Origin of the sequence: Chromobacterium sp. LK1 (assembly GCF_001043555.1) — a bacterium.
Taxonomy (GTDB): Bacteria; Pseudomonadota; Gammaproteobacteria; order Burkholderiales; family Chromobacteriaceae; genus Chromobacterium; species Chromobacterium aquaticum.
In genome coordinates this window covers 1-56116 of record NZ_LDUI01000025.1, presented here as the reverse complement: position 1 = coordinate 56116, position 56116 = coordinate 1, and the positions used below count along the sequence as shown (strand labels likewise).

The 56116-nt window shown below is 64.1% G+C and carries 55 protein-coding genes (1 of these 55 cut by a window edge); 39 read left to right on the top strand and 16 right to left on the bottom strand.

Annotated features, from left to right (window positions below; genetic code table 11):
* On the bottom strand, positions 1-412 hold the 5' portion of the coding sequence (gloB, locus tag VI26_RS11590) for a hydroxyacylglutathione hydrolase (protein ID WP_048409906.1). It extends 353 nt beyond the left edge of the window; the window shows 412 of its 765 coding nt (coding positions 1-412); the start codon lies at positions 410-412; its stop codon lies off the left edge, out of view.
* 13 nt (positions 413-425) lie between these two features.
* Between gloB and VI26_RS11585 the strand changes: the two genes are divergently transcribed.
* The 20 genes from VI26_RS11585 to VI26_RS23865 all read left to right on the top strand — a co-directional run bounded on the left by VI26_RS11585 (position 426) and on the right by VI26_RS23865 (position 21535).
* On the top strand, positions 426-1187 hold the full coding sequence (locus VI26_RS11585; RefSeq protein ID WP_048409905.1) for a class I SAM-dependent methyltransferase: 762 nt from the start codon (positions 426-428) through the stop codon (positions 1185-1187).
* A 9-nt stretch (positions 1188-1196) separates the two neighbouring features.
* Positions 1197-1640, top strand: coding sequence for a ribonuclease HI (gene rnhA, locus VI26_RS11580; protein ID WP_048409904.1), 444 nt, complete (start codon positions 1197-1199; stop codon positions 1638-1640).
* A gap of 188 nt (positions 1641-1828) precedes the next feature.
* Positions 1829-2308 carry a hypothetical protein gene (locus tag VI26_RS11575; protein ID WP_048409903.1) on the top strand — a complete coding sequence of 160 codons (480 nt, stop codon included), beginning with the start codon at positions 1829-1831 and terminating at the stop codon, positions 2306-2308.
* 213 nt (positions 2309-2521) lie between these two features.
* Complete coding sequence (locus tag VI26_RS11565) at positions 2522-3178, top strand: response regulator transcription factor (protein ID WP_048409901.1); 657 nt, start codon at positions 2522-2524, stop codon at positions 3176-3178.
* Positions 3175-6201: a sensor histidine kinase gene (locus tag VI26_RS11560; protein WP_053074370.1), complete on the top strand. Its 3027-nt coding sequence runs from the start codon at positions 3175-3177 to the stop codon at positions 6199-6201. Before VI26_RS11565 ends, VI26_RS11560 begins: the two co-directional genes overlap by 4 nt.
* A gap of 58 nt (positions 6202-6259) precedes the next feature.
* Entirely contained in the window at positions 6260-7033 is a 774-nt protein-coding gene (gene dnaQ / locus VI26_RS11555; protein ID WP_369799206.1) for a DNA polymerase III subunit epsilon, read from the top strand.
* The gene (gene ispD / locus VI26_RS11550; protein ID WP_048409899.1) at positions 7030-7713 is read left to right on the top strand and encodes a 2-C-methyl-D-erythritol 4-phosphate cytidylyltransferase; all 684 of its coding nucleotides are present in this window, start codon (positions 7030-7032) and stop codon (positions 7711-7713) included. The genes dnaQ and ispD overlap by 4 nt, the downstream gene beginning before the upstream one ends.
* On the top strand, positions 7709-8191 hold the full coding sequence (gene ispF, locus VI26_RS11545) for a 2-C-methyl-D-erythritol 2,4-cyclodiphosphate synthase (protein WP_304413459.1): 483 nt from the start codon (positions 7709-7711) through the stop codon (positions 8189-8191). The genes ispD and ispF overlap by 5 nt, the downstream gene beginning before the upstream one ends.
* 329 nt (positions 8192-8520) lie before the next feature.
* Positions 8521-9180 (top strand): ribose-5-phosphate isomerase RpiA, encoded by a 660-nt coding sequence (rpiA, locus tag VI26_RS11540; protein ID WP_048409897.1) that lies wholly within the window; start codon positions 8521-8523, stop codon positions 9178-9180.
* Between the two features lie 113 nt (positions 9181-9293).
* Positions 9294-9995: a phosphate signaling complex protein PhoU gene (phoU, locus tag VI26_RS11535; protein WP_048409896.1), complete on the top strand. Its 702-nt coding sequence runs from the start codon at positions 9294-9296 to the stop codon at positions 9993-9995.
* Between the two features lie 327 nt (positions 9996-10322).
* Entirely contained in the window at positions 10323-11816 is a 1494-nt protein-coding gene (ppx, locus tag VI26_RS11530) for an exopolyphosphatase (protein WP_369799207.1), read from the top strand.
* Between the two features lie 7 nt (positions 11817-11823).
* Entirely contained in the window at positions 11824-12903 is a 1080-nt protein-coding gene (gene corA, locus VI26_RS11525) for a magnesium/cobalt transporter CorA (protein WP_048409894.1), read from the top strand.
* A gap of 175 nt (positions 12904-13078) precedes the next feature.
* Positions 13079-13402: a hypothetical protein gene (locus tag VI26_RS11520; RefSeq protein WP_156183847.1), complete on the top strand. Its 324-nt coding sequence runs from the start codon at positions 13079-13081 to the stop codon at positions 13400-13402.
* A gap of 12 nt (positions 13403-13414) precedes the next feature.
* On the top strand, positions 13415-13726 hold the full coding sequence (locus VI26_RS11515; protein WP_048409892.1) for a DUF1484 family protein: 312 nt from the start codon (positions 13415-13417) through the stop codon (positions 13724-13726).
* A gap of 361 nt (positions 13727-14087) precedes the next feature.
* Positions 14088-14702: a fimbrial protein gene (locus tag VI26_RS11510; RefSeq protein WP_053074369.1), complete on the top strand. Its 615-nt coding sequence runs from the start codon at positions 14088-14090 to the stop codon at positions 14700-14702.
* 83 nt (positions 14703-14785) lie between these two features.
* Entirely contained in the window at positions 14786-15511 is a 726-nt protein-coding gene (locus VI26_RS11505) for a molecular chaperone (RefSeq protein ID WP_197081444.1), read from the top strand.
* An 80-nt stretch (positions 15512-15591) separates the two neighbouring features.
* Positions 15592-18126, top strand: a complete 2535-nt coding sequence (locus VI26_RS11500) for a fimbria/pilus outer membrane usher protein (RefSeq protein ID WP_082151017.1) — start codon at positions 15592-15594, stop codon at positions 18124-18126.
* Between the two features lie 605 nt (positions 18127-18731).
* Positions 18732-19271, top strand: coding sequence for a fimbrial protein (locus VI26_RS11495; protein ID WP_048409890.1), 540 nt, complete (start codon positions 18732-18734; stop codon positions 19269-19271).
* A gap of 64 nt (positions 19272-19335) precedes the next feature.
* Entirely contained in the window at positions 19336-20394 is a 1059-nt protein-coding gene (locus VI26_RS23870) for a fimbrial protein (protein ID WP_197081443.1), read from the top strand.
* Between the two features lie 58 nt (positions 20395-20452).
* On the top strand, positions 20453-21535 hold the full coding sequence (locus VI26_RS23865; protein ID WP_082151014.1) for a fimbrial protein: 1083 nt from the start codon (positions 20453-20455) through the stop codon (positions 21533-21535).
* Between the two features lie 12 nt (positions 21536-21547).
* Here the strand turns inward: VI26_RS23865 and VI26_RS11480 are convergent, their stop codons facing one another.
* Together VI26_RS11480 and pncA are read right to left on the bottom strand one after the other, a co-directional pair.
* Positions 21548-22453 carry an S-adenosyl-l-methionine hydroxide adenosyltransferase family protein gene (locus VI26_RS11480; RefSeq protein WP_048409887.1) on the bottom strand — a complete coding sequence of 302 codons (906 nt, stop codon included), beginning with the start codon at positions 22451-22453 and terminating at the stop codon, positions 21548-21550.
* 140 nt (positions 22454-22593) lie between these two features.
* On the bottom strand, positions 22594-23226 hold the full coding sequence (pncA, locus tag VI26_RS11475) for a bifunctional nicotinamidase/pyrazinamidase (protein WP_048409886.1): 633 nt from the start codon (positions 23224-23226) through the stop codon (positions 22594-22596).
* Between the two features lie 141 nt (positions 23227-23367).
* Between pncA and VI26_RS11470 the strand changes: the two genes are divergently transcribed.
* A complete protein-coding gene (locus VI26_RS11470; RefSeq protein ID WP_048409885.1) occupies positions 23368-25725 on the top strand; it encodes a heavy metal translocating P-type ATPase in 2358 nt (785 codons plus the stop codon).
* 47 nt (positions 25726-25772) lie between these two features.
* Positions 25773-25982, top strand: coding sequence for a heavy-metal-associated domain-containing protein (locus VI26_RS11465; protein ID WP_019102750.1), 210 nt, complete (start codon positions 25773-25775; stop codon positions 25980-25982).
* A gap of 210 nt (positions 25983-26192) precedes the next feature.
* On the opposite strand, the gene VI26_RS24520 is transcribed toward VI26_RS11465, so the two are convergent.
* The gene (locus VI26_RS24520; RefSeq protein ID WP_156183846.1) at positions 26193-26369 is read right to left on the bottom strand and encodes a hypothetical protein; all 177 of its coding nucleotides are present in this window, start codon (positions 26367-26369) and stop codon (positions 26193-26195) included.
* Positions 26370-26582: 213 nt separating this feature from the next.
* Between VI26_RS24520 and VI26_RS24515 the strand changes: the two genes are divergently transcribed.
* Complete coding sequence (locus tag VI26_RS24515) at positions 26583-26786, top strand: hypothetical protein (protein ID WP_048409942.1); 204 nt, start codon at positions 26583-26585, stop codon at positions 26784-26786.
* 67 nt (positions 26787-26853) lie between these two features.
* Here VI26_RS24515 and VI26_RS11455 read toward each other — a convergent pair whose 3' ends face one another.
* The 6 genes from VI26_RS11455 to VI26_RS11430 all read right to left on the bottom strand — a co-directional run bounded on the left by VI26_RS11455 (position 26854) and on the right by VI26_RS11430 (position 33046).
* A complete protein-coding gene (locus tag VI26_RS11455; protein ID WP_048409884.1) occupies positions 26854-27177 on the bottom strand; it encodes a DUF190 domain-containing protein in 324 nt (107 codons plus the stop codon).
* Between the two features lie 18 nt (positions 27178-27195).
* A complete protein-coding gene (locus VI26_RS11450; RefSeq protein WP_048409883.1) occupies positions 27196-27963 on the bottom strand; it encodes a 3',5'-cyclic-nucleotide phosphodiesterase in 768 nt (255 codons plus the stop codon).
* A 467-nt stretch (positions 27964-28430) separates the two neighbouring features.
* Positions 28431-30323, bottom strand: a complete 1893-nt coding sequence (locus VI26_RS11445; protein WP_048409882.1) for a M14 family metallopeptidase — start codon at positions 30321-30323, stop codon at positions 28431-28433.
* Between the two features lie 377 nt (positions 30324-30700).
* Positions 30701-31390, bottom strand: a complete 690-nt coding sequence (locus VI26_RS11440; RefSeq protein WP_048409941.1) for an amino acid ABC transporter permease — start codon at positions 31388-31390, stop codon at positions 30701-30703.
* Entirely contained in the window at positions 31387-32127 is a 741-nt protein-coding gene (locus VI26_RS11435; protein WP_048409881.1) for an amino acid ABC transporter permease, read from the bottom strand. Before VI26_RS11435 ends, VI26_RS11440 begins: the two co-directional genes overlap by 4 nt.
* Positions 32128-32242: 115 nt before the next feature.
* Positions 32243-33046, bottom strand: a complete 804-nt coding sequence (locus VI26_RS11430; RefSeq protein WP_048409880.1) for an ABC transporter substrate-binding protein — start codon at positions 33044-33046, stop codon at positions 32243-32245.
* A gap of 545 nt (positions 33047-33591) precedes the next feature.
* On the opposite strand from VI26_RS11430, the gene VI26_RS11425 reads away from it, so the two are divergent.
* Genes VI26_RS11425 through VI26_RS11390 form a run of 8 tightly spaced genes read left to right on the top strand, consistent with a single transcriptional unit; the run spans position 33592 to position 40374 of the window.
* On the top strand, positions 33592-34200 hold the full coding sequence (locus VI26_RS11425; RefSeq protein WP_048409879.1) for a CDP-alcohol phosphatidyltransferase family protein: 609 nt from the start codon (positions 33592-33594) through the stop codon (positions 34198-34200).
* Positions 34193-35140: a phosphatidate cytidylyltransferase gene (locus VI26_RS11420; protein WP_107732795.1), complete on the top strand. Its 948-nt coding sequence runs from the start codon at positions 34193-34195 to the stop codon at positions 35138-35140. Before VI26_RS11425 ends, VI26_RS11420 begins: the two co-directional genes overlap by 8 nt.
* A gap of 7 nt (positions 35141-35147) precedes the next feature.
* Positions 35148-35801, top strand: a complete 654-nt coding sequence (locus tag VI26_RS11415; RefSeq protein ID WP_048409878.1) for a lysophospholipid acyltransferase family protein — start codon at positions 35148-35150, stop codon at positions 35799-35801.
* Positions 35802-35814: 13 nt separating this feature from the next.
* Positions 35815-37602 carry a bifunctional alpha/beta hydrolase/class I SAM-dependent methyltransferase gene (locus VI26_RS11410; protein ID WP_048409877.1) on the top strand — a complete coding sequence of 596 codons (1788 nt, stop codon included), beginning with the start codon at positions 35815-35817 and terminating at the stop codon, positions 37600-37602.
* Positions 37599-38429 (top strand): hypothetical protein, encoded by an 831-nt coding sequence (locus VI26_RS11405; protein ID WP_048409876.1) that lies wholly within the window; start codon positions 37599-37601, stop codon positions 38427-38429. The genes VI26_RS11410 and VI26_RS11405 overlap by 4 nt, the downstream gene beginning before the upstream one ends.
* Entirely contained in the window at positions 38426-39739 is a 1314-nt protein-coding gene (locus tag VI26_RS11400) for a phosphatase PAP2/dual specificity phosphatase family protein (protein ID WP_048409940.1), read from the top strand. The genes VI26_RS11405 and VI26_RS11400 overlap by 4 nt, the downstream gene beginning before the upstream one ends.
* Entirely contained in the window at positions 39736-40125 is a 390-nt protein-coding gene (locus VI26_RS11395) for a hypothetical protein (RefSeq protein ID WP_048409875.1), read from the top strand. Before VI26_RS11400 ends, VI26_RS11395 begins: the two co-directional genes overlap by 4 nt.
* 39 nt (positions 40126-40164) lie before the next feature.
* Positions 40165-40374 (top strand): hypothetical protein, encoded by a 210-nt coding sequence (locus VI26_RS11390; RefSeq protein ID WP_048409874.1) that lies wholly within the window; start codon positions 40165-40167, stop codon positions 40372-40374.
* A 57-nt stretch (positions 40375-40431) separates the two neighbouring features.
* On the opposite strand, the gene phnE is transcribed toward VI26_RS11390, so the two are convergent.
* The 4 genes from phnE to lgt all read right to left on the bottom strand — a co-directional run bounded on the left by phnE (position 40432) and on the right by lgt (position 44620).
* Entirely contained in the window at positions 40432-42006 is a 1575-nt protein-coding gene (gene phnE / locus VI26_RS11385; RefSeq protein WP_048409873.1) for a phosphonate ABC transporter, permease protein PhnE, read from the bottom strand.
* A complete protein-coding gene (locus tag VI26_RS11380; RefSeq protein ID WP_048409872.1) occupies positions 42000-42797 on the bottom strand; it encodes a phosphonate ABC transporter ATP-binding protein in 798 nt (265 codons plus the stop codon). The genes phnE and VI26_RS11380 overlap by 7 nt, the downstream gene beginning before the upstream one ends.
* Positions 42794-43636 carry a putative selenate ABC transporter substrate-binding protein gene (locus tag VI26_RS11375; RefSeq protein ID WP_048409871.1) on the bottom strand — a complete coding sequence of 281 codons (843 nt, stop codon included), beginning with the start codon at positions 43634-43636 and terminating at the stop codon, positions 42794-42796. The genes VI26_RS11380 and VI26_RS11375 overlap by 4 nt, the downstream gene beginning before the upstream one ends.
* Positions 43637-43768: 132 nt before the next feature.
* Positions 43769-44620: a prolipoprotein diacylglyceryl transferase gene (gene lgt / locus VI26_RS11370; protein WP_048409870.1), complete on the bottom strand. Its 852-nt coding sequence runs from the start codon at positions 44618-44620 to the stop codon at positions 43769-43771.
* A gap of 197 nt (positions 44621-44817) precedes the next feature.
* On the opposite strand from lgt, the gene ilvD reads away from it, so the two are divergent.
* Both ilvD and VI26_RS11360 read left to right on the top strand, forming a co-directional pair.
* Positions 44818-46674: a dihydroxy-acid dehydratase gene (ilvD, locus tag VI26_RS11365; protein ID WP_048409869.1), complete on the top strand. Its 1857-nt coding sequence runs from the start codon at positions 44818-44820 to the stop codon at positions 46672-46674.
* Positions 46675-47407: 733 nt separating this feature from the next.
* Entirely contained in the window at positions 47408-48487 is a 1080-nt protein-coding gene (locus VI26_RS11360; protein ID WP_048409868.1) for a hypothetical protein, read from the top strand.
* Between the two features lie 216 nt (positions 48488-48703).
* Here VI26_RS11360 and VI26_RS11355 read toward each other — a convergent pair whose 3' ends face one another.
* Complete coding sequence (locus tag VI26_RS11355) at positions 48704-49621, bottom strand: LysR family transcriptional regulator (RefSeq protein ID WP_048409867.1); 918 nt, start codon at positions 49619-49621, stop codon at positions 48704-48706.
* Between the two features lie 192 nt (positions 49622-49813).
* Between VI26_RS11355 and VI26_RS11350 the strand changes: the two genes are divergently transcribed.
* The gene (locus tag VI26_RS11350; protein ID WP_048409866.1) at positions 49814-50515 is read left to right on the top strand and encodes a pirin family protein; all 702 of its coding nucleotides are present in this window, start codon (positions 49814-49816) and stop codon (positions 50513-50515) included.
* Positions 50516-50723: 208 nt separating this feature from the next.
* Here the strand turns inward: VI26_RS11350 and VI26_RS11345 are convergent, their stop codons facing one another.
* On the bottom strand, positions 50724-51311 hold the full coding sequence (locus VI26_RS11345) for a hypothetical protein (RefSeq protein ID WP_048409865.1): 588 nt from the start codon (positions 51309-51311) through the stop codon (positions 50724-50726).
* A gap of 294 nt (positions 51312-51605) precedes the next feature.
* Here VI26_RS11345 and glyA point away from each other — a divergent pair, with 294 nt between their 5' ends.
* The 5 genes from glyA (at position 51606) to VI26_RS11320 (ending at position 56059) form a co-directional block, all read left to right on the top strand.
* Positions 51606-52853 carry a serine hydroxymethyltransferase gene (gene glyA, locus VI26_RS11340; RefSeq protein ID WP_048409864.1) on the top strand — a complete coding sequence of 416 codons (1248 nt, stop codon included), beginning with the start codon at positions 51606-51608 and terminating at the stop codon, positions 52851-52853.
* Positions 52854-52980: 127 nt separating this feature from the next.
* The gene (gene nrdR / locus VI26_RS11335; RefSeq protein ID WP_019100637.1) at positions 52981-53439 is read left to right on the top strand and encodes a transcriptional regulator NrdR; all 459 of its coding nucleotides are present in this window, start codon (positions 52981-52983) and stop codon (positions 53437-53439) included.
* 59 nt (positions 53440-53498) lie between these two features.
* On the top strand, positions 53499-54038 hold the full coding sequence (locus VI26_RS11330; RefSeq protein WP_048409863.1) for a GNAT family N-acetyltransferase: 540 nt from the start codon (positions 53499-53501) through the stop codon (positions 54036-54038).
* A 3-nt stretch (positions 54039-54041) separates the two neighbouring features.
* On the top strand, positions 54042-55154 hold the full coding sequence (ribD, locus tag VI26_RS11325; protein WP_048409862.1) for a bifunctional diaminohydroxyphosphoribosylaminopyrimidine deaminase/5-amino-6-(5-phosphoribosylamino)uracil reductase RibD: 1113 nt from the start codon (positions 54042-54044) through the stop codon (positions 55152-55154).
* A 257-nt stretch (positions 55155-55411) separates the two neighbouring features.
* Positions 55412-56059, top strand: a complete 648-nt coding sequence (locus VI26_RS11320) for a hypothetical protein (RefSeq protein WP_048409861.1) — start codon at positions 55412-55414, stop codon at positions 56057-56059.
* The last annotated feature ends 57 nt before the right edge of the window (positions 56060-56116 follow it).

Here is a 56116-nt window from a genome sequence, read left to right as displayed (position 1 = left end):
GCCGGCCACAGCCGGCGCCGAACAGGGTGTCGCCGCAGAACAGCGCGCCGGCTATCAGGTAGGCCAGATGGTTCAGCGTGTGCCCCGGAACCTCCAGCACCGTGGCCGTGCCGAAGGAAAGCTCGACGCTGGCGCCCTCCATCACCGGATGGTTGACGGCGGCGATGTCGGCCGGACCGTAGACCGCGGCCTGCGGCCAGCGTGTCAGCAGCTCGGCCACGCCGCCGATGTGGTCGGCATGATGGTGAGTAATCAGGATGGCTTCCAGCTGCAGGCCTTCGCGCTGCAGGAAGGCGATGGCCGGCGCGGCTTCGCCCGGGTCAACCACGACAGCGCGGCCGCCATGATGTAAAACCCAGATATAATTGTCACTGAAGGCCCCTACCGGGCTGACGGTGAATTTGGCTGGCATAAGGCTTCTCTTGATGAAGAATTCGTTTAGCGACTGGCTGACCTCCAGCGAATTGGGTCGCTATCTGCTGGAGCGCGAGCAGGCTTATTTCGACCGCGCCGTCGCCGACGTGTTCGGATTCCACGCGGTGCAGCTGGGTTTGCCGGAAGTGGATTTCCTGCGTGCCAACCGCATCCCATGGCAGTGCCGCGTCGCCGCCTCCGGGCCGGCGCACATCGCCTGCAATCCCGAGCAACTGCCGTTTGAAAGCCGCAGCCTGGACCTGCTGGTGATGCCGCATGTGCTGGATTTTACCACCGTGCCGCACCAGGTACTGCGTGAAGCCGAACGCGTGTTGATGCCGGAAGGGCGTTTGATCCTCACCGGCTTCAATCCGGTATCGCTATGGGGCGTGCGCAGGCTGATCCAGGGCCGCGCCGCGGTGCCGTGGAGCGGCCATTTCCTGTCGCTGGTGCGCATCAAGGACTGGCTGACACTGCTGGAGCTGGAGCCCGCCGCCGGCGGCTTCATGGCTTACGCGCCGCCGTTTTCCCGTTGCGACTGGGTGCTGCGTTTCGGTTTCATGGAGCGCGCCGGCGATCGCTGGTGGCCGCTGGCCGCCGGGGTGTACGGCATCGAGGCCGTCAAGCGTCAGCGCGGCATGCGGCTGATTCTGCCCAGTTGGAAACAGGCCAAGGCCAAGGCCGGCCTGGCGGTGGCCGCCGGCAATGAGCGCCATCACAGCCATCGCGGCTACGACACAACAGACCAAGCGGGGCAGGAACCCCGTCAATAACGAGACAGCATGACGACAGACGACAAAGTAGAGATGTATACCGACGGCGCCTGCAAGGGCAATCCGGGGCCGGGCGGCTGGGGCGCGCTATTGCGCTTCAAGGGCAAGGAAAAGGAATTGTGCGGCGGCGAGGCCAATACCACCAATAACCGCATGGAACTGCTGGCGGTGATCAAGGGCCTGGCCACCTTGAACCGGCCGTGTAAAGTGGTGGTGTATACCGACTCCCAATACGTGCAAAAAGGCATTTCCGAATGGATACACGGCTGGAAGGCGCGCGGCTGGAAAACCGCGGCCAAGGAGCCGGTGAAAAACGCCGATCTGTGGCAGCAACTGGACGCGGAACGCAACCGTCATCTGCATGTGGAATGGCGCTGGGTCAAAGGCCACGCCGGCCATGAATACAATGAAAGGGCGGACCAACTAGCCAACCGCGGCGTAGAGCTGGCTTGATCCTGCGGCGGCGAAGCCTGGCGCCGCAGGCCTGGTTTGCGTGTTGCGGAACCGGGCCGGTGCGCCGGGTTTTTTAACCTTTTTTTAGATTGTTATCGGCTTTTTTCGCTCTCCATTAATCTGAGTCCGCCAATGAGAACGCTTATTACTTTGGCAAACTTAACTCATTAATTTATGGAGAACAAAACATGAAGCCATTCCTTCTTGCGGTCGCCGGCGCGCTGACCATGTGCGGCGTCCAGGCCATGGCCGCCGAGACTTACGCCCTGGATCTGATCAATAACAGCGGCTGCGTGATCAAGTATGCTTTGAGCGGCGAGCCGGAGCAGAAAGTTGTCGCGCCGGGCGCCAAGGTCAATCTCAGCATCGCCAATGATCAAGTGGCGATTTATCCGGGTTCCAAGTTCGGTAATAGTTGTCACTTCGACCAAACCCTGGAGCTGGGGATGATTGGGCAGGGCTCCGCCCAACTGCTCAGCTCCAACTGGAGTGGCACCCGCAAGCCGCTGCTGATCAAGGGCAATCTCGGCGTTGCCTCTTTTATTTTCGACAAAGAAGTAAAGCAGGGCACCAGCAGCGCGATTGGAGTGATCAACCGCAGCTTCAATAACCTGAATGGCAATAAGCGCGAGATCAAGATCGAAGTCGCCGATTCTGCGGCTAGCTGACGGCGCGTCCTCTATTCGTCGCCCTTGGCGGGAAACCCCGCGGGCTTGAGCGGCGGAAGAGCAAAATAACATCCGGCCCGGACCCGGCGCGTTAGCGCGGCGGTCCGGGCCGCTTCGATATTGGGCTGCGGGAGTGGATTTATGGGCTTAAGGCTGAAGCCGGACCTAATATTCAAGAGGCGGTGGGCCGTGCCCGGCACCTCAAAGGACATCATGAAAACGCATCACATCATAGTGGCGGACGACCACCCGATGGTGGTCAATGGCTTGATTCATATTTTAAGGGATAAGGCCGGGCTGGAGATCTCCGCGACGGCCTCCAGCACCGACGAATTGTTCGCCGCGCTGGAATCCAAGCCCTGCGACATTCTGGTTTGCGATTTCTCCATGCCTTCGGGTGAACTCAGCGACGGGGTGCTGATGTTCAGCCGCATCCGCCGCCAGTTTCCCGGCCTTGGCATCGTGATTCTGACCATGGTGGATCAACTGTCGGCGATACGGGCCTTGCTGGACCTGGGCATCCATTGCATCGTCAGCAAGCGGGATGCCGAGGAGCACCTGTCCCGAGCGCTGCTCTGTGCAATGCAGGCGCGCAAGTTCTTTTCCCCGGCGATGGCCGAGATCGTCGACAAGATCGAACTGGAGCGCCGCACCGCCGGCAAGCAGGAATTGACCACGCGCGAGGCGGAAGTGGTGCGCTTGTTCGCTGCCGGCATGACCGTTACGGAGATCGCCGCCAAACTGAAGCGCAGTAAAAAAACCATCAGCACCCAGAAAATGAGCGCCATGCGGAAAATGGGCGTGCAGCGGGATTCGGACTTGGTGATGCAGTTTCTGGGCCTGATGGACGCGCGCGAGTCATCCACTTGAAATCAAAATCCAAAGCCGCCGCCGGAGGCCGCGCCAATGCGCTGCGCGCGTTTTTTGCCGAGGTGGCCTACCAACTGCCGCGCAGTCAGGAACTGCATGGGCTGCAGCGGGTGATGAGAGCGGTTTTTCTTTTGGCCGGCATCGTGATCTCCATTGCGTTGCTGATTATTTCCGGCCTGGTGGTGCACGGTGTATTCAAGGATGAACTGGACGATATCGTCAAAAATTTTAGTCTGGTGAACAAAGCGCTGGACAATGATATGGCCAACTACAATATCAATAACTTTTACTTGGCCGAAAAGTATCAGCAAGCCTGGGAAAAGCGCGAACACGCGCCGGCGCCCATGGTGCGGCAATTCCTCGCCAACAAGGGCTATCTGGAATTGCACCAGCGCGGCGACCCTTTCCTGACCTTTGCCTTGGGCGATCCGACGGCCTTGAGCACAGACACCTTGAGCCATTATCTGGAACTGAGCCGGCAAGTGGCCAGACAACTGGCGCAAGAAACCTTCCAGTTCCAGATCATCGGCATCAACTACACCTTTCCGGCCAAAGGCGCTTATCTGCTGATTGATTTCAATCGCAAGATCGAACTGCCTCAAGCGGTGGGCGCGCCGGTCGCGCCCTTGCTTGCTCGTCTGACCCAGGGCCTGCCGGATTTCCAGTCCGAGCACATGGCGGCGTATATTCGCCAGCACCCCAAAAAACCGTGGATAGACATCTTCGTCGATCCGCTCACCGGGCGGCCGGCCATCCGGCTGACCAAGGTGGTGCAGGCCCATGGCCGGCCGGTGATTTTTTGGGTGAAGAGCCTGGACATCAAGATCCTGCAACAATTAAGCCCCTACCTGGGCAAGTACTCGGCGGAGCTGTTCATCGACAATCGCGGCAAGCTCATTTACGGCTCGCTGGACGCGAGCCCGGCCATCGCCGCCTTTGCCCGCCAGGCGGCGCAAACGCAAAGCAAGGAAGCGGTCAGCGTCAGCTATCACGCCGGGAATATCTTCATCGTCGAGCACCTGCCGTTCCTGGGCTGGAGCCATGTGCAAGTGGTGTCCTGGAAAAGCTTCGCCCATAGCAGCTGGCGGCTGGCGGCCCTCACCGTGGCGCTGCTGGCGCTGGCCTTGCTGTTTCTGTGGCTGAGCCTGTGGCTGCTGGAACGCCAACTGATCGCGCCGGCTTTTTCCCGCTCCCAGCGCACCCTGGAGAGCGAGGACCTGAACCGCACCATGGTGCGCACCGCGCCGGCCGGCCTGGCCTTGTACGCCATCGAGGACGCCCGCATCATCCTGCAAAACCGCGTGATGGACGACTGGGAGCGCCAATCCAAGCATGGCGCCACCTTTCAGAGCCTGCTGCGGGCGCAGCCCATTTCGCCTGGCGAGTACGGCAACGATGCGCTGGACCGGCTGATCCAGTTGGAACTCGACGACGGCGCCACGCTGGACTTGCATGTCCACGCGGTGCACAGCAAATACCTGGGCGTAGACGTGCTGCTTTGCCATGTCGTCGACGTCACCGCGATCAAGACCACCGAGCGCAAGCTGGACGAAGCGCGCAAGAAGGCGGAAGAGGCCAACCGGGCCAAATCCCAGTTCCTGGCGGTGATGAGCCATGAAATCCGCACCCCGCTCAATGCGGTGCTGAGCAGCCTGGAACTGCTGGCGCGCTCGCCGCTGGCGGCGGCGCAGCGGCAAAGGCTGCGCGTGGCGGAAAACTCCTCGCAGGCGCTGCGCGAAATCGTCAACGACATTCTGGACCTGTCCAAGGTGGAAGCCGGCCAGATGACGCTGGAGCGCATCCCCTTCAACCTGCGGACACTCAGCCAGGAGGTGGCGCAGGGCATGGCGCCGCTGGCGCAGGCCAAGGGCCTGGCCTTCACCGCGGTGATCGACGAGGACCTGGCGCCGGCCTATCTGGGCGATCCGGCGCGCATCCGCCAAATCATGTTCAATCTGCTGAGCAATGCCATCAAATTCACCGATAGCGGCGAAGTCATCTTCGAAGTCTACCCCCAGCAAGAAGAAGCGGCGGATTCTCCCATCGTGATCGGCGTCATCGATAGCGGCATCGGCATCGCCGAAGAGGATCAGGGGAAAATATTCGCCGAATTCACTCAGGCCGACACCTCGATTTCACGGCGCTTCGGCGGCACCGGCCTGGGCCTGTCGCTATGCAAAAAGTTGAGCGAGCTGATGCAGGGCAGCCTGGAATTCAGCTCGGAACTGGGGCTGGGCAGCGCTTTCAGCGTGACGCTGCCCTTGCCGGCATGCGAGCAGGCGGCGCAGGCCGTGGCAGCGCCGCGGGCCGCCGAGCCGCCCGCCGGCGGCGAACGGCATGGCCGCATCCTGGTGGTGGACGACTACCAAGTGAACGGCGAACTGATCCGGGACCAACTGATCGAACTGGGCTACGATGCCGACGTGGCGAACAGCGGCGCCGATGCGCTGCGCCTGGCCGGCCTGCGCCGCTACCAACTGATCGCCACCGATCTCAATATGCCCGGCATGGACGGCTACGCGCTGGCGCGCGCCTTGCGGGAACACGCGGTGGCCGCGCCCATCATCGCCATCACCGCCCATGCCGGAGAAGAAGAAAACCGGAACTGCGCCGAGGCGGGAATCAGCGGCATCCTGCTCAAGCCGGTGTCCCTGGCCATGCTGGACCAGGCGATGCGCGCGCATCTGCCCGCGGCGCGTCCGCCGGCGGAGGCTAGCGACAGCGGCGCGCGCCCGGCCTTGACCGCCGAGCGCTTGCAACTGCTGCTGGACAGCCTGGAATCATCGCTGCACAGCCTGGACGCGGCCGCCCAGGCGCGGGATGAGCGGGGGATGCAAGATCAACTGCATGCGATAAAAGGCGTATTCGCGATGCTGCGTATCGATCCGGTGGTGCAAATGTGCCAAACTCTCGAAGATTTTGCGCGGACCGGCGCCGCCGACGCCGTCGCGCAGCAATTGAGCGGCCTGCGGCAACTGGCGCACCGGCAACTGCGGGAGCAGGGCTTGTGGCGGCAGGCGTAGCGCGGCAAGACGCGGGCGCGGTAATGTAAAAACGATTCAGGATGCAGGACAGAAGTGTATGAGCAATAGCAGTGACGCTAAAGAAATGAGTGGATCGCGCAGCGACGGCGTGCCGCGCTATGTGATTCTGGATACCGAAACCACCGGTCTCGAACACGCCCAGGGCCATCGCATCATCGAATTCGCCGGCCTGGAGATGATCAACCGCAAGCTCACCGGCAAGCACCTGCATCTCTACATCCACCCGGAGCGCGAGATCGACCCGGACGCCCAGCGCGTGCACGGCATCTCGCTGGAATTCCTGGAAGGCAAGCCCAAGTTCCGCGAAGTGGCCGAACAAATGGCCGACTTCCTGCGCGGCGCGGAACTGATCATCCACAACGCGCCGTTTGACGTCGGCTTCCTCAACGCCGAATTCGACAGAGTGGGCCTGCCGCCGATCAACAAGCTGTGCGCCAATGTGATCGACACCCTGCGCGAAGCGCGCGACCAGTTCCCCGGCAAGCGCAACAGCCTGGACGCCTTGTGCGACCGCTTCGAGATCGACCGCTCCAACCGCACGCTGCACGGCGCGCTGGTGGACTGCGAACTGCTGTCCGAAGTGTATCTGTGGATGACCCGCGGCCAGGAAAGCCTGGTGATGGACATCGACATGGACCTGCCCGGCGGCCAGGACGGCTCGATGAACTTCGAGCGCAAGCCGCTGCTGGTCAAGCGCGCCAGCGAACAAGAACAGGCCGACCACCAAAGCTATCTGAACGAACTGGACAAATCAGTCAAAGGCACTTGCTTGTGGCGCAGCCTGGAAGCGCCGGCCGGAGACGGCGCGTGAGCCGTTACCTGGCGCTGGTGCCGGCCGCCGGCCACGGCAGCCGCTTCGGCGCGCCCAGCCCCAAGCAATACCTGCAACTGAACGGCAAGCCGCTGATGTGGCACACGCTGCGGGCGCTGGCGGCGGTGGCCGCCATCGACACCGTCGCGGTGGTGATCTCGCCCAACGACGAATGGTTCGACGACTTCGACTGGGACCTGCCCAAGCTGCAAGTGCTGCGCGTGGGCGGCGCCAGCCGCGCCGAAAGCGTGCGCAACGGCCTGGACGCGCTGGACTGCGCCGCCGACGACTGGGTGCTGGTGCACGACGCCGCGCGCTGCTGCCTGTCCGCGGATGCGGTGGAACGGCTGCTGGCCGAAGTGGGCGACGACCCGGTGGGCGGCCTGCTGGCGCTGCCGGTGCCGGACACCGTCAAGCGCGCCGACGCCGAACGACGCGTGGCGGTCACCGTCTCGCGCGCCGACCTGTGGCTGGCGCAGACCCCGCAGATGTTCCGCCACGGCCCGCTGCGGCAGGCGCTGCAAGGCGCGGGCCTGGACGCCATCACCGACGAAGCCTCCGCGATAGAACGCAGCGGCGGCAAGCCGCTGCTGGTGGAAGGCGATGCCCAGAACTTCAAAGTGACCTACCCGCGCGACCTGGCCCTGGCGCGCGCGGTGCTGGCGGCAAGAAAGGATTGAGATGTTTCGAATCGGACAAGGTTACGACGTGCACCGCCTGGTGGAAGGGCGGCCGCTGATTCTCGGCGGCGTCGTCATTCCCCACGACAAAGGCCTGCTCGGCCACTCCGACGCCGACGCGCTGCTGCACGCCGTCACCGACGCGCTGCTGGGCGCGGCCGCGCTGGGCGACATCGGCCGCCACTTCCCGGACACCGCCGCCGAATTCAGGGGCGCCGACAGCCGCGCGCTGCTGCGCGAAGCCGCCAAGCGCGTGCGCGCCGCCGGCTGGCGGCCGCTGAACGTGGACAGCACCCTGATCGCGCAGCAGCCCAAGCTCGCGCCGCACATCGACGCGATGCGCGCGGTGATCGCCGCCGACCTCGGCCTGGACCTCGGCGCGGTCAACGTCAAGGGCAAGACCAATGAAACCCTGGGCTACCTGGGGCGCGGCGAAGCGATAGAAGCGCAAGCCGTCTGCCTGCTGGTGCCAGTGTAAGAACCTGTTCAACGCCGTATCGCCAACGCGTAGCAGATCGTAAACAGGTTCTAAGAGCCTGTTCAAAGTCTCGCGAGCAAGAGCGAGACAAGGCGAAAACGGCTGAGAAAGCGGAATGTACACACGGTACATGAGCATTTCGAAGTCGTTTTCAACGCCGTATCGCCGAAGCACAGCAGACTATGAACAGGTTCTAAGAATGAACGCGGTTTCGCCTGCGTCAAACCGAAGCAAGCCCCGCCGCGCTACGATAGATGACAGGTGTCTGGCGGCTCGCCCCGTGCCATAATCCGCCCGGCGCAACCCATCCCAACACAGGAGGCATTACCATGTTGACCCAGGACCAGCTGAAGCTTGCCGTAGCCAAGAAAGCCATCGAATTCGTGCCGGACGACTGCATCGTCGGTGTCGGCACCGGCAGCACCGTCAACCTGTTCATCGAAGAACTGGCCGCCATCAAGGGCCGCATCCGCGGCGCGGTATCCAGCTCCGACGCCTCCACCGCCCGCCTCAAGGCCCACCACATCCCGGTCTACGACCTCAACGAAGTGGACGCGCTGCAGGTTTACATCGACGGCGCCGACGAAATCAACCACCACCTGCACATGATCAAGGGCGGCGGCGCGGCGCTGACCCGCGAGAAGATCGTCGCCAGCGTGGCGGACCAATTCATCTGCATCGCCGACGAAAGCAAATACGTCGCCATGCTGGGCGCCTTCCCGCTGCCCATCGAAGTGATCCCGATGGCGCGCAGCTACGTGGCGCGCGAACTGGTCAAGCTGGGCGGCCACCCGGAACTGCGCCAAGGCGTGACCACCGACAACGGCAATGTGATCCTGGACGTGCACGGCCTGAAAATCCAGAAGCCGGTGGAACTGGAAGAAATCATCAACCACCTGGCCGGCGTGGTCACCTGCGGCCTGTTCGCGCGCCGTCGCGCCGACGTACTGGTGTTGGGACGGCAAAGCGGCGTGGAAGAAATCCGATAAGGCGCTAGGCCAAGCCTGGCCGCCGCGCGCAAACGGGCAGATGAATTGTCACATCGGCGTCATCTGCCCGCATTAACATAGCGTTTTTTGACTGGTTTTGGTTTGAGGCAGACATGGCAGAACATATTTCCAAGCAGTTCGATATGGAGCTGGAAACCATCCGCACCCGCGTCCTGCAAATGGGCGGATTGGTGGAGCAGCAGATCTTGTCCGCGGTGGACGCGCTGCTGGCCGGCGATATTGAAAAGCTGGACAAGGTGATCGCCGAAGACGCGCTGGTCAACGCGATGGAAGTCACCATCGACGACGACTGCCTGCACATCATCGCCCGCCGCCAGCCGGCCGCCAGCGATCTGCGCATCGTGTTCACCGTGATCAAGGTGATCACCGACCTGGAACGCATCGGCGACGAAGCCAAGAAAATCGCGCGCATGGGCAAGACCATCTACCAGTCCGAGCGCTATCAGATGCCGCGTTTCCGCGAAATCGAAAAAATGGCCGACGTAGCGCTGGGCATGCTGCGCCGCGCGCTGGACGCCTTCGCCCGCCTCGACACCAGCGCCGCGCTGGAACTGGCCGAAGCGGACCAGGAACTGGACGAAGACTTCGCCGCTGAACTGCGCCAGTTGATCACCTTCATGATGGAAGACCCGCGCACCATCAGCATGTCCATCGACACCCTGTTCATCTCCAAGGCGATAGAGCGCATTGGCGACCACGCCACCAATATTTCCGAATACGTGGTCTACCTGGTCAAGGGCAAGGACATCCGCCACACCACCTTGGAAACCAAGAAGCGCGAAACCCTGGGATGAGCCCGGCGGCGCCGACCACGGCGACTTGACATGACGGTTTGACTAAAATGGCGGTAACATTCGGTGTTGCCGCCATTGTTGCGTCTGGCGTCCGTGCCCGCCTTGGCGTTAGAACCTGTTTACGATCTGCTGCGCGTCGGCGGGATGGATAGAAATGGGCGTTGAAACCGAGCTAAAAATGCTCATGTACCACGAGTACATTCCGCTTCTTCAACCGTTTTCGCCTTGTCTCGCCTTAGCTCGCGAGATCGTAAACACGTTCTTAGAACTCATGACGAATCCACCCCGCGCCCGGCGCGGGCCTAGATAAAGAGAGAAGGGGTGTCTTTGACACTGACCACGCCCCCCAATAACGTGCTCGCCACCATAGACATGGGCTCCAACAGCTTCCGCCTGCAAGTGTCGCGGGTGGTGGACGACCAACTATACGCGCTGGACGTGATGAAAGAGACCGTGCGCCTGGGCGCCGGCCTGACCGCGGACAAATACCTGGACCAGGAAACCCAGGACAAGGCGCTGGCCTGCCTGGCCCGCTTTGGCGAACGCCTGCGCGGCTTCACCCCGGCGCAAGTGCGCGCCGTGGGCACCAACACCCTGCGCGTGGCCAAGAACGCCGCCGACTTCATCGCCAAGGCCGAGCCGCTGCTGGGCTTCCCGATAGAAGTGATCGCCGGCCGCGAAGAAGCGCGGCTGATCTACCTGGGCGCCGCCCACTCCCTGCCGGACACCAAGGAACGGCGCATGGTGGTGGACATCGGCGGCGGCTCCACCGAATTCATCATCGGCAGCCACTACAAGGCCCTGGTCACCGAAAGCCTGCCGCTGGGCTGCGTCAGCTTCACCCTGCGCTACTTTGGCGACGGCAAGCTGAGCCAGGCAAACTTCCAGGACGCCATCCTGGCCGCGCGCAATGAAATCCAACGCATCGCCCACCAATACCAGCGCGAAGAATGGCAACTGGCGGTGGGCACCTCCGGCACCGCGCGCTCGCTGCGCGACGTGCTGGAAATCAATGACTGGAGCAGCGCCGACATCACCCTGGCCGGCATGGAAAAGCTCAAGACGCTGCTGATCCGTCAGGGCGACATCAAATCCATCGACGTCAACGGCCTCAAGGCCGACCGCGCGCCGGTGCTGGCCGGCGGCCTCGCCATCATGATCGCGGTGTTCCAGGAACTGGCCATCGACAAAATGACGGTGGCCGAAGGCGCGTTGCGCGACGGCGTGCTATACGATCTACTGGGCCGCCAACGCGAGAAGGACATGCGCGACACCACCGTCACCCAGTTCAAGCGCCGCTACCACGTGGACACCGCCCAGGCCGAGCGCGTCACCACGCTGGCCGAACGCCTGTACCGCATGGTGGCCGGCGAAGACGTCGACCAATCCATGCTCAAGCGCCTGCTGTGGGCGGCCAAGCTGCACGAAATCGGCCTCACCATCTCCCATACCGCCTACCACAAGCACTCCTCCTACATCCTGCAGCACGCCGACATGCCCGGCTTCTCCAAGCGCGAACAAGCCACCTTGGCCGCCATCGTGCTGGGCCACCGCGGCGACATGGGCAAGATGCGCCAATACATGGAAGACGCCAGCCTGTGGCAGGCCGTGGTGGCGCTGCGCCTGGCGGTGCTGTTCCACCGCAGCCGCAACAGCATCACGCTGCCGGACCGGCTGGACCTGCGCCAGCACGCCACCGGCTTCGCGCTGACGCTGAACAAAGCCTGGCTGAAAGGCAGCCCGCTCACCGCCAGCGGCTTCAAGCAGGAAATCGGCCAATGGAAAAACGTCGGCTTCGTGCTCGACATCGAGCAAGTGTGAACCGCCGATGCGCCACGCCACGCTGAAAAAACGCATCCCCACGCTGGGCGAAGCCCCCGGCACCCTGCTGTCGGTGGGCGAGGCCAAGCTGCCGGAAGCCTCGATCTCCCTGTTTGAATACGGCCCGGAGCAACTGCAGGAAACCGTGTTCCAGACCGTGGCCGAAGGCCTGGCCCACCAGCCCGCCGGCGGCGTGCTCTGGCTCAACGTCTACGGCCTGCACCAACCGGAAGTGATGCGGGCGATAGGCCAGCGCTTCGGCCTGCACGCGCTGGTTTTGGAAGACATCATGAACGCGCGGCAGCGGCCCAAGGTGGAAGACTACGGCGACTACCTGTTCATCGCCGGCCGCGTGTTCGACTACCACCAGCACAGCGAAAAAGGCACCGGGCGGCTGCTGTCCGACCAGATCTACCTGGTCATCGGCCGCCGCTTCGTGCTCACCTTCCAGGAACGCCCCACCGGCGTGTTCGAAGAAGTGCGCGAACGGCTGCGCCGCGGCCGCGGCCTGCTGCGCCACAAGGACGCCGACTACCTGGGCTACTCCTTGCTGGACGCGATGATAGACGACTACTTCGGCGTGCTCACCGAGTTCAACGAAAGAGTGGAACGCATGGACAGCACGCTGCTGCGCGGCCGCGACCAAGGCGTGCTGCTGCAGATTCAGCGCCTGAAGCGCGACTGCCTGAAACTGCGCCGCGCGCTGATGCCGCTGCGCGAAATGCTGATCTCGCTCAACCGCGGCGAACACGGCTTCTTCAAGCCGGAAACCCTGGTCTATCTGCGCGACGCCTACGACCACACCATGCACGTGATCGAATCGCTGGAAATGTCGCGGGAAATGGTGGGCGACATGCTGGACCTCTACCTGTCCACCCAATCCCACCGTCTCAACCTGCAAATGCGCGTGCTCACCGTCTTGACCATGATCTTCATGCCGCTGACGCTGATCGCCGGCATCTACGGCATGAACTTCGAATACATGCCGGAGCTGAAATGGCATTACGGCTACCACCTGGTGCTGGTGGCGATGCTGGGCATTGCCGGCGGCTTGAGCTGGTTGTTCTGGAAGCGGCGCTGGTTGTAAACCCTATCCCCTGTTGTGGAATCCACGCCGGCGGCGCGCTGCGCCGGCGCTTGCCTTGACCCTCTCCGCCCAATCGGTAACAATCGCCGCGTACCGCAGGCATTCGCGGCACTCGGGTTTGACAGCCCGAAATCGCCAGACTCGCCACAGAATCTGCTATCTGAGGAGTCTACCGATGACGCATCCACACTGCCGGCGCTACCGCGCCTTATTCTCCCCCTCACTCCCGCTCAATCTCGTTCTCAAAAAACTACGCCGCATGCCCGGCATCGCCGCCGATCGCCTGCGCGCGCTGGAACGCCAATTGCAGATGCGCGAACACCATCTGCACCGCGCGATGCAAGACCTGCGCCAGGCCCAGCACAGCCTGTGCGCGATCCAAGCCTTGCTGCGCCAGGCCGGCGGCCAAGCCTGCCCCTGCGATGTGCTGCACATCACGCTGGAACCGGCGCAGCACTGGCTGCAACGCGGCATGACCACGCTGACCACGCGGCATTGACAGGAGACGACGATGAAAACCGCTATCCCGATACCCGGCCGCCATGCCTTGCGGCAACTGGAGCAAGCCTTGCACGCCCTCGCGGCGGACCCGCGCGCCCAAGCGCCGCTGGCGCAGGCGCAGCAAGCGCGGCAGCAACTGGAACAAGCGCTGAGCGACCACCTGGCGGTGCTGCGCGAAGCCGAGCTGGCCCTGAGCTGCGTGCTGACCCTGCTGCTGCGGCACGATGAAGAGCAGTTTGCCGGCAAGGCGCTGCGCGTATTGCTGGAACCGTTCCAGCAGCAGATGGAAGTGGCCTTGCATGGCTTGGAGGGCCTGCGTTAAGCCCGGTTGAGACCTTGACCCATCCACAACGGACCGCTGCCCCCGGGGCGCGGTCCGTTTTTGCATGCCGCGCGGCGTCATGGATGAAGGCGAGATCAGCGGAGCTGCCATCCCCGATTGGTGTTGAACGTGGGAGTGGCTTGATTGGTTGGTATTGGCAATAAAAATCAATGAAAAATCAATAAAATACGCTAAATGCCAGATTTTGGGATTTGTCTGGAAAGTTAGGATAAATCCTATATATGTAACAAATTGTAAACCATATGATGGCCTCGGAGTTTCCAGTGAGTTCAACGGCGCTTGCGCCGTGATATGCCGCCGGCAATATCGGCGGCTTTTTCTATCCGTGGGAGAGTGTGGTATGAAAACCTTGAACAGCAAGAAAGGCCAAATCGTATTGGCGGTGTTGGCCGCATTGGCCATGAGCCCTGCATTTGCCACTGAAGGAGAGACGGTTGTGCCCGACCCTATCTCGTTCGACGGCCAGATCGACTTCACCGGCAAAGTGGTGGCGGATACCTGCCGTCTCAGCTCGCCCAATGGCGACGCCACCAGCATCAAGGTGGATATGGGCGCGGTATCGATAGAGGATATCGGTACGGTGGAGGCTCCCATCTTCACCGGCAGCGGCAGCAAGCAAGTGGATTTCAATATCAACTGCACAACCGCGGCTAAAGTATCTATGACGCTGAACGGCAAGTCGCCGGAAGTGGTCACGGGCAACAAAATCCTGCGCGTCAACAATGGCAGTACCTCGGCCGGTTTTGCCAAGGGCGTGGGCATCGCGCTATACGATAAGTCCGGCTCTGGCAGCACGGCTTTCGACCTGACCAATGGGGAGTTGTTAAAGGAAACCGTCGCAGGGGCGGTAGGTGAAGTCCGCCGCGTCAGCTTTGCCGCCGCCTATGTCAAAAATGGCACGCCGTCAGCGGGTATCGCCAATGCCAGCCTGCCGTTTACGCTGACTTACCAGTAAATGCCAAGCTTGGCGCCCGGCGGGCGCCAAGCTTGGCCGCGTGCCCGCTTTGAACCTCTCTTGATTTCCCTATGGCGTTTCCGATGAAAACCATTTTGCTTCCTCTGCTGTTGGCCTTCACCTTGCAGCCGGCCTGGGCCAGCATTGCGCTGAACGGCACCCGCTTGATCTTCGATGGCAGCAATAAAGAAGCGCCTATCATCGTCAGCAATCAGGGCGAGGACATCCTGGTCCAGTCCTGGCTGGAGCCGGCGGAGGGACAGCCGGAAGAACTGCCGTTCGCGGTGACGCCGCCGCTGGCGCGCTTGCCGGCCAAGCAGCAACAACTGCTGCGCGTGCTCTATGCCGGCACGGGCGCGGCCGAGGACCAGGAAACCGTGTTTTGGCTGAATGTGCAGGAAATTCCGCAGGCTGCCAGCGGCGACAATGTGCTGCAACTGGCGGTGCGCCAGCGCATCAAGGTGTTTTTCCGCCCTAAATCCGTGGGCAGCGGCGCCGCGCTGCAAGCGCCGGCGGGCCTGCGCTGGAGCGTGCGCCAGCAGGATGGCAAGCCGCGGCTGCGTGTGGACAACCCCAGCCGCTACCACGTGACGCTGGTGGATTTGGCGCTGAAAAACGGCAAGGAGCTGGCCAAGGCCTATATGGTGGCGCCCGGCGGCAGCGGGCAATGGCCGTTGCCCACGGCGGCGGCGCAACTGCGCTACGGCATCATCAACGACTTTGGCGGCCACGTCGAATACGTGGTGTCGCTGGAACCCGGCCAGGAGGCGAACCCGCGTCAGCTGGAGCCACAGGACCCGCAACCCTGATTGAGGCCCGGTTGCAAGCCGGCCGCCGCCGATTCATCTCCGGATGGACTTGTCTTCGTTCTGCTTGAGTAAGCCCCGCCATGCGCCTACGTTCCGATAGCCTGTCTTGTCACGCCTTGCCGCGGCGCCGCTCCGCCCTGAAACCCGGCTGCCTGCTGATCTTGCTGGCGCTGGCGGAGTGGTCGCGGGCGGAAGAGGGGACGGCGCCGACCGCGCCGACCCTGCTGGCCTTCAACACCAACTTCATCAACGGCGCCGGCCGGCCGGCGGACTTGAGCGCGGTGCTGAGCGGCGGCAACGCCTTGCTGCCCGGCAGTTATCGCGTGGACGTGCTGGTCAACGACAGCCTGAGCGGACGCCGCGATGTGGTGTTCGTGCAAGACCCCGTCAGCGGCAGGGTGACGCCCTGCGTGGACGCCGCCTTGCTGCAAGCCGCCGGCGTGCAATTGCAGAGCCTGACCCCGCCGCTGGCGGAGGACGATCCGGCCTGTCTGGATCTGGTCGCGTTGATGCCGCAGGCGGCGGTGGATTACGACTCCACCCGGCTGCAATTGAAGCTGAGCATTCCGCAAGCCTTTCTGAGCCGCAGCGCGCGGGGCTATATCGACCCGGCCTTGTGGGACGAGGGCGTGGCCGCCGCCTACGTCAATTACCAGTTCAACGCCAGCGAGAGCCGCAACAGCGGCGTGGGCGGCAGCACCAACCGCAGCGCCTTCCTGGGCTTGCAGAACGGCATCAATCTGGGCGCCTGGCGCTTGCGCAACGACTCCACGCTGAGCTGGGCCGATGGCCAGTCCATGGACGCGCGCAGCAACCGCAACGTGCTGCAGCGCGACATCACCGCCTGGAAAAGCCAGCTGGCGCTGGGCGAGCAATACACCGATCCCACGCTGTTCGACAGCCTGCGCTTCCGCGGCGCGCAACTGTCCAGCGACGACGGCATGCTGCCGGACAGCGAACGCGGTTACGCGCCGGTGATCCGCGGCCAGGCGCAGAGCAATGCGGTGGTGGAAGTGCGCCAGAACGGCTATACCCTCTACCGCGCCAATGTGCCGCCGGGGCCGTTCGAACTGACCGATATCTTCCCCTCCGGCTCCAACGGCGACCTGGAAATCACCGTCACCGAGGCCGACGGCAGCAAGCGGGTGACGCAGCAGGCGTTTTCCAGCCTGCCGCTGATGTTGCGCAAGGGGCGCTGGCAGTACAGCGCCGCCATCGGCGAATACCAGGGCGGCCAGGATGTGCGTCCCAGCTTTGCCGCCGGCACCGTGGTTTACGGCATCGGCGACGACAGCACCGTGGCCGGCGGCCTGCAGTTCAGCGCTGATTTTCAGGCGCTGAACCTGGGCGTGGGCACCAATACGCCGCTGGGCGCGCTATCGCTGGATGTCACCCAGTCCGTCAGCCGCGCCCAGGGAGAACGGCGGCAGGGCCAGAGTGTGCGCCTGCTCTACGCCAGAACCTTTACCCGCACGCTGACCAATCTGACGCTGGCCGCCTATCGCTACTCCACCGCCGGCTACCGCAGCTTCAACGACCACGCCAGCGACCTGGCCGGCAACAGCCAGGCGAAGTTTGGCCGCAGCCGCTCGCGCATCGATCTGACCACCCAGCAGGACCTGGGCCGCGAGCGGCGCTTTGGCAGCCTGTACCTGAACCTGAGTCAGCAAAGCTATTGGGGCCAGAGCGGCGGCACCGGCAGCGTGGGCCTGGGCTATGGCAATAGCTGGAAGCGGCTGGGCTACAACTTCACGCTGAGCCGGAGCCGCGACAGCCGCCCCGGCGGCGTCAGCAGCACCCAGGCGATGCTGACCTTCTCGGTGCCGCTGGGCGACAAGCCGCGCTCGCCGCGGTTGTACTCCAACCTGAGCCATACCACCGGCAGCGGCGCTTTGCTACAAGCCGGCGTCAACGGCTATATGGGCGAGAACACCTCGTATTCGCTGCAGGCCGGGCATAGCAGCCGCGACGGCAGCAGCACCGCCGGCCTCAGCGTCAACCACAGCGCGGACTTTGTACAGCTGAGCGCGGCCTACAACGCGGCGCGTCAGTATCAATCCGGCAGCGTGGGCGCGTCCGGCGCCATCGTGGTCCATGGCGGCGGCGTCAACCTGAGCCGCACGGTGGGCGACACCTTCGCGCTGATGCAGGTGGACGGCTTGTCCGGGACCGAACTACGCGCCGGAGACGGCGGCAAGCTGGGGCGCAATGGCTATCTGGTGCAGCCGTATGCGCAGCCTTATCGCGTCAATACCTTGAACCTGGACACGCGGCAATTGGGCGCGGACGCGGAGCTGGAAGACACCGTCAAGCAGGTGGTGCCGCGGCGCGGCGCGGTGGTCAAGGGCGTGTTCAAGGCTAGGCGCGGGGTGCGCGCGCAGTTCACCCTGCTGCGGCCGGATGGCGGCAGCGTGCCGTTTGGCGCCAGCGTCAGCGGCGAAGACGGCAAGCCCTTGGGCATCGTTGATCCCAATGGCAAGGTGCTGGCGCTGCTGAAGCAGGAGACTGGCCGGCTGACGGTGGCATGGCGCGGCGGCCAGTGCGTGGCCGATTACCGGCTGCCGCCGGCCAAGGCCGGCCAGTACTACCAGCGCCGCCGCCTGAACTGCAACTGAGGGGCTGAGCATGGATTGGAAACGCTATGGCAGTTTGTTGTTGCTGCTGCTGTGTATCAGCCAGCCGGTGCAGGCCAAGATCAAAAGCTGTGATGACGAGGCGGTGATTAGTAAAGTGAGCGAAATTCCCGGCCTGCCACCGACCAGCGCTTCCAAAGCCGGCGATGTGTTGCATAAGCGGCTGTATCTGTTCTCGATCGGCTATGAGGTGGTGACTAAAATCAATGGTGACCGGATGCGCATGGGGGCGGGGTGGGCAGATGCTCCAGACCCTAATAATTTCAATACTGTGAGGCTTGCCTCTGGACTGGGGGTGCGCTGGTGTCATGCCGATAGCGGTCTCGATGGCCGCTTGATTGGTTCAAGCAACAGCGACATCAATACCTGGAGCGAGTATGAGGATTACCCTGGCAAGGTGGGGAAGTACACGCAGCAGGCATTATTTGTCCAGGAGTTTGTCTTGACCGACCCGGCAAAATACCAAGGTGGCGGGGGTGGCTACCTGAGCACGCCTTTCAGTATTTATGCTCGCGGCACCGGCAATGGCGCCAGTCAGAACGTGTCCAAAGGTTGCAATCTGCAATCAGTCAGTTCAGACAGGAGACGTGGCTTACCCCAAGGGGGTTTATCACTTTATCTACGACAACTGGTCCGGCGACACGCTTCCACCGCTGCCCGCCCCCAGCTGCAAGCTGGCGCTGGACTCCAGGCAGCTGCGTGTGTCCATGGACGCGATCAAGGTATCCGGGCTGGACCAAAAGGACGCGGTGTCCCAGGACAGCGTGCCGCTGCGCATCCGGCTGGAGGAACGCGCGATCAATGCCAAGCCGTCCATCAACTTCACCGACGCGGGTACGCCCGAAAATACCAGCCATACGCTGCGGCCGAATAATGCCGGCGCAGTCGGCAGTCGGCAGCGCCAAGGGGGTCTGGGCGTGCGTCAGCGGCGGAATCAGCAGACCGATGTGTATTTCGGCCCGTCCAGCAGCAGCGACGGCAGCCGCAGCATTGCGCTGGGCACCGCCAGCAGCGGCAATCCGGTGCTGACGCTGGATCTGAACGCACACTATGTGCGCACCACCGCCGCGCCTATCCAGCCGGGCGCGTTTGCGGCGACGGCCACTTTTGTCGTGTCTTATCCGTGAGCTCGGCCCATTGCATGTGTGGTCTAGCAAGGTCGTTGCGGGATTCAAACTAAAGGAGTCGGTTATGTGGCATTGGAGTGGTGTTGCTACTGCTTTATTGACGCTGTTGTTAAGTGGTATGGCCGGGGCGGGGCCATGTGAGCCGGTGGAGGCTGCGCAAAAATTCAGTGTCCTGTTTGACAAAACCTTCACCAAGCCGGAGGACAACGCGATAGGTATGGTGTTTCCGAATGCGTACACGTGGGATTTGGGGACGTATTACCCAGGGCGGTGCGCGTGTACGGGAACTTCATCGCGCAGCGACACGTTTTTTACGACGAAAACCTCGCTTATCGCGCGAGAGATTAGGGTCGTTGATGGGAGGTCAGTGCAGTTTTATGAGATCAATCGTAACCTGCAGGTGGCCACGGAGATCTTTATTGTTGGGGGGAAAGGATTTATGCCCACCCCATGGGTAGATTTGAATAATGGCAATCAGGGCTCCGAGCCGTGTAGGAATGGCTTCGTGAGCCCGATCCATTTCGGGACGGGTAGCAAAGGTCGTGTACATCTGCTGATCAGTTATCCGTTTGTCGGGACTCTGGCGGTGCCAGAGTTCAAAGTGTTGGATCTTTACGCGGTGAGGTCGGACCCGAAGCCGGCGGCCACTAAATCCATAATGGGTTTGTATATGAGCATGAACGTAACGGTGCCGCAGAACTGCAAGCTGGTGCCGGGTCAGCAGACCAGCATCGATTTTGGCTCCCTCATGCCTTCGCAACTGGTTAGTCCCGGCGCGGCGGGACAAAAGGTGGTGAATCGGAATTTTCAGATCCAGTGCAGCAATATCTCCGCCGGGGTCAAGATCAATCTGGCGCTGGAGGGACGGCCGCATGGCCAGGCCCCGCGTTACCTGGAAACCACGCATCAGGATGTCGCGGTGGCTATGGAGAGCGGCGGCAAGTTGGTGGCGCCGACTTTGCTGGGCGCCATACCGATAGCGAATCAATTGATCCCGATCACGCTGGATTACCAAAGCCAAAAAGCGCAATTCGATTTGTCCGCCTGGCCGGTGAAAATGCGGCCGCGTCCGCAGCCGGGCGCGTTTCAGGGCAGTGCTACCTTGAAGTTTGATTTTGAATAAGAACGAATAGGCTGTGGCCATTTCGATGGGCCGCCTAATTTGGATTGGAATATAAGAAATGCAATATGCGCGGAGCCTTGTGGCCGCCTTGCTGGCGTTATTGTTTTGCGCGACAGCGGAAGCCGGCTTTTGTGAGCCGGAAAACAGTGCGGAAAGAGTGGGCTTTGCATTCAACAAAACCCTGGATTCCACGGAAGGCAATGTTGGTGGCAGTGTGTTGGCCGATGCCCATAGCTGGAATACCGGAGGCCATTACAATGTTAATTGTGATTGCCTCGTACCAGGGCAAGAGTATCGCAGCAATGTCTTTTTCAGCACCAAGACCACGCTGAACAAGGGCGTGAGCAGAACCATCAACGGCGCGGTTATCCAGTTTTATGAAATCAACCGTAATTTACAGGTGGGCACGGAACTCTATCTTGGCGAAGGTGTGCAAGCGTTCAGGGCCACGCCTTGGGAAGGGGTGGATAATCTGACCACCACGAGTAGTCGCTGTTCCGTCGTTGGTGGTGCCATCGATGCCACTATACGGGTGCCGCTGACAACCGCCCGCCGGGGCCGGCTGCATCTGTTCATCAACAGCCCTTTTACCGGCAGCGTCAGCGTGCCGGAGTTCAAAGTGCTGGATTTATACGGCAACATGACCTCGCCGAAACCGATGTCGGTACGACCCATCATGAGCTTGTTCATGAGCGTGAACGTGGTGGTGCCGCCGCGTTGTCAGTTGGCGGCCGGTCAGCAGACCTCCATTGATTTCGGCGCGCTGAGCCCGGCGCAGCTGGCCAGTCCGGGCGCGGGCAGGCAAGGCGTGGTAAAGCGCAATTTCCAGATTCAGTGCAGCAATGTGTCGGCCAAGGTCAAAGTCAGCCTGGCGCTGGAGGGACGCCCTTATGGCCAGGATGCGCGCTATCTGAAAACCTCGCATGGCGGTATTGCGATAGCGATGGAGAGTGGCGGCAAGCTGGTTCCGCCCAGCCGCCCCGGTTCCACGCCAGCGTCGAATCAGTTGATCCCGATCGCGTTGGACTACTCGAGTCTGAAAGCGCAGTTCGATCTGTTGGCCTGGCCGGTGAAGATGCAGCCGCGCCCGGAGCCGGGCGCGTTCCAAGGCAATGCCACCCTGCTGTTTGATTTTGAATAGCGCTAGCGGACTCTAGGGCCGGCTCAGTTCCACCGACCATTCCGGCCCGGAGCCAATGCCGCGCTTGGCAGCGTAGTTGTCCCTATTCAATGCCAGCGACACGTCCAGCAGGCTGTTCAGATAGACCAATGGCTGGCCGCTGGCCACTTCGCCAAAGGTGTGGCGATACGGCGCCACCACCTCGTCCACCGGCTTGCCCTGCTTGAAGATGCGCACTTTCACCGCGTCGCCGGGGCGGAAGCCCTGGGCTTCGAACAGGGCTTTGGGGATATTGGTCCACACATTGCCGTATTGCGGGTCCAGCACCGGAATCATGCCCTTGAGCCGTCCATTGGCGGCTTCCGCGCGCTGATACGGCAGCTTGACCACGGCGGACGCCGGCAGCGGTGGGCCCACTTCCTCGAAACGGATCTTGCCGGCGGCCAGCCGCGCGCCGGTGTAGGCGTAGACATCGCGGCCGTGGAAGGTGTAGGACGCGGCCGAACCTTGCAGGCGGTTGGTTTTTTCGTCGATGCGGCGCAGCTCGGCCACGCCGTCGCGCTCGGCGATCAAGGTCAGCAGGCCGTTGTTGGGATTGACGAAGTAGCGGCCGTCCCGGGTTTTCAGTACCACGGATTGGCGCTCGGTGCCGACGCCAGGGTCCACCACCGATACGAACACCGTGCCCTTGGGCCAGTAGTTGGCGGTCTGGTACAGCCGGTAGGCGCCGCTCCAGATGTCGTAATCGGGGATTTCGTGGGTGAGGTCGGACAGCGTCAGCTTGGGGTCCACCGAGTAGGCGACGCCGCGCATTGCCGACACCGCGCCATCCTTGAGGCCAAAGTCGGTCATCAGCACCAGCGGTGCGTCCGCGCGCGCCAGCCCGGCCAGCAGCAGGCCGGCGGCGAGCCAGAGGCGGGCGTTTTTGAATAGCTTCATTCTTTTTCTCCTAAGTGTTTTTGTTTCCAGGCGCCTGCCAGCGCCGGGCTTGCCTAAAGCCTGTTCAACGTCTCGCGAGCTAGACGAGACAAGGTGATTTAAACAACCCCACCGCTGCGCAGCAGACATTGAACCGCTTGTTACACCTCGTCCGAGCGCAGCCTCTGCACGCCGGCGGCCAGCATCTGCGCCCAGGCGCTGCTGAGCGAGCCGTTCAGATTGATGCCGCGGCAGGCGTCGTCCACCACCGTGGTTTCCAGGCCGGCGGCGCGCGCGTCCAGCGCGCTCCAGGCCACGCAGTAGTCGGTGGCGAGTCCGGCCAGCCATACCCGCTTGACGCCGCGCTCGGCCAGGTAGCCGGCCAGGCCGGTGGGGGTTTGGCGATCCGCTTCGACAAAGGCGGAATAGCTGTCCAGCGCCGGGTTGCAGCCCTTGCGGATGATCAATTGAGCCAGGCTGGTGTCCAGTTCCGGGTGGAAGGCCGCGCCATGGCTGCCGGCCACGCAATGATCCGGCCACAGCGTCTGTTCGCCATAGGGCAGTTGGATGCTGTCGAAGGGCTGAGTGCCGGCATGCTGGCTGGCGAAGGACACATGTTTGGCCGGGTGCCAGTCCTGGGTCAGGATCACCCGGTTGAAGAACTGCATCATGTGGTTGATCAGCGGCACGATTTGATCGCCGTCGGCCACCGCCAGTTCGCCGCCGGGACAAAAACTGTTTTGCACGTCCACCACGATCAGGGCGCAATCGTCGCCGTAGCGCTTCAGGGGCATAGCGTTTTCCTGCAAGGGTTCTCAGCCTTTCTTGTTACCACGCGGCCGCCGGCGCGGTAAAGCCCGACGCGGCGACAATCGCGAAATAGGGTTTGCCATTTATACCCTATGGGGGTATATAATTCAACCCAGGAGGTCATCATGACAGCAAGCACCGTGGATTTGCCGATTGAGGGCATGAGTTGCGCGGCCTGCGCCGCCAGGATTGAGAAACAGTTGAACCGGCTGGATGGGGTGGAGGCGGCGGTCAACTTCGCCAGCGAATCGGCCAAGGTCTCGTTCGACCCGGTCAAAACCCCGCCGCAAACCTTGGTGGACACCATCGCCAAGACCGGCTTCGCCGTGCCGCGCCGGCAGGCGGAGCTGGATATTCAGGGCATGACTTGCGCCGCCTGCGCCGGCCGCATCGAGAAGGTGCTGAATCGGCTGCCGGGCGTGTCCGCCCAGGTCAACTTCGCCAGCGAGAGCGCCCGCGTCGATTACGTGGCCGGACTGGCCGACGAGGCGGCGCTGATCGCCGCGGTCAGCCGCGCCGGCTACCAGGCCGCGGCCAAGGCCGGGCCGGGCGACGACACCCTGGCGGCCGAGCATGCGCGCCGTTACCGGCGCGAGCGGCTGTGGTTCGCGTTTTCCGCCTTGCTGACGCTGCCCTTCGTCATTGAAATGGTGGCGATGTTCAGCGGCGGTCATCATGGCTGGCTGCCGCGTTACTGGCAGCTGGCGCTGGCCACGCCGGTGCAGTTCGTGGTTGGCTGGCGCTTCTACAAGGGCGCCTGGGCGGCGTTGCGCGGCGGCGGCGCCAATATGGATGTGCTGGTGGCCTTGGGCACCAGCATGGCCTGGCTGCTATCGGCGGCGGTGACGCTGCTGGGGCTGGAAGACCAGCATGTTTATTTCGAGGCCAGCGCCTCGGTGATTACCCTGGTGCTGTTGGGCAAATTGCTGGAGGCGCGCGCCAAGGGCAAGACTTCGGCGGCGATAGAGGAGTTGATCCGGCTGGCGCCCAAGACCGCCCGCGTGGAGCGCGAGGACGGCCGGGTGGAAGAGGTGGCGGTGACCGCGCTGCGTCAGGGCGATGTGGTGGTGGTGCGCCATGGCGAAACCTTGCCGGTGGACGGCGAGGTGGTGGACGGCGCGGCGGCGCTGGACGAAAGCATGCTCACCGGCGAAAGCCTGCCGGTGGCCAAGCGTGTCGGCGACAGCGTTTACGCCGCCACCCGCAATCAGGACGGCATGCTGAAGGTGCGCGCCACCGGCGTGGGCGGCGATACCCAGTTGGCCGAGATCGTGCGTCTGGTCAGCGCGGCCCAGGGCTCCAAGGCGCCGATCCAGCAATTGGCGGACGTGATTTCCGGCGTGTTCGTGCCGGTGGTGGTGGGCATCAGCTTGTTGACCTTCATCATTACCGGGCTGTGGTTGCAGGATTGGTCGGCGGCGCTGATCCACGCGGTGGCGGTGCTGGTGATCGCCTGCCCGTGCGCCTTGGGCCTGGCCACGCCGACGGCGGTGATGGTGGGCGTGGGCAACGGCGCGCGGCGCGGCATTCTGTTCCGCAACGCCACCGCGCTGGAGCTGGCCAGCCAGGTGGGCGTGCTGTTGGTGGACAAGACCGGCACGCTGACCGAGGGCAAGCCGCAAGTGAAACAAGTGCTGCCCTTGGCGGCGGACGCGGACCTGGTGCTGCAACTGGCCGCCAGCGTGGAGGCCGGCTCGGAACATCCGCTGGCGCGGGCCATTCTGCAGCAGTCGCAACAGCAGGGCCTGCCCTTGCTGCCGGTCAGCGGCTTCGCCGCCCAGGTGGGGCAGGGGGTGCAGGCGGAGGTGGCTGGCCACGGCCTGGTGCGCGCCGGCGTGCCCGGCTGGCTGGGCGAGCTGGCGCAAACCGCCGCCTTGCCCTTGCAGCAGGCGGGCAACACCGTGGTGGCGGTGGCGCGCGGGGAGGAGTTGCTGGGATTGTTGGCCATCGCCGACCGCATCCGGCCCAGTTCGGCCCAGGCTGTGGCGCAGTTGCAGGCCATGGGCATACGGGTGGCGATGCTGACCGGCGACAACCCGGCCACCGCCGCCGGCATCGCCGCGGAAGCGGGCATTCGCGATTATCGCGCCGAGGTGAAGCCGCAGGACAAGGCGGCGGAGGTGCGGCGCTGGCAGGCGCAGGGTTTCAAGGTGGCGATGATGGGCGACGGCGTCAACGACGCGCCGGCGCTGGCCGCCGCCGACGTCAGCCTGGCGATGGGCGCCGGCTCGGACGTGGCGATCGAGGCCGCCGACATCACCCTGATGCACGGCGATCTGATGCACGCGGTGGACGCGATCCGGCTGTCGCGCGCCAGCCTGCGTAAAATCCGGCAGAATCTGCTGTTCGCCTTCATCTACAACGTGATGGGGATACCGCTGGCGGCGCTGGGCATGTTGAACCCGGTGATCGCCGGCGCGGCGATGGCGATGAGTTCGGTATCGGTGGTGAGTAATTCGCTGTTGCTGCGGCGCTGGAAATAAGGCGGCATCGGCGCTAGCGAAGTTTTGAATTTTTTCAGGAGAAAGCAATGTCCGAATTGATCATGAAAGTGGATGGCATGACCTGCCAGGGTTGTGTGAAAAGCGTCAGTGGCGTGCTCAGCGGCATGGCCGGCGTCAGCGAGGCCGAGGTCAGCCTGGAGGCCAAGCAGGCCAAGGTGGTGTACGACGCCGAGATCGTGTCGCCGGAGGAGTTGGCGGCGGCGGTGGAGGACGCGGGCTTCGACGTGACGCGCTGAGCCTTAAACGGCGGCGTAGCGGAACAGGGCATGGCTTGCGGGCCATGCCCTGTTTCATTGTGCTCCATGGTGGGGCGTTGACCGAGCACCCGCAATTTTAAGAGGCGTGGACGTCGATGGGCTGACGGCAATATATTGTTTTTCAATGATCTTGCCGGCTTGACGGTTTAGGGGGGGGGCCAGCATCAAGCTATACTTGGCTGGCAGAGGTCAATGATGACTGTCGAGAAAACCATAGGGAAAATGAGGACATCGGCGGGTAATATCAGTTTTGATGAACTTGTGGCCGTGTGTGATGCCCTTTTCGGCAAAGGGCGGGTTAAGAACCTGTTCAAAGTCTGCTGCGCTGCGGCGATACAGCGTTGAAACCGAACTCAAAATGCTCATGTACCACTTGTACATTCCGCTTTTTCGCTCGTTTTCGCCTTGTCTCGCTCTTGCTCGCGAGACTTTGAACAGGCTCTAAGGGCAGCCATCATATCTACAAGATCCCAGGTGTGCCGGGCGGGGTTAATATTCAAGACAATGGCCACGGCAAAGCGAAAGCCTATCAGGTTAAGTAGGTGCTGAAAGCGATTGAGAAGATTGAAGGAGCGTAAGATGGATTATCGACACTACTCATACCGGGTCGTCTGGTCGTCGGAAGACGAGGAGTATGTTGGGCTCTGCGACGAGTTTCCCTTGCTGTCGCACCTTGACAGTACTCAGGACAAGGCTTTGCATGGCATCGTCGCGCTGGTGAAAGACGTGTACGAGCATATGAAGGAAGAGCGTCAGCCTCTGCCGGAGCGTTTGAGCGCTTGAATCGACGCAGCTTCTCCCTCGCCCATCGGCGGGTTTGTTTTATCCGCCGTCCCTTGGCGCTTCGCTTTTACGATTCCTCCTCCCCCAACACGCCGAATTCCACCGGCGTTTTCACGTAAAACACCCTGACCCCGGCGGCGGCGAGCGCGGCCAGCAGTTGTTCGGCCTCGTCGGCGCTGAGCGCCAGCGTCACTTCCTCCGGCTGGTCCGCCAGGTCGAAGAAGTGGGCGGAGTGCAGCCGGCGGTGGCGGCCGTAGCCTTCGCTGGCGGCGAACAAGGTGGCGCCGCGTATGCCCAGCCGCCGCGCTTGCTGCACGATCCATTCCGCCAGCGGCTGGCCATCGTGACTGTGGCCTTGCTGAGTGAAGAACGAGAGTTGATAGCCTTGCATCGCGCGGACCTCCGGCGGCTACAGTTCGATCAGCATGCCTTCGCGCAGCGGGCAGACGCGCAGGCCGTTGGGGTATTCCGAGTGCAGCTGTTCCAGCATGTGTTCGCGGCAGCCGGGGTCGATATGGCTGATCCACAGATGGGTGTTGGCCGGCAGTTGCGGCAGGAAGAGCAGCAGCAGGGCCGGCGTCATATGGCCCTGGCGCGCGGCCTCGGCCTGGCGTTCGTCGGTATAGGTCAGCTCGCAGATCACATCGGTCAGCGAGGGCACATTGGACACCCATTGCCAAAAGGCCGGGCAGGGTCCGCTGTCGCCGCTGAAGGCCAGCGCGCGCCAGCTGCCTTCTATCAGCCAGCCCAAGGCCGGCACGTTGTGATTGGCCGGCAGCGCGGTGGCCAGCCCTTCGCCCAGCGGCAGCGCGTAGCCGGGTTCCACCGCCTGCAGCCGTAGCCAGGGTTGTTCGGCGCTGGGCTGGCGGGTGTAGTCCGGCCACAGCTCGCCGTTGAACAGGTGGGCGCGCAGCGCGTCCAGCGTTTCCTGCTGGCTGTAGACCGTGAGGCCGGGGCCGCGATGGCTGGCGTGGACATCGGCCAGCAGCGGCAGGCAGCCGCAGTGGTCGGCGTGGCTATGGGTGAGCAACACTTGGCGGATGGACAGCATTTCGTCGGCGCGCAGGCTGGTGACGCCGGTGCCGCAGTCTATCAGGGTGTGGTCGTCGATCAGGAAGCTGGTGGTGTGATGGGGATGGCCAATGCCGGCGGCGGCGCCGAGGACCTTGATGTGCATGGGTTTCTCCTGGTTGCGGCTGTTGACCGGCCAAGGCCGGTCCGCCGCTGCAAACATGGAAACGATCTGCTGCCCGCCCCGCCTGACGCGAGTTATTGTCCTGGCCGCCATGAGGGCGACGGCCGGTTTGAATCCTTCTAGTGTAGACAAACCGGCCGCCGCTTGCGCGCTCCAGGGTTTAGAACCTGTTTACGATCTCGCGAGCTAAGGCGAGACAAGGCGTTGCGGCTGAGAAAGCGGAATGTACGCGTGGTACATGAGCATTTCGAAGGCGCACTCACCGTGTAAGGCATCCGCGACGCGCAGCAGATCGTAAACAGGTTCTTAGAACCTGTTCAAAGTCTCGCGAGCAAGAGCGAGACAAGGCGAAAACGAGCGAAAAAGCGGAATGTACAGGTGGTACATGAGCATTTTGAGCTCGGTTTCAACGCCGTATCGCTGAAGCGCAGCAGACTTTGAACAGGCTCTTAGCGCACGATGCCCACCGGGTAGAGGAAGCGATTGCTGTCGGCGAACGGGGTCTGCTCATAGAACCAGTTGAGCCGGGCGTTGCGGTCCTTGGCGAACTTGGGGTCCTTGAGCCTGGCCTGGAAGGCTTGGCGCAAGGCTGGGCTTTCCGCCAGCATGCGCCGCGCCATCGGTTCCATCACATAGGCTTCCGGCGCTTCCGCCGAGGTGAGGTTGGCGTTGAAGAAGCCCCAGTGCAGGAAGGAGTCCGGGCTGCTCGGCTCCAGTAGCAGCATCGCCAGCGTGCCCAGCGGCTGTTGCGGGTCCACCATCACGGAGCCGGCCGGATAGGTGACTTTGCGCTGCAGCGGGCTGGGCTTGCCGTCTATCAGCAAGCGGCCTTCGTAGCCGGGAATCTTGTCGGCGGATTCGCGATCCGGCTCGAACGGGGTGCCCAGCTTGATGTCGTCCAGCCGGTAGACGGTGACGTCCAGGGTTTCCGGGCGGCTCAGCTCGCGTAGCTGGATGCCGTGGGCGCGCAGGCGGGCGATCACCTCGTGCCATTGCGCCGGCACCACATAGGCCTTGGGCCGCGCGGCGATCAGGTCCGGCACGGTCAGCGGGGTGATGGGCAGGCGGTAGTCGCGCGGCTGATTGCTCCAGCGCACGATTTTGTCGCCGGTGATGGGGGAGGGCACTTTGTCGAACTTGACGCCCTTGAAGTCCACCAGCTTGGGCTTGCCCTCGGCTTCCTTCCAGGTCAGCGTCACCGGGTCCGGCCGCGCGGCGCGGTCCTTGGCGATGGCGGCGCGCAGGCCGTCGTAATGGCGGGACACGCTGTCGAAGATGGCGCGGTAGAGCACGTAGTTGCCCAGCACTTGCTGCTTGTAGGGCTTGAGCGCGTGCAGTTCCACCAGGATGGCGGGGATGCCGCGGGCGTCGGCGTACTGGTTGGAGAAGCGCGCCAGGTCGCTGTAATACGGGTAATAGCCCTTGTCGGGGTTCTCGTTGTCGTTCATCGAGATGCAGACATTAGGCTCGTGGCCGTAGCGGCGCAGCTCGCGATAGACCTCGGGCGTCATCACCTGGTCCATCCAGCGGCTGGACGCGGGCGACCAGCCCTGGCCGTTATTGCAATAAGTGACGTCGTACTGGTAGTTGACGCCGTCGGTGCTGTGGGTGTCGATGAAGAAGTCCGGCTGGTAGTCGTTGAGCGCGCGCGCCACATTACGGATTTCCGGGCTGTCCAGCTTGGTGAAGTCGCGGTTCAGGTTGAGGTTGCGGCCGTTGACGCGCCAGCCGGTCTGTTCCGGCCCGTTCTGGTTGATGCGGCCGTATTTGCCGTAGCGCATGTCGCCGTCCACGTTGACAGTGGGGACGAACAGCAGGTTGACCTTGGACAGCAGCGCGTCGTCGCGGATCAGCAGGTCGCGGATCAGCATCAGCCCGGCGTCCTTGCCATTGGCTTCGCCAGGGTGAATGCCGGCTTGCACATAGATCAGCGGCTTGCCGCTGGCGCGCAGGCCCTGCGGCGATTTGTCGGCGGCGGCGGACACCACCGCCATCATCATGTCGTGGCCCTGGTCGGTTTTCTCCGCCATCGGGCTGAGCTTGAGCAGCGCCGGCTTGGCGGCGGCCAGCCGGTTCAGATAGGCGATGGTTTCCAGATAGGCCGGCGTGTGCTTGAAGCCGCTGGCTTCCAGCGGGGTGGCCCATGGGTCGTCCGCCTTGGCGGCGAAGCGCTGGCTGTCCCCCTGCCAGGGGATGTCTGGCGGCAGCACCCGCTGGCGCGCGGCGGACAGGTATTGGCTGTCGTCGACGTAGTCCGGCGCGGCCGGCATGGCGTGCGCGTGCGGGCTGAGGTGCAGGGCGGCGAAGGCGGAAACGATGGCGAAGCGTAGCGACAAGTGCATGATGATTATCCTGATTGTCCGAGACCGAAATAGGCTACGCCCGGCTCCCCCGTAGACGCACGGGCTGTTGCGAGGTGGCTTGACGCGGATCAAGCGCTTGCTCGCCGCGGTTCCAAGTGAAACGCATTCTGCTCGAATCAAAAAGCCGGAGCCCCGCGCTATAGGACTCCGGCGCGTGCGCTGCCCAATGCTATGAGGTCGCTTCAAGACCCGGGAAGGTTTTCCCCGGGCTCTGAGCCTGTTCAAAGTCTCGCGAGCAAGGGCGAGACAAGGCGAAAACGAGCGAAAAAGCGGAATGTACACGTAGTACATGAGCATTTTGAGCTCGTACTCACCGTGCTACGCCTCACGAAGCGCAGCAGACTTTGAACAGGTTCTCAGGCCCGGGCCGGCAGGCTCCAGCGCTTGTCGCTCCAGCGGCCCAGCAACTGCAGGCCGCCGCAGACCAGGAAATAAGCCAGCGCGATGAAGGCGAAAATCTCCAGCGGGTAGACCTGTTCGCGGTTGTTGACCTGGGTGGCGACGAAGGTGAATTCGGCCACGCCCACCACATAGGCCAGCGAGCTGTCCTTGATCAGGGTGATCCACTGATTGACGAAGGAGGGCAGCATCATGCGCAAGGCCTGCGGCAGCACGATCAACCGCAGCGTCTGCCAGCGGTCCAGTCCCAGCGACAGCCCGGCCGCCCATTGGCCGGGGCCGATGGCGGCAATACCGGCCTGCACCGACTGGCTCAGATAGGCGGCGTTGATCAGCGCCAGCGCCAGCACCACGGTGAGCACGCCGGGGATATCCACGCCAAACAGGATGGGCAGCAGGAAATAGCACCAGAAGATCAGCATCAGCACCGGTATGGCGCGCAGAAGTGCCACCAGCGTGCCCAGCGCGCGGCGCGGGCCGGGTCCGCCCATCACCAGGGCGATGCCGCCGGCCAGGCCCAGCAGGCTGGCCAGCACGCCGGCGGCGGCGCTGATGGCCAGGGTCAGCAGCAGGCCGCCGGGCTCGCCGTTGGCCAGATTGCCCCACAGCAGATAATCGAGATTGTCCTGAATCACCGGCGGCATCATCGCGGCGCCCTCCATGCCGGCTCGCCGCGCTGGCTCAGTGCCTGGGTCAGTAGCACCAGCAGCAGATAGGCTGCGGTGGCGACGGCGAAGGCCTGGAAGGCGAGCAAGGTTTCGGTTTCCACTTGACGCGAGGTGTAGGACAGCTCGGCCACGCCTATGGCCATCGCCAGCGAGGTGTTCTTCACCACCGCGGTGTACTGGCCGATCAGCGGTCGGCGCGCCAGCGCCCAGGCCTGCGGCAGCACCACCCAGCGGAATTCCTGCCAGCCGTTCATGCCCAGCGCACGCGCGGCCTGGCGCTGGCCGGCGGCGACGCCGCGCAGTCCGGCCTGCAGTTCGCCGCAGATGAAGCTGGCGCTGTATAGCGTCAGGCCCACCAGCGCGGCCAGGAATTCAAAGGACGGCCACGGCAAGGCCAGGCCGCCCGGCAAGGGCAGGCTGCGCGGGGTGTTCAACCACAGCATGGCGGCCTCCGGCAGCAGGCCGGCCACGCCGAAATACCACAGCAGCAATTGCACCATCAGCGGGGTGTTGCGGTGCAGGCTGATCCAGAGTCCGGCGCCGCGGCCCAGCGCGCGCCAGCGCGACTCCAGCGCCGCGGTCAGCAGCATGCCGAGCGCGGTGGCGGCGGCGCAGACCAGCAGGGCTAGCCAGCCGGTGAGCAGCGCGCCCTTGAGTAGCCAGCCCAGGTAGTGGGGCTCCAGCCAGTGATGGCCGAGCCAGGAGGGGGGATTCATTGCTTGCGGTCCTGTATTGCGATTGCGCTTCGCCTTGCAGCGCCGGCGGCGTCTGAAATGGCGAAACCGCCGGGCGTGCCCGGCGGCTGGGGATACGGATGGGAAAACGCGGGTCTTAGCTGGCTTCGCCGATCTTGAAGTCCCTAGGCAGCGGCGCCTTGGTGGCCGGGCCGAACCACTGATTGTAGATCTTGGCGGCCTGGCCGGATTTTTCCAGTTCCAGCAGGCTGTCGTTCACCGCCTTCAGCAGCCGCGTCTCGCCCTTGGGCAGGCCGATGGCCTGGTATTCGCGGGTCAGAGTGAACGGCGCCAGCTCGAACTTGGCCTTGTCCGGCGCATTGGCCAGCAAGGCGGCCAGCTTGGAGCCGTCCTGGCTGATGGCCTGGACATTGCCGTTGCGCAGCGCGGTGAAGGCCAGCGGGGTGTCGTCATAGGCCACCACGGTGGTTTTCGGGTATTTGTCGCGCAGGTTCACTTCCTGGGTGGTGCCCTTGTCCACGCCCACGCGCAGGCCGGCCAGTTGCTCCGGCTTTTGCAACGATCCCTTGCGGGCGATGAACTGCTGGCCGGAGGCGAAGTAGGGCAGGCTGAACGCCACTTGCTTCTTGCGCTCGTCGGTGACGGTGAAGTTGGCGGCCACCAGATCGGCCTTGCCGGACACCAGCAGCGGCACGCGGTTGGCCGGGTTGGTGGGAATCAGGCTGAGTTTGACGCCCAGTTTCTTGGCGATGTGCTGGGCCACGTCCACGTCCAGGCCGGAAATCTGGCGGGTCTTGGCGTCGAGGAAGCCGAAGGGCGGGTTGCTGTCGAAGGCGGCGACACGCAGCACGCCGGCTTTCTTGATGTCGTCCAGGCGGTCGGCCCAGGCGGCGGTGGCGGTGGCGCTCAAGGCGATGGCCAGTGCGATGGCGTGTTTCATGATGATGCCCCTAGTCTGAAGACGCGCCGCGGGTTTCGATCGCGCCTGTGGCGGCGCGTTTTCAGAAGATGCCGGCGCATCGTGATTCCGAGAAATTTCCTGCCATGGATAAACCCATGACATGCGATGAGCTGATGCTAAGGCATCTTGCAAATTCTTGGAAATTATTAAAAATTAGTCCCATATGCCAATTTGTTTTGATCTGGTGATTTTCATCATTGGAACAATGCCTTGGGCGGATAGGCGAAACACTGGCATCAAGGCCTTGGAGAGCGCTCCCTTGGCTTTCGCTTGGGTGGAGTGGCCTGATGCTTGTTATGGCTTTTCAGGCCGGGTAATAGACCCAATCCGGTAACGGAAGTGATTGTTTTAGGTATGATTGACAAACAATTTCCTTTGCCGCCCTTTCCTGCAATCGGCATAATCGCGGTTTTCCGAAGCCCCGTCCCATTGCCGGGCGTGGAGTCGGATTTGAAACTTTTTTTGACGACTGTAGTGACGGGGCACGATAGCCGCACCCTTTCATCGCCGTCCGCATAAGCGACATGCCTAGTATTTACCAACTCAAATCCCGCTTTCAGGACCTGCTGCGCCCCTTGCTGCGCGGCCTGGTTTCCCTTGGCGTCACCGCCAACCACGTCACGCTCGGCGCCATGCTGGCCTCCATCGCCTACGGCGGCTGGCTGGCTTGCCAGCCGGAGCGGCCCTTGCCCTGGCTGCTGCTGCCGGTGTTCCTGTTCCTGCGCATGGCCCTGAACGCCATCGACGGCATGCTGGCGCGCGAGCACGGCCAAAAGTCGCGGCTGGGCGGCATTCTCAACGAGGTGGGCGACGTGGTGTCCGACGCCGCGCTCTATCTGCCCTTCGCCCTGCTGCTGGCGCAGCCGGCCTGGGTGGCGCTGGCGGTGGTGCTGGCGCTGCTGACTGAGTTCGTCGGCGTGCTGGGGCCCAGCTTGGGCGCGAGCCGGCGTTACGACGGGCCGATGGGCAAGAGCGACCGCGCCTTTGCGTACGGCGCCTACGCGCTGCTGTTGGGCCTGTGGCCGCAGGCGGCGGCCTGGGGCGGCTGGGTGTTTGGATTGAGCGCCGCCTTGATGGCGCTGACCTGCGTCAATCGGGCGCGGTCCATTTTGAAAGAGGGCGAGCATGTTTAAACCGCTGTTGCCGCAGGCATTGATCTGGGCGCTGGGCGCCGTATTCGCGCTGCTGGTGATCGCCAGCGTCGCCATCCGCGTGCTGGAGAGCCGCTCGCCGCAGAAGAACTGGCTGGAATTGAAGCTGCGCATCCGTACCTGGTGGTGGATCGTCGCCTGCTTCTCGCTGACCTTGCTGGGCAATGTGCCGCTGGCGCTGGTGGTGTTCGCGCTGATCAGCTTCCTGGCGCTGAAGGAATACCTGACGCTGTGCGCCACTCGCACCGCCGACCACGTGGTGCTGTTCTGGGCCTATCTGAGCATCCCGCTGCAGTATTACTGGCTGGGCATCCACTGGTACGGCATGTTCATCATTTTCATTCCGGTCTACATCTTCCTGTTCCTGCCGATGCGCATGGTGCTGATCGGCGAGACCCAGGGCTTTCTCAAGGCCGCCGCCTCGCTGCAATGGGGCTTGATGATCTGCGTGTTCTGCCTGAGCCACATGGCCGCGGTGCTGACCCTGCCGCAGCTGACCCATATCGGCGAACCGGCCCAAGGCGCGATGCTGCTGTTCTACCTGGTGGCGCTGACCCAGCTCAACGATGTGGCGCAATACCTGTGGGGCAAGGCCTTTGGCCGGCGCAAGGTGGCGCCCAAGGTATCGCCCAACAAGACGCTGGAGGGTTTCCTCGGCGGCGCGCTGACCACCTGCCTGCTGGGCTGGCTGCTGGGGCCGCTGCTGACGCCGTTCTCGCCGCTGCACGCGGCGCTGGCCGGCCTGCTGATCGGGGTGATGGGCTTTATCGGCGACATCGTGATTTCCGCGGTGAAGCGCGACATCGGGGTCAAGGACTCCGGCCGCCTGCTGCCCGGCCACGGCGGGGTGCTGGACCGGCTGGATTCGCTGACTTATACCGCGCCGCTGTTCTTCCACTATGTCCACTACTTGTACTTCTGAGCCGATGATGAGCCGATTGCTGCGCATTCTGTTCGTACTGCTGCTGGCCCGGCCGGTGGTGCGGCTGTGGCTGGGGGTGACGGTGCGCCACCAGGAGCGGCTGCCGCTGCGCGGCCCGGCCATCGTGGTGGCCAACCACAACAGCCATCTCGACATCCTGGCGCTGTACAGCCTGTTTCCGCTGGGCCGCATCCCCGAGGTGCAGCCGGCGGCGGCGGCGGACTACTTCCTGAAAAACCGCCTGTTCGCCTGGTTCGCCACCCAGGTGGTGGGCATCATCCCGGTGGTGCGCGGCGGCGTGGCCAAGGGCCTGGACCCGCTGGAGGGCTGCCGCGAGGCGCTGCGCCAGGGCCGCATCCTGATCCTGTTCCCGGAAGGTTCGCGCGGCGAGCCCGAGGTGTTGTCCGAGATCAAGTCCGGCATCTGGTATCTGACTCGCGATTTTCCCGATGTGCCGGTGGTGCCGGTCTATCTGCACGGCCTGGGCCGGGCGATGGGACGCGGCCAGTGGCTGCCGGTGCCGTTCTTCGTCGACATCGCCGTCGGTCGCCCGCTGCAGTGGCTGGAAGAGAAAGCCGCTTTCCGCGACCGCATCCGCGAATCGCTATTGCATTTGAAGCAAAAAACGCTGCCCGCCGCGCCGGCGGAGCAGGAGGCTTGAAAGGAGCCTGAGCATGCGCCAAGCCGAAGAATCGCAGTTTGTCAGCTTTGATGGTCAAACCCTGTTTTATCGGCATTGGCCGGCGCTGAGCTCCGGCCCACGGCCGCGTGCCATCGTGCTGCTGCACCGCGGCCACGAGCATTCCGGCCGCCTGCAGCACCTGGTGGACGAATTGCAACTGGCGGACACGCCGATGTTCGCCTGGGACGCGCGCGGCCACGGCCGTAACGAGGGTCCGCGCGGCTACAGCCCTAGCCTGGGCGCCACGGTGCGCGATCTGGACTGCTTCGTCCGCCATCTGTGCCAGCGGCATGGCTTGGCGATGGAGGAGATCGTGGTGATCGCCCAGAGCGTGGGCGCGGTGCTGGCGGCCACCTGGGCGCACGACTACGCGCCGCGCGTGCGCGCGCTGGTGCTGGCCTCGCCGGCTTTCAAGGTCAAGCTCTACGTGCCCTTCGCCCGGCCCGGCCTCAGGCTGATGCAGCGGCTGCGCGGCAATTTCTTCGTCAATTCCTACGTCAAGGCGCGCTTCCTGACCCATGATCCGGAACGCATCGCGTCCTACAACAGCGACCCGCTGATCACCCTGCCGATTTCCTCCAACATCCTGTTGGCCTTGTACGATACCGCCGAGCGCATCGTCGCCGATGCCGGCGCCATCACGCTGCCGACCCAGTTGCTGATGTCGGGCGCGGATTTCGTCGTGCACCAGGGGCCGCAGCGCGAATTCTTCCAGCACTTGGGCAGCCCGCTGAAGGAAATGCACCTGCTGCCTGGCTTCTACCACGACACCCTGGGCGAGCGCGACCGCGCGCCGGCGCTGGACAAGATCCGCGCCTTCATCCAGCGGGTGGAGGCCGGCGCGCCGGCGGTGGACCTGAGCCGCGCCGACGCCGCCGGCTACACCGCGCTGGAATACCAACAGCTGCAGCAGCCGCGTTCCTGGCTGTCGCCGCTGCGCTGGCAGTTCGCGCTGACCCGGCTGACCCTGGCCACGCTGGGACGTTTATCGGCGGGCATACGCCTGGGCTGGCGCACCGGTTTCGATTCCGGCAGCACCCTGGACTATGTGTACCGCAACCAGGTGTCCGGCATCAGCCCGCTGGGCCGCCTGGGCGACCGCGCCTATCTGGACAGCGTGGGCTGGAAGGGCATACGCCAGCGCAAGCTGAATCTGGAGGAACTGATCGCCATGGCGATGGGCCACCTGCGCGCCGACGGCCAGCCGCTGCGCCTGCTGGACATCGCCGCCGGCCATGGCCGCTACATCCTGGACGCCATCGCCGGTCAGCCGGTGGAGCATGTGCAACTGCGCGATTACAGCGACATCAATGTCGGCGCCGGCCGCCGGCTGATCGCCGAGCGCGGCTTGGACGCGGTGGCGCGTTTCGACCAGGGCAATGCCTTCGATCGCGCCAGCCTGGCGGCGCTGCAGCCGGCGCCGACGCTGGCGGTGGTGTCCGGCCTCTATGAGCTATTCCCCGAGAACGAGCCGATTCGTCAGTCGCTGGCCGGCCTGGCCGAGGCGGTGCCGTCCGGCGGCTATCTGGTCTACACCAACCAGCCCTGGCATCCGCAGCTGGAATTGATCGCGCGCACGCTGAGCAGCCATCGCGGCGGCGCGGACTGGATCATGCGCCGCCGCACCCAGCAGGAGATGGATCAATTGGTGGCCGATGCCGGCTTCGAGAAGCTGGAGCAGCGCATCGACGAATGGGGCATCTTCAGCGTCAGCCTGGCGCGTCGTCGCACCGATGCCGCGGCGGAACGGCCGCAGCCGCTGGCCGAGGCCGAGGCGTGAGCGCGCCGGCGGAGCCGCTGCGCGTCGACACGCAATTGAGCGGCGTGATCCTGGCCGCCTGCCCGGAGCTGCCACAGCCGTTGTTCGACGAAGGCATGCGCGTGGCGCGTCAACATGCCGGCGACGCGCCGCTGGAGCTGCATCATGTGTTGAGCGGCTTTGGCTGGGTGTTGCTGAATGTGGACGAGGAGGAGCGCTATCTGGCCGAAGGCCTCAGCTTTTGCGAGCAGGCCGCCGATCTTGGTTCGGCGGAAGGCGCGGAAGCGGCCGGCGAGGCCTGGCTGTTTGGCGATGCAGGCGATTCCGACTTGCAACGCAGTCTGCACCGTTACCGCCAGGCGCTGGCGGCAGGACATAAGGCTGGTGCTATCCACGTTGCGTACGTGCTGGAAAAGCTCAGCGATGAGGAGCCGAAACGGGCCGCTGATTATCTGCGCGAAGCCGAGGGGCTGCTGCTGCAGACCGCCGCATCCGCCGAAGTCGATGTGGCGTCCTGGGGCTGCTACGGCGTGGGCCGGCTCTATCTGGATCGCCGCTTCTTCGGCAAGGCGGACCAGGCCGAGTCCTGGCTGTTGAAATCGGCCGAGCTGGGCTGGGGGCCGGCGATGGATGCCTTGGCCGAGCGCGTCTATCGCGGCAAGGACCTGAGCAAAAGCCTGGAGTGGCGCGAGAAATATCGCGTCTGGGAAAGCGAGCAAGATCCGGACGAAGATGAGTGGCCGGATACCGGCGATGCAGTCGCGTCGTTGGCGGAGCCGCGCCCCCGGCGCTGGCCGTGGCTGCTGGCGCTGGCATTATTGGCGCTGCTGCTATGGTGGCGGCGATGAGCGCGGGCCGGCCCTGGCGGCTGGCCTGTCTGTGGCTGTTGCTGCTGGGCCCCAGTTTTTTTCTGCTCTACGGCGCGGCCAATCACTACGCGGCCGGTCTGCCGCCGGAGCGGGTGGGCAATGTGGCGATGGCCTGGGAGCGCGCCATTCCGCTGTGGCCGTGGACCATCGTGCCGTACTGGAGCATAGACCTGCTCTACGGCGTCTCGCTCTTTCTGTGCGCCAGCCGCGCCGAGCTCAATGTCCACGCCAAGCGCCTGCTGGCGGTCACACTGTTGTCCTGCCTGTGCTTCCTGCTGTTTCCGCTGCGCTTCGGCTTTGAGCGCCCGCCGCTGGATGGCGTGTTCGGGCGGATGTTCGATCTGCTGATGGGCTTCGACAAACCGTTCAACCAGGCGCCATCGCTGCACATCGGCCTGCTGCTGGTGTTATGGCTGCGCTACTGGCAGCACACGCCGCCGCGCTGGCTTTGGCTGCTGCATGGCTGGTTCGCCTTGATCGGCGTGTCGGTGCTGACCACTTGGCAGCACCATTTCTGGGATGTGCCTTCCGGCTTCGCGCTGGCGGTGCTGGTCTGCTATCTGTGGCCGATGCCGGCGCCGGCAACGCCGGCCTGGCATTCGCCCGAGCCCGGCCGCAGCCGCCGGCTGGGCGCGCGTTATGCGGTGGGCGCCGCGCTGCTGCTGGCATTGGCGGCGACGCTGGGCGGCTGGGGCTGGCTGCTGGCCTGGCCGGCATTGGCCTTGGGCGTGCTGACGCTGGCTTATTGGCGGCTGGGGCCGGCCGCGCTGCAAAAGCATGCCGGCCGCCGCCGCTTCGCCGCGCGCGTGCTGTTGTGGCCCTATAGCCTGGCCGCGCGCTTGGTGCATGGCTATTTCCTGCGCCGCCTGCCGGGCGCCGAGGAGGTGGTCGAGGAGGTCTGGCTGGGGCCGGTCAGAGCGGCGCGCGACGCGCGCTTCGTCGCGGTGCTGGACCTGGCCGCGGAATACGATCGCCAGGCGCCGGCCGCGGCCGCCTATCACAGTCAGCCCTTGTTGGACCTGTTGCTGCCGCCGCCGGCGCAGCTGCGCCAGGCGGCGCTGGCCTTGCAGCAGTTGCGGGCCAGCCATCGCGGGCCGCTGCTGGTGCATTGCGCGCTGGGCTTGACCCGCAGCGCCGTGGTATTGCTGGCCTGGCTGGTGCTCAGCGGCCGCGCCAGCACGGTGGAGCAGGCGCGCGCGCTGCTGCGGCAACGCCGCCAGCGCGTGGAGTTGAGCGATGCGCAATGCGCGGAGCTGGCGCGTCAGTGCGCGCGAATGGAACCGTTATGAAGACCGAGCTCGCTCAGGCGCGGCTGAGCGCCGCGGTGCTGGCTTCCAGCCGTTGGCTGTGCTGGCCCAGCTGGGGGCTGTTGGCCTTGGTGGCGCTGGCGTCGCCGCCGGCGCTGTGGCTGCCGCTGTGCGCGGCTGTCGCTTTATGGCAGGCCTGGCTAGGCTGGCGCTTGCAATTGGACGCCGCGCTGTTGCGGACGCTGGATTCGGCTGGCACTCTTGAGGAACTGGACTTGAGCTTGTCGCGGCTGTTTGGCCGCGATTTGGCTGGTCGCTCGCTGGAAGCGCGGCAGCGCGGCATGGCCCGTTTGCTGCGCGGCTTCCTGTTGGCGACCGGCTTGTGCTGGCTGCTGGGTCTGGCCGGGTTGTTGGCGGGGCGGATGTGAACAATAAGAAGATTCAAGTGTGAGATGAGGAGAACCGTGATGAGCAAGAGAGCATGGTATGGCGGCGCGGCTTGTGCCTTGCTGGCCGCTGGCGGCGTGGCCTGGTTGGGACTGATGCTGGCGGGCTTTGGCGCGTCCGGCGGCAATGGCGGCACGCCGGAGTGGCCGTTCTTGGTGGCCAAGGCCCTGGGGTTCGCGGGTTTCGCGATGTTTGTGTGTGGATTGGTGGCCTGCAAGGAAGTCAATTAAGAATGGGGTGAGAACGGACGGGGCGGCAAGCGTAGGCTTGCCGCCCCGTTCCTCGTTTCAGCCCATGCGCTGGCGCAGCGCGCGGCTCAGCTGTTCCACGCCCCAGGACAGCGCCACCATCGCCAGGATGATGGCCGCGGCGGCCTGCTGCTGGAACAGCGACAGCGCCAGATACAGCTGCTGGCCCAGGCCGCCGGCGCCGACGATGCCGAGCACGGTGGCGATGCGGATATTGTTTTCCCAGCGGTACAGCGTGTAAGCCAGCCATTGGCTGGCCACCATGGGCAGCGGTCCGTAGCAGAAGGCGGCGACGCGGCCCGCGCCGGCGTTGAGCAGCGCCTGTTCCGCTTGCGGCGGCGCGTTTTCTAGCGTTTCCGCGAACAGGCGGCCCAACACGCCGGCGGTGTGCAGCGCCAGCGCCAGCACCCCGGCGGCCGGCCCCAGGCCCAGCGCCAGCACCGCCAGCGCCGCCCACAGCAGATCCGGGATGCCGCGCAGCATATTCAGCAACAGCCGCGTCGCGCGCTTGGCGGCGGCCCCCAGCCGGCCGGCGGCGGGCAGCGCCAGCGGCATGGCCAGCAAGGCGGCCAGCACCGTGCCCAGCGCCGACATCGCCAGGGTTTCCACCACGCCTTGTCCCAGTTGCCGCAAGTTTGGGGCGGAGAGGTCCGGCGGCAGGAATTCCATGGCGAAGCGCGGCAGGCCGCGCCAGTCGAAGCCGTTGGCGCGCCAATCCGGCCACAGCCAGTACAGGCTGAACGCGGTCAGCGCGCCGCCGGCCAGCAATAGGCGGCGTCCGCCGCCGTCGCGCTCCAGCGCGCGCCGCGACCAGCGGCTGACGCCCTCGCTCAAGCCCACCAGCAGCAGGAACACCAATAGCAAGGTGCCGACCTCGCCGCCATTGAGCATTTTCAGGCTGCTGTCCAGCAATTGGCCGATGCCGCCGGCGCCGACGAAGCCCATCACCGCCGACGCGCGGATCGCGCATTCCCAGCGGTAAACGCTGTAGCTGATCAATTCCGGCAAGGCCTGTGGCCACAGCGCCCAGCACAGCCGTTGCCAGCGGCTGGCGCCGGCAGCCGCCAGCGCCTGGGCCGGCGCGCGTGGCTGGGATTCCAGGATTTCCGCGTAAACCTTGCCCAGCATGCCGCCGTAGGCCAGGCCCAAGGCCAGCACCGCCGGCAGGCTGCCCAGGCCGGCGGCGCGCACGAAGAGCAGCGCCCAGACGATGTCCGGCACGCCGCGCAGCCATACCATCAACCCGCGCAGCAGGCTCTGCGCGGTCAGGACGGTGCGGCGCGGCCGGACCGCGGTGAGTTGGTGATCGTCCAGCGCGCGGCTGGTGGCGAAGGCCAGCGGCGCGCCCAGCAGCATGGCCAGGCACAGACCGGCGCTGGCCACCGCCAGCGTGGTGGCGGTTTCCTTGGCCACTTCTTTCAGAAAGTCGCCGTCGTGGGCCGGCGGCAGAAAGCCGGCGGCGAAGCGAGCCAGGCTGAGCCAGGTGTCGCCATTGAACAAGGTGCTCAGCGTGAACTGGGTCAGCGGCAGCGTCGGCAGCAGCAGCGCCAGTGTCAGCAGCAGCCAGCCCAGCCGCGCGCGGGCGGCCGGGTCGCGCGGCGCGGGCTTCAGCATTGCAAGCCCCTGAGCGCCGCGCTGGGCGCGGCTGGCTCTGCCGCGCTCTCGGGAGTGTCGCCGGCGTAGAGTTCGGCCAGCAGAGTGGCGTCGACTTGCTCGCGCGGCAGATCGAAGGCGATGGCGCCGTCGCGCAGGCCGATGATGCGCGGGAAGTGCACCAGCGCCAGCGGCACCGAGTGCAGGCTGACCAATAGCGTGGCCTGGCGGGCGCGGGCGTCCTCGCACAGCAGGCGTATGCTGTCGTCGGCCAGCCTGGGGTCCAGCGCCGATACCGGCTCGTCGGCCAGCAACAGTTCCGGCCGTTGGTACAGCGCGCGGGCGATGCCGACACGCTGACGCTGGCCGCCGGACAACTGATCGCAGCGCTGCCATAGCTTGCCGGCCAGGTCCAGCCGTTCCAGCTCGGCGGCGACGCCGGCGGCGTCATCCGGCCACAGCAGGCGGCGCAAGGCCGCCAGTTCGCCGCTCTGGCCCAGCCGGCCGGCGGCCACCGCGTGGATCACGCGCTGACGCGGCGGCAGCGGCGGTGCCTGGTAGACGCTGCCGATGCGCGCTCGCAAGGCGCGCAAGGCGCGGCGCGGCAAGCGCCAGGGATCGTCGCCCAGCAGCCGCGCCGTGCCGCTATCCGGGCGCAGGCCAGTGTTGGCCAGCAAGAGCAGGGTGCTCTTGCCGGCGCCGGACGGACCGATCAGGGCTGCCTGCTCGCCGGCGGCAAGCTGTAGATCGATGTCGCGCAGAATGGCGGCGCCGCCCAGCTTCAGGCCGACGCCGCGAAGCTCCAGGCTCACTTCAGCAGCCCGGCGGCCGTGGCGGCGGCTTCTATGCCCTTATAGTTGTCCGGCTTGGTGGGAATGAAGCGGCTGGCGCGCTGCAGATCCAGCACGGCTTTCTGTTCCGGGTTCTTGGCGTCCAGCTTGAGGAAGGCTTGGCGGATCTTGTCCTGCAAGCCCTTGTCCATGCTGCCGCGCACCGTCCAGTTGTAGTCGTAGTAGGCCGGGGTGGTGGCGATCACGCGCACCTTGGCGCTATCCACCTTCTTGCTTTCCACCAGCTTCTGCCACACCGAGCTGTTCAGCACGCCGGCTTCCACCTTGCCGGCGGCGACCCAGGCCACGGTGGCGTCGTGGGCGCCGGAATAGGCGACGTTCTTGAAGAAGCTTTCCGGCTTGATGCCGTCCTTCTGCATGAAATAGCGCGGCATCAGGTGGCCGGAGGTGGAGGAGGCGGAGCCGAAGGCGAAGCTGTCGCCCTTCAGCTCCTTCAGGCTCTTGGCCGGGCCGCTGGTGATGAAGGTGGAGGTGAACTTGCTGTCCTCCTCGCGCTGCACCAGCGGCACCACCTTGCCGCGCTGGCTGGCCTGCACATAGGTGAAGCCGCCCAGCCACGCCATGTCCAGCTTGTCCGAGGTCAGCGCGGTGACCACGCCGGCGTAGTCCGACACCGGCACGAACTGCACCTTGATGCCCAGCTCTTTTTCCAGATACTGGCCCAGCGGCGCGAACTTGCGCTGCAGCTCGGTGGGGGATTCGTCGGGGATGGCGGAGACCTTGAGCACGGTCTGGGCGGCGTTGGCCAGGGTGGCGGCGGCCAGCAGCGCGCCGGCCAGCGTCAGTTTGATGGCGGTCATGGCAGTGTTTTCCTCTATTGCGGACGAAAAGCCGCAAGGGCTAGGGATTCAAAAAGGCCAGTCATTAAGACTGGCCTTGAAGCGGCGGACTAAAAACCGCCGTGTATGGCAAGCATTCTAGCCTAGCCCGGCTCAGGCCGCCTTGCGCTTGCCGAACAGGTAGAACAGCGCCAGGCCGATCACGATCATCGGCAGGCTCAGCCACTGGCCCATGCTGATCACGTCGGACTGGCCGAAGATGCCGGCGTCCGGGGTGCGGAAGTATTCGCTGCCGAAGCGCGCCAGGCCGTAGCCGATCAGGAATAGCGCCGACACCTGGCCGCGCGCGCGCGCCTTGGCGCTGAAGCACCACAGCAGCGCGAACAGCGCCAGGCCTTCCAGCGCGAACTCGTACAGCTGCGACGGATGGCGCGGCAGGCCGCCGTAGTTGAGCAGGGTCACCATCAGGTCGGACGATTGCTGCGCCTGGATCAGATCATCCATCTTGGCCTGCGGAAACAGCATCGCCCACGGCAGCTTGGGATCGGCCACCCGGCCCCACAGTTCGCCGTTGATGAAGTTGCCGATGCGGCCGGCGGCCAGGCCCAGCGGCACCAGCGGCGCGATGAAGTCGGTGACTTCCCAGAAGCTGCGGCCGTGCTTGCGCGCGAACAGCGCCACGCCGAGCAGCACGCCGATGAAGCCGCCGTGGAAGGACATGCCGCCTTTCCACACCATCAGAATCTCCAGCGGATGGCTGAAATAATAGCCGGGCTGGTAGAACAGCACCTCGCCCAGGCGGCCGCCCAGCACCACGCCGACGGCGCCGTACATCAGCAGATCGTCCAGCAGCTTGGAAGTGAGGAAGGCGTGGCCGCGCTTGATGCGGTAATTGCCCAGGATCAGGAAGCTGGCGAAGCCCAGCAAGTACATCAGGCCGTACCAATGAATGGCCAGCGGGCCCAGCTGGATGGCCACGGGGTCGAACTGCGGATGAATGATCATTTGTCAGCCGTGTGCGTTTGCGGTAAAAGAATGTGGACGGATTATATGGGAAAGCGTTCCCACGCGTCGCGCGGCCCACCCGCCGCCCGGCGCATTTTTGCCTTGAGCTCCCCGGCACCCGGAGCCAGGCGGCCCGGCCTTAAAGCAGGCCAGGCCCGGAGCGCCTTTCCGCCCATGTAGAGATTAAGGAATCAGCAATGCCCCAATACCGCTCCCGCACTTCCACCGCCGGCCGCAATATGGCGGGTGCCCGCGCTCTATGGCGCGCCACCGGCATGAAGGACGATGACTTCGGCAAGCCCATCATCGCCATCGCCAACAGCTTCACCCAGTTCGTGCCCGGCCATGTGCACCTGCACAATATGGGTCAACTGGTGGCGCGGGAAATCGAACGCGCCGGCGGCGTGGCCAAGGAATTCAACACCATCGCCATCGACGACGGCATCGCCATGGGCCACGGCGGCATGCTCTACAGCCTGCCCAGCCGCGACCTGATAGCCGACAGCGTGGAATACATGGTCAACGCCCACTGCGCCGACGCGCTGGTGTGCATCTCCAACTGCGACAAGATCACCCCCGGCATGCTGATGGCGGCGATGCGCCTGAACATCCCGGTGGTGTTCGTCTCCGGCGGCCCGATGGAAGCCGGCAAGGTGCAGTGGGGCAACGATATCCGCAAACTGGACCTGGTGGACGCGATGGTGGAGGCCGCCAATAGCGCGGTGTCCAACGAGGACGTCGAGCGCGTGGAGCGTTCCGCCTGTCCCACCTGCGGCTCCTGCTCCGGCATGTTCACCGCCAACTCCATGAACTGCCTGACCGAGGCGCTGGGCCTGTCCCTGCCCGGCAACGGCAGCCTGGTGGCCACGCACGCGGACCGCAAGGAATTGTTCCTGCGCGCCGGCCGCCTGATCGTGGACATCACCAAGCGCCATTACGAACAGGACGACGCCAGCCTGCTGCCGCGCGCCATCGCCACCAAGGCCGCGTTCGAGAACGCGATGAGCCTGGACGTGGCCATGGGCGGCTCCACCAATACCGTGCTGCATCTGCTGGCGGCGGCGCAGGAAGCCGGCGTGGACTTCAAGATGGCGGACATCGACCGCATCTCGCGCTCGGTGCCGTGTCTGGCCAAGCTGGCGCCGGCCACCCAGAAATACCATATGGAAGACGTGCATCGCGCCGGCGGCGTGGTGGCCATCCTGGCCGAGCTGGACCGCGCCGGCCTGATCCGCCGCGAGGTGCCCACCGTGCACAGCGCCACGCTGGGCGAGGCGCTGGAGGCCTGGGACATCTGCCGCCACGGCGAAGACAGCGAAGCGCGGCGCTTCTACCGCGCGGCGCCGGGCGGCGTGCCCACCACCATCGCCTTCTCGCAGTCCATGCGTTACCCGACGGTGGACGACGACCGCGCCGAGGGCTGCATCCGCGACCGCGAGCATGCTTACTCCCAGGATGGCGGCCTGGCGGTGTTGGCCGGCAATATCGCCGAGCGCGGCTGCATCGTCAAAACCGCCGGCGTCGACGACTCCATCCTCAAGTTCAATGGCCGCGCCCGCATCTTTGAAAGCCAGGACGCGGCGGTGGAGGCCATCCTGGCCGACCGCATCGTGGCCGGCGACGTGGTGGTGATCCGCTATGAAGGCCCCAAGGGCGGCCCCGGCATGCAGGAAATGCTGTACCCCACCAGCTATCTGAAATCCAAGGGCCTGGGCAAGGACTGCGCCTTGCTGACCGATGGCCGCTTCTCCGGCGGCACTTCCGGCCTGTCCATCGGCCATGTGTCGCCGGAAGCGGCAGAGGGTGGCGCCATCGGCCTGGTCGAAGAGGGCGACCGCATCGAGATCGACATTCCCGGCCGCTCCATCCGCCTGGCGGTCAGCGATGAAACGCTGGCGGCGCGGCGCGCGGCGATGGAAGCCAAGGGCCGCGACGCGTGGAAACCGCTGGGCCGCGACCGCGTGGTCAGCCCGGCCTTGCGCGCCTACGCGGCGATGACCACCAGCGCCGACACTGGCGCGGTGCGCGATGTGACGCAAGTAGAACGCCGTTGATATTTGTCATATTTCCGTAACTCGTTTACGGATAGCATGTGGGCCGTACGGTTTTTTACCGTGCGGCCCATTGTTTTTTGCGTGGCAGCAACCATCTGCTCCTCATCGGCGCAGCGCCGCCGCCAGCCTTCCCCAGTCGCCCGTTCACGGTGACGTCTTTGTCTTGTTCATTTGTTTTCGAATCCAACAGTTCTTCCTTGTCCGTTTTCCTAAATTTTCACAAACGAAATCCGTTCTAATGCTGTTAGTCATATGTTTCGTTCGTTTAAATCTAAATGGCATGGATTGGGCTTGCGGCGCGGACGGGACGAGGCGGGCTGGGGATCGGGATAAAGGAGCGCGCGGGGAGCGTGAAAGGGTGGCGGCAGGCAAGTTTCCTTGCTACACGAATTTTAATAATTTGATTGATTAACAGAAGCTTAGCGTTTGCTTAGCATGGGGCTTCGCCGAAAAAAGGCAAAAAAAATGCGCGGTACCGTTAGGTCCGCGCCAAGTCTACAAAGGAGAAATAGAGGAGAAACTATCAAGAAGCAATTGCTGCATCTCAACGAGAACGAATTATCCAGATTGCGGTATCGAGTGTCAACATGTTGTTTTTCGCAAATGTGTGAAATTATAATTTTCTGTCGCTGATCTGGTACATCGCTACTGGAATCGCCACTGTCGCGGCGCACCATGGGGGCCGCAGCTGTGCCAAAATAGCGGTTTTCCGATTGCCGCAGGATTCCCCTTCATGGACGCCGTACGCCATACCCTCCCTGATCCGCGCCAGTACCACCCGCAAGTGGCGCTGACCAATATGCTGATCCACAACGCCCAGTCGGCGTTGAACGCCAAGACCGAGTCCGACCGGGAAATGTGGTTCTCCGCGGTGCGCGACGCGATGGCCGAGATGTTGGCGCGCGGCGAACTGCTGTCCATCTCGGTGGCGCTGGCCATGGTGCCGTCTCAGCAATGCTATCAACTGGTGTGGGATGCGCTGCGCGACGCGGCGGAAAACACTGGCGGCGGTCGCGCCATCGTCTTCGCGATGCCGCTGGTGCTGGTGGCCGGCAGCAAGAACCAGACCACGCTGCCGGGCGAGATCGCCGATGTGGCCGGCCTGAACCAATTGCTGCGCGAGCATGGCGTGTTCGCCGCCGATGCCGATGTCGCGCTGGGCGGCGCGCTGCTGCATCCTGACAGCGTGGTGGGGTTGGACTCCGCTCAGCTCTATAAGCTGAACCGCGATCCGGCCCATGCGCGCGCGCTGCTGCCGCAGCAGCCGGCGCCGGTCACGGTGAAGGAAGAGGGCGTGTTCCTGCGCTATCTGCTGGGCGTGGCGATCCAGCCGGAAGGCGCCGAGCCGCCGCTGCGCCTCGGTGGCGCGGTGGGCGCTTGGGGCATGCCGCTGATGAAGTTCCTGGGCGAGCAATTGAAGGCCGACGGCGTGACGCTGTTCCCCATCGCCCGCCCGCCGATGCCGGCGATGCAGGCGATGGTGGCCGGCAACTACGCTCGCTTCGAGGTGGCGATGCAGGTGTTCGCCAGCAGCCAGATCCGCAGACTGCGCGAACTGAACCAGGAGCCGGTGGCCATCCTGTCCGCCCACGACAATGGCGAATTGCACATCACCCTGTCCGCCGCGGGCGACGAGCGCAATTGGGAAGCCTTCGTCTGGCCGCTGGCGGCGCTGGACAATGTGCAGCTGATCGAGGAAAGCTTCCGCGAACTGATGGCGGAATGCCATGTGCGCGAAGTGCATGTGCTGGCGGAGCTGCATCCGGACAGCAAGGACGGCGTGCCGCTGTTCTTCACCGCTGACGATTTGTAAGAGCCTGTTCAAAGTCTCGCGAGCAAGGGCGAGACAAGGCGAAAACGAGCGAAAAAGCGGAATGTACAAGTGGTACATGAGCATTTTGAGCTCGTTTTTAACGCCGTATCGCTGAAGCGCAGCAGACTTTGAACAGGTTCTAAGCCTCGTCCCGCCTTGTCCGGTGATTACGCCCCGCCTCGAGCGGGGCTTTGTCATTGCGCTTATCGTTAGCGGCTAGCCGCAATCCGCCCATGGCGCGACGGCCAGCCGCGCCGCCAGGTAGTCGATCAAGGCCTGTACCCGCGCCGGCCGGCTGCGGCCCGGCGGCGTCAGGATGTAGAGCGCGATCGGGTCCACCTGCCAATCCATCATCACGGTTTCCAGCTCGCCGGCCTGCACATCCTGCCAGGCCAGAAACTCCGGCTGCAAGGCCAGGCCCAGGCCGGCGCGCAGCGCCGGCGTCAGCGCCTCGGCGTTGTTGACCCGCAGCGTCGAAGGCATTTCCAGCGCGAATTCGCCTTGCTCCGCGTGGTGGAAGCGCCAGAACTCGCCGCCGGGCGCGTTGCTGTACAACAGCGCGCGATGCGCGGACAGCTCGCGGGGATGGCTGGGCCGGCCGTGGCGCGCGAAATACGCCGGCGAGCCCACCAACAGAATGCGCACCGAGCACAGGCGGCGGGCCAGCAGGCTGGAATCGGCCAGCGAGGCGATGCGCAGCGCCAGGTCCAGGCGCTTGGCCACCAGGTCCACCTGCTCGTCGCTGAAATGGAAATCCAGCTCCACTTCCGGGTGCCGCGCCATGAACTCCGGCAGCAGCGGCGCCAGGTGGGACAGCCCGAAGGACATCGGCGCGGTCACTCGCACCGGCCCGCGCAAGCTGGAGGATTGCTCGGTGATGTCGGCTTCCACCGCCTCGCCTTCCGCCAGGATGCGGCTGGCCCGCTCCAGCGCGGCGTGGCCGGCCTCGGTCAAGGACAGCCGCCGCGAGCTGCGGTGCAACAGCATGGTTTTCATCCGGGCTTCCAGGCGGGAAATCGCCTTGGACACCGTGGCCTGGGACAGCGTCAGTTCCGCGGCGGCGCGCGCGAAGGAGCCGCATTCCGCCACCTTGGCGAAAATCGCCCAGGCTTCCAGATCGGGCAGTCGTTTCATAAATAGGCAGGGATTGGATAGATTTATTCCAATTTTAGTGTTAAAAAATTAGTATGGCGCATTGATTGCATCAAAAATGGAAAGCATGCTATTCGATCCCGCTGCTTATCAGCATCAGGCCCGCTGCGTATAGTGGCTGCATCAGACGCGTCGCCGCGCAGGCGGCGCCTCGCCACAATACGGGAGGACAGCATGATAGAACATCGCGCTTTCGCCAGCCTGGGCGGAGCCCACCATGGCTGGTTGGATGCCAAACACCATTTTTCCTTCGCCGAATACCACGACCCGGCACGCATGCACTGGGGCGCGCTGCGGGTGTGGAACGACGACGCCATCGCGCCGGGCACCGGCTTTCCGCCGCATCCGCACGCGGACATGGAAATCATCACCTATGTCCGCGAAGGCGCGATCAGCCACCGCGACAATCTGGGCAACCAGGGCCGCACCGAGGCCGGCGACGTGCAAGTGATGAGCGCCGGCCGCGGCATCGTGCATTCCGAATACAATCTGGAAGCCGTCGACACCCGCATCTTCCAGATCTGGATCATGCCGGAGCGGCGCGGAGGCGAGCCGTCCTGGGGCAGCAAGCCCTTTCCCAAGGCGGACCGCTCCGGCGCCTTCGTCGCGCTGGCCAGCGGCATGGACGGCGACGATCAGGCCTTGCCGATCCGTGCCGACGCCCGCGTGCTGGGCGCCACCCTCAAGGCCGGCGAAAGCATCGATTACCGGTTGGGCGCGCAGCGTTGCGCTTATCTGGTGTTGGCCCGCGGCCGGGTGGAAGTCAACGGCGTGGCGCTGCAAGCCCGCGACGGCGCGGCGATTAGGGACGAGGCGCTGTTGCGCATCGTCGCCAGCGAAGACGCCGAGCTGATTTTGGTGGATAGCCGGGAGTGAGGAAATGAAAGACAAAGCGCCGGGTATCCGGCGCTTTTTTCAAACCACGCGTAGTTTGCGCGTTGGCGGTTTCTTCGATGATGGTGGGTTGGATTCCACCTTGACCACAGTTCCTTTGGAACAAGCCTCACCGAGATCATGGCTTAGCTTAGCCAAGCTGTGGGCGGTGGTCTGGGACACATAGACTCGCTTCTTGGCATTGGGTGATTTAACGCTGTTTTTCATAGCCGATATACCCCGTATCCTCAAGTCCCACGCTGTGGATGGCGCTAAAGCCCAGTTCTCGGATGAGCAGCTGATTACAGTGACAAATCCTATCATAGAACCTGCCAAGCCCCGGAGCCGGCTTGTAAAAGTACTGCCTTGTTTCAGCTATAAGCCGACTATGGTAGACAACAATTTCAAGTAAATGTTGTCCAAAACTGAAAATCTGGCGGGGGTTGTCCAGGCGCCATGAGTCCGGCTCGTAGATATGGTCGCGGTTGATAGCATCGGCTCGCATGAACTTTACCAACCGGCTTGTGCGCATATCGGGTTCAAAGTCATGCGCCCAAGTCCGGATAAAGTCACGTACCTCCTGCTCATCGTCTCCAGGCACTTCTCCCGCCAGGCTGGCAAAATACATTAGGTAGCGATAGGCGCCAAAAACAAATGGCACGACTTCGAAGAAGCCATCGGCATGATGGGCTAAGGCGACACGGTAGATATTCCCCACCCACGCGGAGCGCTGATCCGGCGTGGGCGCACCTGCGAACCACTCCGTAGGCATGGCTTGGGTTTGATCCAGCCAAAACATTCATCTTTCTCCACTGAGACGAACCATTGGAAGAGGGCGCTTGCCACAAGATGAGATGCACGCAAGGTCGTAACCCTTGCAAAGTGATCCATGGGTGCTTGGCATTGTTGCTTTATCCAATGCTGGGCTGCAAATCGCTGTGGCTTTGTCTCCTTGCCGGTGGGGTGTGGGGTCGATGGAAGTGGCGCGCGGGCGCTTGTCGTCACCTCTCGCAATTGCTTCACGTTAAGGATTTCGCTTCGGCATTTCGTGTAGAATGCCCGCATCGTTAACCCTTTGATGGATGAGTCAAAGATGTTCGCTGCTGACCAGACGATTGCCAAATTCGACCCCGAACTCGCTGCTGCGATTGCCGCCGAGTGCCAACGCCAGGAAGATCACATCGAGTTGATCGCCTCGGAAAACTACACCAGCCCCGCGGTGATGGAAGCCCAGGGCTCCCAGCTGACCAATAAGTACGCCGAAGGCTACCCGGGCAAGCGCTTCTACGGCGGTTGCGAACACGTGGACGTGGTGGAACAGCTCGCCATCGACCGCGTCAAGCAGCTGTTCGGCGCGGAATACGCCAACGTGCAGCCGCACTCCGGCAGCCAGGCCAACCAGGCGGTGTACTTCTCCATCCTGAAGCCGGGCGACACCGTGATGGGCATGAACCTGGGCCACGGCGGTCACCTGACCCACGGCTCCCCGGCCAACCTGTCCGGCAAGATGTTCAACATCGTCGCCTACGGTCTGAACGACAAGGAAGAAATCGACTACGACGATATGGAACGCGTAGCGATGGAAACCAAGCCCAAGCTGATCATCGGCGGCGCCTCCGCTTACGCGCTGCGCTTCGATTTCGAGCGCATGGGTCAGATCGCCAAGAAATGCGGCGCTTACTTCATGGTGGACATGGCGCATTACGCCGGTCTGATCGCCGCCGGCGTTTACCCGAACCCGGTGCCGTTCGCCGACTTCGTGACCTCGACCACCCACAAGACCCTGCGCGGTCCGCGCGGCGGCATCATCCTGGCCAAGGCCGAGTTCGAGAAGAGCATCAACAGCAATGTGTTCCCGACCCTGCAAGGCGGCCCGCTGGAGCACGTGATCGCCGCCAAGGCCGTCGCCTTCAAGGAAGCGCTGCTGCCCGAGTTCAAGGTGTATCAGGAACAAGTGCTGAAGAACGCCGCCATCATGGCCAAGACCCTGGGCGAGCGCGGCGTGCGCATCGTGTCCGGTCGCACCGAGAGCCATGTGTTCCTGGTGGACCTGCGCGCCAAGGGCCTGACCGGCAAGGCGGCCGACGCGCTGTTGGGCCGCGCCCACATCACCGTGAACAAGAACGCGATTCCGAACGACCCGGAAACCCCGTTCGTGACCTCCGGCATCCGCATCGGCTCCCCGGCCATCACCACCCGCGGCTTCAAGGAAGCCGAAGCCATCCAGGTGGCCAATCTGGTGGCGGACGTGCTGGACAATCCGAACGACGACGCGCTGATCGCCCGCGTGGCCGAGCAAGCCACCGCGCTGTGCCATCGTTTCCCGGTGTACGCCAAATAAGCCAAGCTGGTTTTGGCCGCTGAAAGACGCCCCGCGGGGCGTCTTTTTCATGGGCGGGCGATAGCGGCATTAACTTGACTGCGCATTGCTGATAACATCCATACATTGGAACCCTTAGGATTAAGTCATGAAATGCGCGTTCTGCGGCAATGCCGATACTCAGGTAATCGACTCCCGCGTCAGTGAGGACGGCAGCAGCATCCGGCGGCGGCGGCGCTGCCCGGTGTGCGAGAAGCGTTTCACGACCTTTGAAACCGCCGATGTGCGCATGCCGCAGGTGGTGAAAACCGCCGGCCATCGTTCGGAATTCGACATCGAGAAAGTGCGCACCAGCTTCCTGCGCGCGCTGCACAAGCGTCCGGTGCCCACCGCGCTGGTGGACGAAGCGATAGACCGCATCTGTCACAAGCTGCTGCAACTGGGCGAGCGCGAAGTCTCCAGCCGCGAGATCGGCGAGATGGTGATGAATGAACTGGCGCGCCTGGACAAGGTGGCTTATGTGCGTTTCGCCTCGGTGTACCGCAGTTTTCAGGATGTGTCCGAGTTCTCCGACGCCATCAAGGAAATCCAGAAGTCCTCGCATTGACCGCCCGGCGGATGGCTGGAGTAGACTGTTCTATTCTTTTGTCATCACGGGTGCCCCGCATGCCTGAACCCCTGCCTTCCGATGTCACGCTGCGCGCGCCGGAGTTGTCCGACGCTCCGGCGCTGTTCGCGCTGATAGCCTCCAACCGCGACGCCTTGCGGCCGTGGATGCCGTGGGAGCCTTTGACCCGCTCCGAGGCCGACTCCCGCGCCTTTCTGGAATCCGCCGCCGTCAGCCGTCAGATCGGCAAAGCCTATACTTGGCTGGTATTGCGCGGCGGCGAGCTGGCCGGCGTTTGCGATCTGCACTCCGTCGACACCTTGAACTGTCACGCCTTCGTCGGCTATTGGCTGGACCGCCGCCAGGTGGGGCAGGGCGTGATGCAGGCGGCGCTGATGCAAATGCTGACCGAAGCTTTCGGCCCGCTGGGCCTGCACCGGGTGGCGATAGACGCGGCGGCGGACAATCATCGCAGCTGCGCGGTGGCGGAACGGCTGGGCTTCCGCTACGAAGGCGTGCTGCGCGAGTATTTGTTGTTGCAGGGCCGCTATTGCGACGCCAGACAGTACAGCCTGCTGGCCCATGAATGGAAGTGTTGAATCATGAATGACTCCGCCGACGATCATTACTACATGCAAAGAGCGCTGCGCCTGGCCGCCGCGGCCACCCGCCGCGCCGCGCCCAACCCCGGCGTGGGCTGCGTGCTGGTGCGCGACGGCGAGGTGATCGGCGAGGGCGCCACCCTGGAAGTGGGCGGCGATCACGCGGAAATCCAGGCGATCAAGGACTGCCTGGCGCGCGGCCTGTCCCCGCGCGGCGCCACCGCCTATGTGACGCTGGAGCCGTGCAGCCACCACGGCCGCACCCCGCCGTGCGCGCGGCGCCTGATCGAGGAGGGCGTGGCCCGGGTGGCCGCGGCGATGGTGGACCCCTACCACGAAGTGGCCGGCCGTGGCCTGGCCATGCTGCGCGCCGCCGGCATCGCAGCCGACGCCGGGCTGATGGAAGCCGAGGCGCGGCAAGTGCATCGCGGCTTTCTGTCGCGCGTCGAGCGCGGCCGTCCCTGGGTCACGCTCAAGGCCGCCGCCACGCTGGACGGCAAGACCGCCTTGCTCAACGGCAGCAGTCAATGGATTACCGGCCCGGAGGCGCGGCGCGATGTGCATCGCCTGCGCGCTGAACACTGCGCGGTGCTCACCGGCAGCGGCACCGTGCTGGCCGACGATCCGCAACTGACGGTGCGCGAAGTCCCCTGCGAGCGCCAGCCGCTGCGGGTGGTGCTGGACAGCGATCTGCGCACGCGGCCGGAACAGCGCATCTACCAGGGCGGCGCCACCTTGCTGGCCACCTGCGATCACCAGGCCGCGCTGCTGGAACCCTACCGCGCCGGCGCGGAGATTCTGACCCTGCCGCGGCAGGCCGACGGCCATGCCGATCTGCCGGCGCTGCTGGCCGCGCTGGCGCAGCGCGGTGTCAATATGTTGATGGTGGAAGCCGGCGCCGGCCTCAACGGCGCGCTGCTGCGCGCCGGGCTGGTGGATGAGATCGTGCTCTACCTGGCGCCGTCGCTGGCCGGCGATGCCGCGCGCGGCCTGTTCGCCTGGCCGCCGCTGGAGGACCTGGCGGATAAACAGCGGCTGAGCATACGCGACGCGCGCATGGTGGGCGCGGATTTGCGCCTGAGCCTGACGCCGGCCCCCCTCTCGCCGCGTTGAGAACGGCCACCCCCTGATACGGCATTGCGCCGACTGGCCGTATTCAAGCACGGCCCGCGTCGGCGCGCCTTGTCTCCGCCGTGAAACTGATTTTCTTGGCCGCTCTTGGGAAAACGCCAGCGCCGCTGTGAATCCCGTCTGGAGTCTGCAACATTTCTGTCCGAAAATAAGAACAGTCCGCCCGCTGTGCCGAAGAGCGCGAGCGGCGAGGGGGAAGGCAAGACCGGAACGACATTCGGGAGGGCTGGGGAAAGGGCATGAGCGATTTGAAGGCGGCGCTGGAGGCTTATATGCGATTGCTGGCGCGTCAGGGCGCGCCGGCTCAGGTCGTGGACGAGAGGCGTCGCATTCTGGAACTGCTGCTGCCCTGGCTGGACGGCGTGGAGCGCAGCGCGGAAGGCTTCCGCGGCCCTTGCGAGCGCCTGCTGCAGGCCTGCTCGCCGGACGAACAGGTGCTGGCGCTGACCTGTACCCGTGAGTTCTATTACTTCTGGCTGGGCGATACCAAGAAAGTGGTGGAGATCACCGCGCGCAGCGGCTTTTCGGTGCGCAATGTGCGGGTGTGGCTGGAGACCGACTGGGAAAGCCTGTTGACGCGGATGGAGCGCGATGGTTTTTCTCGTTTCCCGCCGTCGCTGGGCCTCTACCTGGGCAAGCTGTTCGAGGACGGCATGTCCGAGCCGGACATCCATCTGCGCGAGCGTCTGCTCAAATCCCTGCTTTATTTATTGGACGGCCAGCCGATTCAGGGCGACAGCTTCCGCATGATGGTGGACGCGGTGTTATTGCATCTGCGCGAGGCGGAACTGAAAAATACCTTTCTGCTGCTGGTGCGCGAGTACTTCTATTACTGGCACCAATTCCCGCAAGCCGAAGCGCGCAACGCCGGCCAGCCGGCGGCTTGAGGCGGGAAGGCGAGCCTTCCCGCTTGCTGCGAACGGTCTTAGAGCCTGTTCAAAGTC

Bases quoted from the DNA above. Each gene is read 5' to 3' on its own strand.
- VI26_RS11585 (WP_048409905.1), top strand. From the start codon at position 426: ATGAAGAATTCGTTTAGCGACTGGCTGACCTCCAGCGAATTGGGTCGC.
- rnhA (WP_048409904.1), top strand. From the start codon at position 1,197: ATGACGACAGACGACAAAGTAGAGATGTATACCGACGGCGCCTGCAAG.
- VI26_RS11575 (WP_048409903.1), top strand. From the start codon at position 1,829: ATGAAGCCATTCCTTCTTGCGGTCGCCGGCGCGCTGACCATGTGCGGC.
- VI26_RS11565 (WP_048409901.1), top strand. From the start codon at position 2,522: ATGAAAACGCATCACATCATAGTGGCGGACGACCACCCGATGGTGGTC.
- dnaQ (WP_369799206.1), top strand. From the start codon at position 6,260: ATGAGCAATAGCAGTGACGCTAAAGAAATGAGTGGATCGCGCAGCGAC.
- rpiA (WP_048409897.1), top strand. From the start codon at position 8,521: ATGTTGACCCAGGACCAGCTGAAGCTTGCCGTAGCCAAGAAAGCCATC.
- phoU (WP_048409896.1), top strand. From the start codon at position 9,294: ATGGCAGAACATATTTCCAAGCAGTTCGATATGGAGCTGGAAACCATC.
- corA (WP_048409894.1), top strand. From the start codon at position 11,824: ATGCGCCACGCCACGCTGAAAAAACGCATCCCCACGCTGGGCGAAGCC.
- VI26_RS11520 (WP_156183847.1), top strand. From the start codon at position 13,079: ATGACGCATCCACACTGCCGGCGCTACCGCGCCTTATTCTCCCCCTCA.
- VI26_RS11515 (WP_048409892.1), top strand. From the start codon at position 13,415: ATGAAAACCGCTATCCCGATACCCGGCCGCCATGCCTTGCGGCAACTG.
- VI26_RS11510 (WP_053074369.1), top strand. From the start codon at position 14,088: ATGAAAACCTTGAACAGCAAGAAAGGCCAAATCGTATTGGCGGTGTTG.
- VI26_RS11505 (WP_197081444.1), top strand. From the start codon at position 14,786: ATGAAAACCATTTTGCTTCCTCTGCTGTTGGCCTTCACCTTGCAGCCG.
- VI26_RS11500 (WP_082151017.1), top strand. From the start codon at position 15,592: ATGCGCCTACGTTCCGATAGCCTGTCTTGTCACGCCTTGCCGCGGCGC.
- VI26_RS23870 (WP_197081443.1), top strand. From the start codon at position 19,336: ATGTGGCATTGGAGTGGTGTTGCTACTGCTTTATTGACGCTGTTGTTA.
- VI26_RS23865 (WP_082151014.1), top strand. From the start codon at position 20,453: ATGCAATATGCGCGGAGCCTTGTGGCCGCCTTGCTGGCGTTATTGTTT.
- VI26_RS11480 (WP_048409887.1), bottom strand. From the start codon at position 22,453: ATGAAGCTATTCAAAAACGCCCGCCTCTGGCTCGCCGCCGGCCTGCTG.
- pncA (WP_048409886.1), bottom strand. From the start codon at position 23,226: ATGCCCCTGAAGCGCTACGGCGACGATTGCGCCCTGATCGTGGTGGAC.
- VI26_RS11470 (WP_048409885.1), top strand. From the start codon at position 23,368: ATGACAGCAAGCACCGTGGATTTGCCGATTGAGGGCATGAGTTGCGCG.
- VI26_RS11465 (WP_019102750.1), top strand. From the start codon at position 25,773: ATGTCCGAATTGATCATGAAAGTGGATGGCATGACCTGCCAGGGTTGT.
- VI26_RS24520 (WP_156183846.1), bottom strand. From the start codon at position 26,369: ATGAGCATTTTGAGTTCGGTTTCAACGCTGTATCGCCGCAGCGCAGCA.
- VI26_RS24515 (WP_048409942.1), top strand. From the start codon at position 26,583: ATGGATTATCGACACTACTCATACCGGGTCGTCTGGTCGTCGGAAGAC.
- VI26_RS11455 (WP_048409884.1), bottom strand. From the start codon at position 27,177: ATGCAAGGCTATCAACTCTCGTTCTTCACTCAGCAAGGCCACAGTCAC.
- VI26_RS11450 (WP_048409883.1), bottom strand. From the start codon at position 27,963: ATGCACATCAAGGTCCTCGGCGCCGCCGCCGGCATTGGCCATCCCCAT.
- VI26_RS11445 (WP_048409882.1), bottom strand. From the start codon at position 30,323: ATGCACTTGTCGCTACGCTTCGCCATCGTTTCCGCCTTCGCCGCCCTG.
- VI26_RS11440 (WP_048409941.1), bottom strand. From the start codon at position 31,390: ATGATGCCGCCGGTGATTCAGGACAATCTCGATTATCTGCTGTGGGGC.
- VI26_RS11435 (WP_048409881.1), bottom strand. From the start codon at position 32,127: ATGAATCCCCCCTCCTGGCTCGGCCATCACTGGCTGGAGCCCCACTAC.
- VI26_RS11430 (WP_048409880.1), bottom strand. From the start codon at position 33,046: ATGAAACACGCCATCGCACTGGCCATCGCCTTGAGCGCCACCGCCACC.
- VI26_RS11425 (WP_048409879.1), top strand. From the start codon at position 33,592: ATGCCTAGTATTTACCAACTCAAATCCCGCTTTCAGGACCTGCTGCGC.
- VI26_RS11420 (WP_107732795.1), top strand. From the start codon at position 34,193: ATGTTTAAACCGCTGTTGCCGCAGGCATTGATCTGGGCGCTGGGCGCC.
- VI26_RS11415 (WP_048409878.1), top strand. From the start codon at position 35,148: ATGAGCCGATTGCTGCGCATTCTGTTCGTACTGCTGCTGGCCCGGCCG.
- VI26_RS11410 (WP_048409877.1), top strand. From the start codon at position 35,815: ATGCGCCAAGCCGAAGAATCGCAGTTTGTCAGCTTTGATGGTCAAACC.
- VI26_RS11400 (WP_048409940.1), top strand. From the start codon at position 38,426: ATGAGCGCGGGCCGGCCCTGGCGGCTGGCCTGTCTGTGGCTGTTGCTG.
- VI26_RS11395 (WP_048409875.1), top strand. From the start codon at position 39,736: ATGAAGACCGAGCTCGCTCAGGCGCGGCTGAGCGCCGCGGTGCTGGCT.
- VI26_RS11390 (WP_048409874.1), top strand. From the start codon at position 40,165: ATGAGCAAGAGAGCATGGTATGGCGGCGCGGCTTGTGCCTTGCTGGCC.
- phnE (WP_048409873.1), bottom strand. From the start codon at position 42,006: ATGCTGAAGCCCGCGCCGCGCGACCCGGCCGCCCGCGCGCGGCTGGGC.
- VI26_RS11375 (WP_048409871.1), bottom strand. From the start codon at position 43,636: ATGACCGCCATCAAACTGACGCTGGCCGGCGCGCTGCTGGCCGCCGCC.
- lgt (WP_048409870.1), bottom strand. From the start codon at position 44,620: ATGATCATTCATCCGCAGTTCGACCCCGTGGCCATCCAGCTGGGCCCG.
- ilvD (WP_048409869.1), top strand. From the start codon at position 44,818: ATGCCCCAATACCGCTCCCGCACTTCCACCGCCGGCCGCAATATGGCG.
- VI26_RS11360 (WP_048409868.1), top strand. From the start codon at position 47,408: ATGGACGCCGTACGCCATACCCTCCCTGATCCGCGCCAGTACCACCCG.
- VI26_RS11355 (WP_048409867.1), bottom strand. From the start codon at position 49,621: ATGAAACGACTGCCCGATCTGGAAGCCTGGGCGATTTTCGCCAAGGTG.
- VI26_RS11350 (WP_048409866.1), top strand. From the start codon at position 49,814: ATGATAGAACATCGCGCTTTCGCCAGCCTGGGCGGAGCCCACCATGGC.
- VI26_RS11345 (WP_048409865.1), bottom strand. From the start codon at position 51,311: ATGTTTTGGCTGGATCAAACCCAAGCCATGCCTACGGAGTGGTTCGCA.
- glyA (WP_048409864.1), top strand. From the start codon at position 51,606: ATGTTCGCTGCTGACCAGACGATTGCCAAATTCGACCCCGAACTCGCT.
- nrdR (WP_019100637.1), top strand. From the start codon at position 52,981: ATGAAATGCGCGTTCTGCGGCAATGCCGATACTCAGGTAATCGACTCC.
- VI26_RS11330 (WP_048409863.1), top strand. From the start codon at position 53,499: ATGCCTGAACCCCTGCCTTCCGATGTCACGCTGCGCGCGCCGGAGTTG.
- ribD (WP_048409862.1), top strand. From the start codon at position 54,042: ATGAATGACTCCGCCGACGATCATTACTACATGCAAAGAGCGCTGCGC.
- VI26_RS11320 (WP_048409861.1), top strand. From the start codon at position 55,412: ATGAGCGATTTGAAGGCGGCGCTGGAGGCTTATATGCGATTGCTGGCG.